Below are 56,902 nucleotides of genomic sequence, written 5' to 3' on the forward strand. Positions count from 1 at the left end.
TTAAAGACTTACGATGCGCTCGGCCTCTTCGAGATGGAGCCGCTCGACCATCTCGCCCTCGACGCGAATTGCGCCCTTCGCTGCATTCTTCGGCAACGCGAACGCTGCGATGACCGCCTGCGCCCACGCCACGCGCTCCGCCGAGGGCGCGAACGCGCGGTTCGCGGGCGCGATCTGCGCCGGATGAATCAGCGTCTTGCCATCGAACCCGAACGCCGCACCCTGCGCGCATTCGGCTGCGAGTTCAGGCGTATCGGCGAGCACGTTCGACACCCCATCGAGCGCGATCAGGCCATGCGCTCGCGCCGCGGTGACGATCGCGGTGAGGTGCGGCAGCAACGGCAGCCGGTCGGCTCCCGGCGTGCAGCGCATGTCCTTGGCAAGATCGTTAGTGCCCGCGACCAGACACGCCAGCCCCGGCGCTGCGGCGATCGCTGGCAGAGCGAGCATCGCAGCACAGGTCTCGATCATCGCCCAGAGCGGCACGCCACCAAGCTGCGCACGCGCCAACGCGAGATCGCCCGGTGCCGACACCTTGGGCAGCAACACCGCGTCGAAGCCAGCGTCCGCCGCCGCCGCGAGATCGGCCTCGCCCCATTCGGTATCGAGCCCGTTGACGCGCAACACCAGCCGGCGGGCGCCGAAACCGCCCTCTGCCGCTGCGACGATCGCCTGATCGCGCGCCGCAGCCTTCTGTTCGGGCGCGACCGAATCCTCGAGATCGAGGATCACCGCATCGCACTCGAGCCCGCGCGCCTTGACGATCGCCCGCATGTTGGACGCGGGCATGAATAGCGCGCTGCGGATCCCGCTCACTGCGTCGTCGTTACCGGCTCGCGCCGCACGGGCGCGGGCGCATCCTCCCAGCCCCCGCCGAGCGCCTTGAACAGGCTGATCTGCGCATCCGACACCGCCGCATCGGATTGCGCGAGCGCCGCGCGCGCGCTCGCCCGGTCGCGCTCGGCCTCGATCAACAGCAGGAAGCTATCGGCGCCGTAATCGAAACGCAGCTGCGACAGTTGCGCGGCGGCGCTGCTCGAAGCCTCGCCGCGGCGCAACGCGGCGTTGCGATCGAGTTCGCCGGCATAGCGCGCCAGCGCCTGCTCGACTTCCTGCAACGCGGTCAGCACGCGGCCATCGAAGGTCGCGAGACTCGCATCGGCCCCGGCGCGGGCCTGACGAATGCGCGCGCGCGCGATCGTCTGGTTGGGGAAGCTCCACGAAATCAACGGGCCGGCGGAATAGGTCACCGCGCTGCCCTTGAACAGCTGGCTCCCGCGCTGCGCATTGAGGCCGATCGCGCCGAGCAGCTGGATCCGGGGATACAGATCGGCGACCGCGATGCCGATCCGCGCGGTATCCGCGGCGAGCGTACGCTCGGCCGCGCGAACGTCGGGCCGGCGCGCGATCAGCGCGGCGCCGTCGCCGATCGGCAGAACCGAGGTGACGCGCGGCGGCGTCTTGCAGGCGTCGGCGGCGGCATCGATCTGCTCGGGCGGAAGGCCGGTCAGCACCGCCAGCGCATAGAGCGAGGCGCGCCGCTCGGCCTCGAAGCCGGGGATCGTCGCCTGGGTCTGCGCGAGCAGCACGTCGGCGCGCTCGACATCGCGCCGCGTGCCTCGGCCGGCGTCGAACAGCGTGTTGGTGAGCGCGAAGGTGCGCTGCTGCAGCTGCACCGTCTCGATCGCGACCGATCGCTGCGCGGCGTTGCTGCAGGCGGACGCATAGGCGCGTGCCGTCTCGGCGGCGACCGATACGCGCGATGCGTCGAGCTGCGCCTGCGCGGCGGCGACATCGCCCCGCGCTGCTTCGATCGCGCGCGTGATCCCGCCGAACAGATCGACCTCGTACGACGCGTCGAAGCCGAGCCTGAAGCTGTTGTAGCGGAAGGTCTGCTGCGCCGCCGTACCCGTCGAACCGCCCGTGGTGCCGCCGCTCGCGCCGCCAGCTGCGATGCCGCCGGTCCCGACGCTCGCGAGGTTGGCCTGGCCGCGCGTATATTGCCCGCTCAGATCGGTCGTCGGCAACCGCGCCCCGCGCTGTTCCTCGAGCACCGCGCGCGCGCGCGCCAGATTGGCGGCCGAGACGCGGACATCGGTATTGTGCGCCAGCGCATCCGCGACCAACCGGTCGACGACCGGATCGTTGTACAGCCGCCACCAACGCTCGGGCAGCTGGGTCGGCGTGACCGCCGCGCTCTTGCCCGCCTCGGCGAAGCTGCCGCCGGTGGCGGGCACCGGCGTGCTCGGCTTGGTATAGTTCGGCCCCACGACGCACGCCGACAGAGCGAGCGCGGGAAGGACGGTCAGGATGCGCTTCATGCCGGCGTCTCCTCGGGCGCCGGACGCGGCGTCTGGGCCCTTTCCTTCCGGCGCGGGATCTTGGACGACACCCAATCGCCGAGCGTCCGGCTGATGACATAGAAGGTCGGCGTGAAGAGCAGGCCGAAGGTCGTCACGCCGATCATCCCGAAGAACACCGCGACGCCGAGCGCCTGGCGCATCTCCGCGCCCGGACCCGAGCCGATCACCAGCGGCAGCACGCCGAGGATGAAGGCGATCGAGGTCATCACGATCGGGCGCAGGCGCTGCTCGGCGGCGTGGATCGCCGCGTCGTGCATCTCCATGCCCGCCAGCTCGTTCTGGCGCGCGAACTCGACGATCAGGATCGCGTTTTTCGCGGCGAGGCCGATCAGCACGACCAGCCCGATCTGCGTCAGGATGTTGTTGTCGCCACCGAAGATGTTCACGCCGACGATCGCCGCGAGCAGGCACATCGGCACGATCAGGATCACCGCGAGCGGCAGCACGAGGCTTTCATAGTTCGCCGCTAACAGCAGGAAGACGAACAACACCGCGAGCCCGAACGCGATCGCCGCGGTATTGCCCGCCTGCTGCTGCTGGAAGGCGAGCTCGGTCCATTCGAAGCTCATGCCCCTTGGCAGCGTCTCGGCGGCAAGCTTCGCCATCGATGCCAGCGACTGCCCCGACGAATAGCCGCGCGCCGTATCGCCCTGCAGCTCGGCCGAGGGATAGAGGTTGTAGCGCACCACGCGGTACGGCCCGGCGTCGTTCTTGAGTCGCATCACCGCGTCGAGCGGCACCATGTTGCCGGCCGCGGACCGCGTCCGCAGATGGCCGACATCGGACACCTGGTCGCGATACGGCGCATCGGCCTGCGCCGTGACGCGGTAGGTCCGGCCGATATAGTTGAAGTCGTTGATATAGGTCGACCCGAGATAGGTGCCGAGCGTCGAGAAGACGTTGGCGACGGGTACGCCGAGCTGTTCGGCGCGCTCGCGGTCGATATCGGCGAAGAGGCGCGGCGTACGGGTGTTGAAGGTGGTGAAGGTGCTCACCAGACCCGGCGTCTGATTGGCCTTCATCATCATCGCGAAGGCCGCGCCTTCGAGCGCCTTGTAACCGAGGTTGGTGCGGTCCTCGATCAGCATCTTGAAGCCGCCGCCGGTGCCGATCCCGCGGACCGGCGGGGGCGGGACGACGAGGATGTTACCGTCGGTGATCCCGGCAAAGGCCTTGCGCAGTTCGTTGGCGATCACGTCGGCCTTGCCGCGCTGACCGAACGCCTTGAGCGGGATGAACATCGCCGCGGCGTTGGGTGCGGTCGAGAAGGTCGCACCATCGAGACCTGCGAAGGCCACGGTATCTTCTGCGCCCGCATTGGCGAGCGCGATCTTCGATGCGCGCTCCATCACTTCGGTGGTCCGTTCGAGCGAGGTCCCCGGCGGCATCTGAATGACACCGATCAGATACCCCTGATCCTGCGCCGGGATGAAGCCGCCCGGCGTCACCGAGAAGCGCCATCCGGCAAGCCCGATCAGGCAAAGATACACGATACCGACGAGCAACAGCGAGCGTACCGCGCGCGCGGTATATTTGCCGAAGCGTCGTGCGAGACTTTCGAAACCGTTGTTGAAGCCGCGCGCGAAACGTCCCGGCAGACCACGGACACCCGGCTTGGGCGCCGCGTCATGCTCTTTCGGCTTGAGCACCAAAGCGGCGAGTGCGGGCGACAGCGTCAGCGAGACGAACGCCGAGATGATCGTCGCGGCGACGATCGTCAGCGCGAACTGCTGATAGAATTGCCCCGAGATGCCGGGGATGAAGCTCGTCGGGATGAACACACCGGCAAGCACCAGCGCGATCGCGATCAGCGCGCCCGACACTTCGTCCATCGTCTCGTGCGCGGCCTCGCGTGGACTGAGGCCTTTTTCCTCCATCAGGCGCTCGACGTTCTCGACGACGACGATCGCATCGTCGACGACGATCCCGATCGCCAGCACCATGCCGAACAGCGACAGGTTGTTGAGGCTGAAGCCGAAGCCGGCGAGCACCGCGAGGCTGCCGATCAGCGACACCGGGATCGCGACGATCGGGATGATCGAAGCGCGCCAACTCTGCAGGAACAGCAGCACTACAAGCGCGACGAGCACGATCGCCTCGCCGAGCGTATGGTACACCGCGTTGATCGAGTCCGCGATATAGTCGGTCGGATTGTAGGGGATCGAATATTTCATCCCCGGCGGGAAGCTCTTGGAGGCCTCAGCGATCTCCTTCTGGACCGCTTCCGCCGTGGTCAGCGCGTTCGAGCCCGGCAGCTGGGTGATGCCGAGCGCGGTCATCGGCTTGCCGCTCAATCGCGCGTTGATCGTGTAATCCTGCGCGCCGAGTTCGATCCGCGCGACGTCGCGCAGCCGCGTCAGCCGTCCCTGGTCGTCGCGCTTGATCACGATCTGGCCGAACTGGTCGGGCGACGACAGGCGGCCCTGCGCCTGAATCCCGAGCTGGAACGCCGCACCGCCCTTGTTGAACGGCGGCGCGCCGACCGACCCGACCGCGACCTGCGCGTTCTGCGCGCGGATCTGCGTGACGATCTCGTCGACGGTGAGGTTGCGCGAGGCGGCGAGATCGGGGTCGATCCACACGCGCATGTTGTAATCGCGCCCGCCGAACGAGCGGACCCCGCCGACGCCGGGAATGCGCGAGATGCGGTCGATGATCTGCGTCGTCGCGTAGTTCGAGATATATTGGTCGGACAGCGTGCCGTCGGTCGAGGTCAGCGCGATCACCAGCAGGATGTCGGGCGAATTCTTGAGCACCGTCACGCCGATCTGGCGGACCTGGTCGGGCAGCCGCGGCTCGGCGGTCGAGACGCGATTCTGCACGAGCACCTGCGCCTGATCGACGTTGACCCCCTGCTTGAAGGTCACGGTGATCGAGATCTGGCCGTCGCCGGTGTTCGACGACGACATGTAGAGCATGTTCTCGACGCCGTTGATCGATTCCTCGAGCGGTGCGGCGACGGTCTCGGCGAGCGTCTCGGCGGTCGCGCCGGGATAGCTCGCGGTGACGACGACGGTCGGCGGCGCGATCTCCGGATACTGCGCGATCGGCAGCGTCGGATAGGCGACGATCCCGAAGATCACGATGAGCACCGACATGACCGCCGCGAAGATCGGGCGCTCGATGAAGAAATGGGGGAATTTCATCGCAGGCGCTACTTCGCGGTCGCGTCGGATGCGGGGGGCGCGGTGTCGGGTTGCGAGCTCGGCGCGGTATTCGCCGCGCGCGGCTGCATGGTCACCAGTTTGGCGCCGACCGGCGTGCCCGGCTGGAGGTTGGTGATCCCGGTGATCACGACATGCTCGGTCGGAGCGATGCCGGTCTTGACGACGCGCAGCCCCTCGACGAGCGGCCCGGTATCGACCGGGCGCTGGACCGCCTTGCCGTCCTTGCCGACGACATAGACGAGCTTGCGCGTCTGGTCGGTGAGGATCGCCTCGTCGGGGACGAGCATCGCGTGATAGGTGCCCGAGCCGAGCAGGCGCGCACGGCCGAACAGGCCGGGCGTAAGGAAGCCGTCCGGGTTGGAGATCACCGCGTGCGCGCGGATCGTGCCCGAGTTGGGATCGACCGCATTATCGACGAACTGCATATGGCCGTGCCAGCGGAAGCCGCTTTCGTCGGCGAGCTGGACGTCGACCGGATTGGGCGTGGTCCGCGACGAGCCGCGTTCGCCGGTCTTCGCCTGACGCAGATATTTGAGATAGAAACTCTCGGCGCCGTCGAACGTGAACCAGATCGGATCGGTCGAGACGACCCGGGTCAGCACGGTGGTCGCGTCGGTCGCGTAATTGCCCTTGCTGACGCGACGGTCGGACACGATCCCGGTGATCGGTGAGCGGACCGTGGTGAAATCGAGGTTGAGCCGCGCGGTACTTACGTTGGCGTTGGCAGCACCCAGATCGGCCTGCGCGCTGCGGACCGTCGCGAGCTTGGTTTCATATTCTTCCTTGGCGATCGCCTGTGCGGCCAGCAACTTGTCGGCGCGGGCGAGCTCGGAACGCGCGTTAGTCAGCGCGGCCTGCGCCTTGGCGACCTGCGCACGCGCCTGGGCGAGCGCGGCGGCATAGGGGCGCGGATCGATCGTGAACAAGGGTTGGCCCGCGCGGACGTGCTGACCGTTGGCGAAAAGGATGTTGTCGATCGTCCCCGACACGCGCGGGCGCAGCTCGACGTCCTGGATCGCCTCGAACCGGCCGACATATTCGTCCCAATCGACGACGTCGCGCTGCAGCGGAAGCGCCACCGAAACCTGCGGCTTGGGCGGCGGCGGCGGCGCGCTCTTCGAGCACGCCCCGAGCGCGACGAGACTGGTCACGGTCAAGAGCGAGCGAACCGAGCGCGTAAGCTTTATCATGTACGTCTTCCCCACGACCCTGGCCGGCTGCAATCCACCCTCGTCCAGGCGACCCGCGCGTGTTGGCGGATTCACGATCTTGCGAGCCTAAGTGCGACCGTCGATGCTGCAAAGCAAGAGGCGCGCACGAAACATTTAACTTCTATCTGGACACATTATTGTAATATACTTAATTATTCCGAGGTAAGTCCTCTTTGGCGCCACCACGCTACGGCCTTGCGACGGCGCCGTTTTTCATAATCCATCGAATATGGTGCACCGCATCGATTGCCTTGGTCGGATCGCCCCGCACCGCGATCAAATCGGCAAGCAGCCCGGCGCGCACGGCGCCGCGATCGGGCAGGTGAAACGCCGTCGCATTGCCCGAGGTCGCCGCGATCACCACTTGCGCGACCGGCATTCCCGCCGCCGCCATCAACACCATTTCGCGCGCATTCTCGCCATGCGCGAACACGCCGACGTCGCCGCCCATGCAGATCGGCACGCCCACCGCGCGCGCCGACGCGAACGCGGCGCGGCTCTGTGCGACCGCTTCGGGCACCGGGTCGCCGCCGGTCCAGCCGCGATAGCGCGCCACCGCATCGGCGGCGGCGAGCGTAGGACACAAGGCAATGTGCCGCGCCGCCATCGCGCGGAAAATCTCGGGCGTGCCGCCATAACCATGCTCGATCGTGTCAGCGCCCGCGGCGATCGCGCGGCGCATTCCCTCGGGCGTCGCGGTGTGGACTGCGACGATACGGCCGGCATCGTGCGCCGCCGCGACGGCGGCGGTCATCTCGGCGGTCGAGAAGGTCGGACGGCTCGGTTCGCCCGGACGCCAGCGATAGTCGCCATAGAGTTTGACTACGTCGGCGCCGGCCGCGATCTGCGAACGGACGACGCGGACGATATCGTCGACCCCGCTCGCTTCCTCGGCACCCTGCGGGATGACGAGCCCCGGCTCGAACCCTTTGGGGCCATAGGCGCCCTTGGCGACGATCGCGCGCGTCGCGACGAGCAACCGTGGTCCGGGCACGATTCCCTGCGCTATCGCCTGACGCAAGCCGACATCGGCATAGCCCGCGCCTTCGGTGCCGAGATCGCGCTCGGTGGTGAAGCCCGCGCGCAGCGTCGCCGCCGCTTGCGCGACCGCGCGCGCGGTGCGCAACGCGAGCGGCTCGTGGAGCACCTGATCGTCCCAGCTCGTCTCGTTATAGGGGTGGAGAAAGAGGTGGCCGTGGCCTTCGATCATGCCGGGCATCAGCGTGTCGCCGGGCAGGTCGATCGTCTCGGTCCCGGCCGGCACCGCGAGCGATGGGCCGACGGCAGTGATGCGGTCTCCGGTGACGAGCACTTGCCAGCCGGGATGCGCCACGGGTTCGACCCCATCGAACACCGCCGCAGGACGCAGCAGGATCGCGTGCGGCGTGGTCGGCTCGGGGGCCGTGCCACCGAGGGCGAGCGGCGCGAACAGGATTGCGGCGATCGCCCATTTCATCAGACTGCTCCCACGATCAATTGTCGCCGCGAGCGATGCCCGATAGCGTTGCGCCCATGGATAGACTCACCCGTCGCCCGCGCAACCTGTTCGCTCTTGCAGCCCTGCTCGCGGTCGCCGCGGCCCCTGCCCCGCCCCCCGGCGAGCAGGCGCGCTGGCGCGGCGAGGCGGCACGCGTCACGATCACGCGGGATACGTGGGGGATCGCGCATGTCATGGGACGCAGCGACGCCGATGCGGTGTTCGGCGCGATCTATGCGCAGGCCGAGGATGATTTCGGCCGGATCGAGGCAAACTACCTGACAGCGCTCGGCCGCACCGCCGAAGCGGAGGGCGAAGCCGCGATCTGGGCCGATCTGCGCCAGCGATTGTATGTCGATCCGGTGGAATTGCAGGCGCAATACCGCGCCAGCCCGGCCTATCTGCAGACTTTGATGGCCGCCTGGGCCGACGGGCTGAACTATTATCTCGCGACGCACCCGCAGGTCCATCCCAAGGTGCTGACCCACTTCGAGCCGTGGATGGCCTTGTCGTTCACCGAAGGCAGCATCGGCGGCGACATCGAGCGGATCTCGCTTCCTGACCTCGCCGCTTTCTATGGCGACAAGACGGTCGCGGTCGCCGCCGAGGATGCCGGCCCGCTCCCCCGCGAACCGCGCGGATCGAACGGCATCGCGATCGCGCCGAAGAACACCGTGAACGGGCACGCGCTGCTGCTGATCAACCCGCACACCAGCTTCTACTTCCGCTCCGAACTGCAGATGACGAGCGGCGAAGGTTTGAACGCCTATGGCGCGTCGACCTGGGGACAGTTCTTCATCTACCAGGGCTTCAACGAGCAAGCCGGGTGGATGCATACGTCGTCGGGCGTCGACAATGTCGACGAATTCGCCGAGACCATCCACGAGCACCGCGCCGGTCCGATGACCTATCTGTCGGGCAAGGAAGACCGCCCGCTCACGTACAGACTGATCACGATCGCCTACCGCAAAGCCGATGGGACGAACGCGACGCGACACTTCACCACCTACGCCACGTCCCATGGCCCGATCGTCGCCGAGCGCCGTAACGGATGGATCGCGCAGGCGCTGATGTGGAAGCCCGTCCCCGCGCTCGAGCAAAGCTGGCTGCGCACCAAGGCGCACGATCTCGCGAGCTACATGCAGGTCGCCGAGCGAAAGGCGAATTCGTCGAACGACACGCTCTTCGCCGATGCCAAGGGCGAGATCGCCTATCTGCACCCCCAATTCGTGCCCATCCGCGACGACCGCTTCGATTATACCAAGCCCGTCGATGGCGCCGACCCGGCGACCGACTGGCACGGGCTGCACACGATCGCCAGCCTGCCAAACGCGATCAACCCGGGCGTCGGCTGGGCGCGCAACACCAATGACTGGCCGTGGAGCGCCGCAGGAACCGACAGCCCCAAGGCGAAGGACTATCCGCGCTACATGGACATGGTCGGCGAGAACCAGCGCGGCGTGCATGCCGACCTGCTGCTTACCGGGCGCCACGATTTCACCCCCGAACGGCTCATTGCCGCCGCGTATGACAGCTATATGCCGGCGTTCGCGGCCCTGATCCCGCCCTTGGTCAAGGCCTATGACGCGCTCCCGCCAACCGATCCGCGCCGCGCCAAGCTCGCCGCGCCAATCGAAGTTCTGCGGAACTGGGACGATCGCTGGGGCCCCGAGTCGGTCGCCACCACCCTCGGCGTGCTGTGGGCCGGTCAGATGTGGCGCGAGGTCGGCAGTTTCGTCCAGGCCGAGCAGATCAACGTGCCCCGCTATATCGCGACGCGCGTCTCCGACAGCGCCAAGCTCGACGCGCTGGCCGGTGCGGTCGACCAACTGACGCGCGATTTCGGCGACTGGCGCGTCGGCTGGGGGCGGATCAACCGCTTCCAGCGGCTCGACGATGCGATCGCGCCGCATTTCGACGACGCCCGCCCGAGCATCCCGGTTCCCTTCGCCTCGGCGCAATGGGGCAGCCTCGCCTCGTTCGGCGCGAAATTCTATCCCAATACCACCAAGCTCTACGGATCGAGCGGCAACAGCTTCGTCGCGGTGGTCGAGTTCGGCCCGAAGCTGCGCGCCTGGGCGGTGACCGCCGGCGGCGAAAGCGGCGATCCCGCCTCGCCGCACTTCGCCGACCAGGCGGAGCGCTATGCCACGGGCGCATTGCGGCCGGTCTATTTCTATCCCGAGGATCTCGCCGGCCATGTCGAGCGGCGCTACCGCCCGGGCGAGCGCTGAGCCGCCTACCAGGCGACCGACACGCCGAGCCGGATATTGCGCGGGCGCAGCGGCGTCGTCTGCTGGCGCGAGGCGAGGATCAGCGGATTGCCGAGCGAGAAGCGGTTGGCGCTGGCATTGGTGAGATTGTCCCCCGCCAGCGTCACGTCGAACTTGCGCCAGTGCCAGGCGAGATCGGCGTCGAGCACGGCATAATTGCCCTGGCTGACATCGAGGAAATCCCCGGTGCCGAGCACAGACCGCCCGACATAACGCCCCGACGTGCCGATGCTCAGCGTCGAGGCGTCGCGTAGCGTCCAGCGATAGCTCAGCCCGGCGTTCCCGGCGAACGCCGGCGTCTCGGGCAAGCGCCGATTGGCCTTGACCGAGGATTGCGCGAGCGGCCCGTCGACGACGTTGTGCGTGTAGAGGAACGCGAAATTGGCGTGCAGCCCGCGCACCGGCACCCAATCCCCCGTCGCCTCGAGCCCGATAATGTCGGCGTTGCCGATATTCACCGTATAGGGCTGGCCGCGTCGCGAATAGAGATCGGCCTGGATGTCGCGCCAGCGCGCATAGGAAGTCGCGACGGTCAGCTCGAGTCCGGTCGCGCCGGTGCGCTGCTTGCGCATCCCGGCCTCGACCACCGCGATCGAATCGGAACCGAAATCCTGCACCCGCCCGATACCGCTGGCGACCGCGAGGCCGCCGGTGCGGTACCCCGACTGCAGCCGCGCGAACAGCGCGAGCCGCGGCGCCACCAACCATGATGCGGCGAGCGTCGGATCGATCCGCCGCGTCGCGCGCCCCTTGACGAAACTGTTGCTGCGCGGCGCTACCGACGGCTCGCCGTCGGTGCGAGCGCTGGTCACGCGCGCGCCGCCGGTCAGCGTCAACCGCTCGGTGACCGGCCAGTTGGCCTCGCCGAACACCGAGAAACTGTCGGTCCGATTGCTCACGCCGATGATGTCGCGCGGCTGGTCCGGCACGCCGAGCGCGCGCGCCTGAACGTCGCGATCCTCAAGAAAGGCGAGCCCGACGAGCCAGCCGACCCTGTCGGGCACCGCGCGCGACAGCCGTGCCTCTTGGACGAACAATTTGTCGGTCTGCTCGGTGGTATAGACGGTCGGCCCGGTCGCACCGATTGCGCGCGAGGCATCGAACGTGTCGAAGGTGCGCAGATCGACATAGCCCGTCGCCGAGACCAGATCGAGCCCGCTGTCCCAATGCTTGCGCACCACGCCGCGCGCGAGCTTGATATGGCTGCTATACGGCTGGGCGAGCACCGAACGCCGCTCGAGCGGACCGCTCATCGTCTCGGCATATTGCGCGTCGGCCGCGTCGATCGTCTGCCCGAGCGCACCGAGCTCGATGCTCCAGCCATCGCCCGGCGCGATCGTCAGCGCCGCGCGCCCGCCGAGCCGGTCGGCACGATTGATATTGCCGAGCCCGCGCATCGAATCGGTGATGTAGCCGCCGTCGCGCTCGCTATAGCCGACGATGCGCAGGCCGACGCGATCGGTCAGGATCGGCAGGTTGATCATCCCCGCCGCGTCATACCCCGCCTCGCCGCCCTGCGTCGCGGTAACGCCGCCGCTGAGCGAGGCGTGCGCCGTGGCGAGATCGGTCGGGTTCGGCTCGAGATGGATGATCCCGCCGATCGCGCCCGAACCGTATAGCGTGCCCTGCGGCCCCTCGAGCACCTCGACGCTCTTCATGTCGTAGAGGTTGAGGCTCGGCTCGGGGCCGGCAAAGCCCAAGGGGACTTCGTCGAAATAGAGGCTCGCGGTCGATTGCGTCGGGCCGTTGAAGCTGCTGTCGGCGATGCCGCGGATGAAGATCTTGTTGCGCCCTTCGCCGAGCTCGGTGTTCTGCAGCACCGGCGTATCGCGCGCGACATCGTCCATCGTCACCGACCGCGCCGCGAGCGAACCCGGCGCGAAGCCGCCGACCAGCAGCGCGCTGCCCGGGAAGCGCAGCAACGTCGAGCCCTGCTTGCTCGCGGTGACGATGATGTCGCCGGTGTTCTCGGGTTCGGCGACGCGCTTGCGCGCTGCCGGCCGGGGGCGTGGCGCAGCGACCGTGACGGGCGCGCGCACGATCCGATAGCTGCGCGCATCGATCGCGATCGCGCGATACCCGGTCCCGTCGAGCAGACGCCGCAGCGCCTCGCGCGGCGGCATCTGACCCCGCACCACGCGCGCTCGGATCCGCGCGAGTCCCGATTCGGTACTGATGATGTCGAACCCGCTCTGCTGCGCGAGCGTGGTCAGCGCGCGATCGAGCGGCTCGGCGGCGATCGAAACGGATACGCTTTGCGCGCTCGCCAACGTCGGCAGCGCGGCAGAAAGAACGATCGCAATCGGTGCGGCGGTGCGCAGTGTCTTACCGAGGCGAGATAAACCACCGCTCGCCATCGTGATGCCACTCAGCCCCAACCAATGCGGCCAAATGCGGGACATCCCGCGCAGCCGTCCCCGTCAGGCGGACCATGCCGCTAAAGGGACGCTGCGACAAGCTCGAGTCGATCGTGAGCGAGACACCGTCGAGCCGCAGCACCGCGCCCGCGACGCGGCCGAACGGCTCGCCCGCAAAGGCGATCGCGCCGCTGCGCCAAGCGCCGACCTTGGCCGCATCGACCTTCGAGACGGTGATGCCGCCGACTTCCTCGTCGACCGTCGCCGCCGCACCGGCGCGCAATGCGACCGCTTCGCGCTGCGGCTGAAGCAGCACCGAGCCTTCGGCAACCTGAATCGCGAGCCGCTTGCCGTCGCGCTCGACGTTGAACACAGTTCCCACGTCCTGGACGACCTGGGTGCCCGACCGCACGGTGAAGGGCGCCCCTGCGTCGTGATGAACATGGAAGGTCGCCTCGCCCGACTCGAGTGTCGCGATGCGGGTGTTGTCATGGTCGAGCAGCAGGCGGCTCGCGCCGTTGAGTTCGATCCGCGTGCCATCGTTGAGGGCGATGTCCCGCCGCTGGCCCGGCTTGGTCTCCACCGCGTAAGGCGACGCGGTGCCCCTCAGCCCGAGCGGAACGACCATCAGCGTAAGGCACGCAGCGGCCGCGACGGCAACGCCGCCCCCTGCCCACGCCCAGGCGCGGCGTCGTGGCGCGACGCCAACGGGCGGCGCACTTGCTTCGGCGGGGGTCGCCGCCGGGAACACTTCAGGATGGTCGGCGAGCGCCGCCATGTCGAGCGCGACGGCGTCGAACGCACGCGCATGCGCGGGATCTTCCTCAAGCCACGCCACAAAGGCGTGCCATTCCTGATCGCTCATATCGTCTTGGCGGAGTTGCCAGTCGATGGCGCGATCGACGATGTGCGCTGCTTCAGCGGTCACGATTCGATTCCCCTTCGCTCGATAGACGATGTGGGTGCTCGGAATCCGCCTCACTCGCGGCCTTATAGTCTTGTATTTCTTTGACTGCCCTGCGCAACAGCTTTTCGACCCCGCTCAGCGTCATGCCGAGCCGCGCGGCGATCTCCTTCTGCGGCACATCCTCGAGCCGGTAGAGTCGCAGCGCGGTGCTCATGCGTTCGGGCATCGACGCGAGCGCTCGCTCGAGCCGCGCGAGGCGTTCGCGGTCGAGCAAATGGCGCTCGATCGTCGGTTGCTCCTCGGCGGCGGGCTGGACTTCCATCCAGGCGGTATCTCGAGCGCCCGCGCGCGTTGCGGAGATCCGCCGGTCGGAAGCGTGGTTGGCCGCCATGCGATACAGATAGGCCGCAGGCTGCGCCACCGGCTGGCCCGCCGGAAGCTGATCGAGCTTGATCCACATGTCCTGCAGCGCGTCTTCGGCATCGGCGCGATTACCGAGCCGGGCGACCAGCAAACGCAGCAGCATCGGCTGCTCCGCCAGGAACACGGCCTTGAGACCGCTTTCGTTCACCGAATCGCCGGGGTGTGGGCCATAGGGCAGCGTAGAGCGCCCAACGCGTCCGCTCGCAAGCCCCGTGATATGCGATTGCTCCGTATTGACGCAGGGTTACGCCGCTTTTTGCAGATCGGGCGCCGGATCGGACACAGCATAGAAGGACCGCTCGCGGATGCGATCGCTCGACAGTCGCCGCCCGGCGAGGCGACGTGCGAGAAATTGGTAGAAGAACCAGTCGCGCGCGGGCTTGGGCGTGGTGTGGTACAAAATCCGCTCGCCGAGCGTCCAGCGGATCGATTCGCGATCGCGCGGTCGCGGCGACGGCGCGCACCACAGGCCGCCGCCGTACGCCAGCCGCCCGAACTTTGCCATCCGGTGCATGATCTCGTGATCCTCGAGCACATAGCCCCAGCGCAGCGCATCGAACTGCCCGGCGCGGCGCAGTACGTCGGTGCGGAACACCTGCCCCGCCCCGCCGGTATGGCATTGCGCGGGGAGCAGGCGCGCGGCGCGCGCCATGCGCTTGGCGGCCTGGGCATGCTCCGCGTCGGTCGCATCGGGCGTGACGAAATAGGCGCCGCCAGCGACCGCGCCGGTTTCGAGCAGGCGTTCTGCCTGGCGCAGATAATCGGCGGGATAGAGCGTGTCGGCATCGCAGGTCGCGACGAAGCGCGTGCGGGTGCGCGCGACGCCGGTCTGCAACGCGTTGACCTTGCCCGGCCGCCGCTCGATCAGCAGGGTGAAGGCGAGCCCGAGCCGGCGGCAGGTCGCCGCGGCGACCGCGCCACTGCCGTCGGTCGAGCCGTTGTCGATCAGGATCAGCTCGAACGGCACGTCCTGTGCGGCGAGGCTGGCGAGCGTGCCGTCGAGGAAATCCCGCTCGTTGAAGAACGGGATCAGCACGCTCCAGCGCGGCAACGCGGTCGCGGCGGCGCGCTTCCCCGGAGCTTCCCACTCGGGATAGTATTGCGATTCGAGCAACATGGCCGTTTCCTGTGGGCGTCTGTTCGACGGTCTTAGAAAGAAACGGAGAGAGCGCGGATCGCCGCGATGGCGCGCGCTCGGTTCGCGATGGTGCGGCCGCCCCCCGGCCAGCCACACCCGACGCCGGACGCGATACGGGCGGTTAAACCCGTCAATTGGTTCGCGGTCGGCATCGGCAAACGAGATCTCCTCGTTACACAAACGATACCGATGCCGGAAAACCGGACGGGAATTTTGTATCCGGGAACTTTTTTTGGCGTCGCGCGTGCAGTCAGCGGCGGAATGGCCGATCGTTGCGCAGATAGACGATCGCGCGATAATCGCCGCGCGGCGTGATGAACACCGGGCGATAGGCGCGCGCGAGCGCGGTTTCGATCGCCGCATGGCTTTGCCGGTTCCACGGCGCAAGCGGACGGCTGGCGCTGACGATCACCGGTGGACGGTGCGCAAGGATGCGGCGGACCTCGGCCGCTTCGTCGATCCCGGTCGCGGCTTGCTCGGGCGCATAGGCGAGTGTCGACGGGAAGGCGTAGGCGGTCGGGATGCATGCGTCGGCAAGGTGATAGACGATAACGTCGCCGATGAAGACATAGGGGCATTCGTTCCCGCTGTTCGCCTTGACCACACCCGCGAGCGCCCGAACACCGGGCGCATCGTCGGGCCGGATCGCCGCCTCGACCGCAAACACCGTCAGCCCCGCCGCGACGATCCCAAGCGCGATCCGGCGGTGCCGCCCGAAGGTTACCGCGGCGAGCGTCAGCAGCGGCGGCAGCAAGGGCAGCGCGTAGTGATCGAAAAAGACGCCGAGCAGCACGAACGGAACGAACGCGGCGCACGCCCAGGCGATCGCGAGCCGGATCTCCACGCGCGCCCGGTCGCGGCGGATCGCCACGGCCGCGCAGAGGACGAGCAACAGGAGTTGCGCGCTGATACCGGCAAGCCGGCGCAGCGTTAGCTCCATCGGGTAACTGTAGTGACCCCGCGCGACGATCGAGCCGAAGTTATCGTAGCAAAAGGCCCGAAAAGCGGCGGGCCCGAGCTGCCAGTAGAAACCGATTGCTGCCAGCGTCGGTGCGAGCCCCAGTGCGAGCCAAAAAAGCCCCGAAGCCGCGAGCGAGACGGGTTTCGCCCCGGCCCGGCGCAGATAATACAGATGCGCGATGCCAAAGAGCGCGCCTTCCACCGCGGGGGTATATTTGATCTGGATCGCCAATCCCGCCAGCAGGCACGCACCCGCCCCGCTCCAGACGATCGCGCGGCGATCACAGCGCCGCGCCAGAGCGGGCAGGTGCAGCAACAGGATCGCGCCGGCCGCCATGAACAGGTTGAAGAACACCGGCGACTGCCCGGCGCGCCCGCTGAGCAGCGGCAGCCACACCAGATAGGCGGCGCCTGCGACCAGCGCGCCCGCCGCATTCGCGCCCGTCTGCCGCGCGGCGCGGCCGATTGCCCAGGCGGTGAGCGTGGTGAAGAGCAGCGCCACCAGTTGCACAGCGACGATCCCGTCGCCCGGCAGCAGCCGCGTCGCGGCATAGAGCAGGAACAACCCGATCGGCTTGCGGTCCCACAGGTCGATATAGGGCAAAGCGCCGTGCCACATTCGGCTGCCGACGAGCAGATAATATTGCTCGTCGCTATGGATGATCGGATTGCCGAAATCGGGCGCGCGCAGCGCGAGCGCGAGCAGCAGCAGGAGCAGAAACGGGGCCGCCACATGCAGCCGCCGCGCGAAACTCAAAGCTCGCCGGGTTCGAAGCCCAGTCCCTCGAGCAGCGCTGCGCGGGCCGTGCGGCATTGCCGCCACAGCGCGGGATCGCCGAGATCATCGGGTGCGATGCGCTCGGGCCAATGCCGCTCGACCAGGTCGGCGAGCAAGGCGCAGCGCGCCGGATCGAGCAGGAAGCGCGGGTCGATCGCGGCAAAGGCCGCATCGTCGACCGCGACGCGCAGGCGCAGGCAGGCAGGCCCGCCGCCGTTGCGCATCGATTCGCGCAGGTCGAGCATCTCGACCGATCGGATCGGCCCGTTGCCCGCGAGCATGGTTTGGAGCCAGCTCCATACCGTGGGCACTTCGCGGCATTCGCCCGGCACGATCAGCGCCATCCCGCCGTCGGGCAGCGTCACCAGCTGCGAGTTGAACAGATACGATCGGATCGCCGCCTCGAGCGACACTTCGGCGGCCGGCACTTCGAGAATGGTCGCCTCGGGCAGCCGACGGCGGATGAAGGCATAGACTGCCGCCGGGTCCTCGAACGCCTGTTCATGCGCGAACAGCACGGTCTCGTTGGCGACCGCGACGACATCGTTGTGGAATGCGCCCGCGGCGATCGCGGCGGCGCTTTGCTCGACGAGCAGTACGTCGTTCGGATCGAGCCCGTGACGCCGCGCGACCGCCGCGCTCGCCTCGCGACGCTGGCGCGCGGGGAAGCCGCCGTCGCGCTGCACGCCGTAGACGAACAATTCGATCCCGCGCGCGCCGTGGTTCGGCGCAAGCCGCATGAAATTCGCCGCGCCCTCGTCGCCGAACGGCGCGGGCAAAGCATCATGGACAAGGAAGTGCCGCGTATCGCCGAATGCGAGGCGCAACTGCCGGGCGGTCTGCGGCGCCTCGAGGCTGCGATGCAGCATCGTCGAAAGATTGGCGACCGAGATGTGGCAGCGCCCGTCGCGGGTATCGGGCGCGGGCGAAACGGTGCCGGCATTGGCGGTCCACATCGCCGACGCCGCCATCCCGTTGCGCACCAGCCCCGGCTCCGCGCGCCACGCCGCGGCGAGGACCGCATCATCGTCTCCGGCAAAGCCGAGCAGGCGCAGCCACGCCGCATCGGGCCGGTCGTGCGGGAGCAGCACCCCCTGCGGCAGCCCAAGCGCCAGCATGTGGCGCATCTTGGCGATGCCCTGCAGCGCCGCGGCGCGCGGCGACGCCACCGCGCCGGCATTGCTCGCCGAGGCAATGTTGCCGAACGACAGTCCGGCGTAATTGTGGCTTGGCCCGACCAGCCCGTCGAAATTGATCTCGCGCATGTTCAGCAGCTACCCCAGTCGCCGCCGCTAATCCACCGCCCCGAGACACAGCTCGGCTACCGCATCGACGATCGCCTCGGCGTCGAGGCGGTACGCGCGGAACAGATCGGGCAGATCGCCGGTCTGGCCGAAGCGATCGGTGCCGAGCGGACTGACGCGCATCCCGCGCACGCCGCCCAGCCACGACAGCGTCGAAGGCGCACCGTCGATGATCGTGACGAGCTTGGCGTCGGGCGCGAGCGCCGAAAGCAAGGCATCGGCATGGCTCGGCGCGGCCGCGCCGGTCCACCGCCCGGCATGCCGCGCCGACCAGCCGCGATGCAGCAGATCGGGCGAGGTCACCATCAGCAGCCCGAGCCCCGGCACATCGTCGGCGAGCAGCTCGGCCGCCTCGAGCACCTCGGGCGTCACCGCGCCGGTAAAGACGATCGCGATGTCGGCGTCGCCGCTTGGCCGCTTGAGCCAATAGCCCCCGCGCAAGGCATCGGCCTGCCAGGCATCGTCCTCACGCGCGATCTGCGCAATCGTGCGCGTCGTCAGGCGGAGATAGACCGATCCGCCGTCGGTGGCCTGCATATGCTCGAAACCCCAGCGCATGATCAGCGCGAGCTCATCGGCAAAAGCCGGTTCGAAATAGGTGAGCCCGGGCTGGCCGATCCCGATCAGCGGCGAATTGATCGACTGGTGCGCCCCGCCCTCCGGCCCGAGCGTCAGCCCCGACGGCGTTGCCACCAGCAGGAAACGCGCGTCCTGATAACAGGCGTAATTGAGCGCATCGAGCCCGCGCGCGATGAACGGATCATAGACCGTGCCGATCGGCATCAGCCGCGTGCCGAACAGCGGCGCGGCCAAGCCGAGCGCCGCCAGCATCAGGAACAGATTGTTCTCGGCGATCCCGAGCTCGATATGTTGCCCCGCATTGTGCCCCGCCCATTTCTGCGCGGTCGGGATGCGCGCCGCGGAGAAGACGTCCTTCAATTCCTGCCGACGGAACAGCCCGCGCTGGTTGACGAACGCGCCGAGGTTCGTCGAAACCGTCACGTCGGGCGAGGTGGTGACGATCCGGTCGGCCAACGGATGCCCCGATTTGGCGAGATCGAGCAGAATTCTTCCGAACGCCGCCTGCGTCGACAATTCGGCGCCATCGGGAACGGGCAATCGCTCGGGCACTGGCACGGCGGACGGGGCTGGTACGGTGTGCGCCTTCGCGAGCGCACTTGCCTCGACGACGGCGCGCGCCGAGGCGGCGGCGTTGTCGCCCAGGCCTCCGTAAGGCGCCCATTCGTCGCCCTCGGCGATGCCAAGATCGCCGCGCAACTGCGCGATCTGGCCGGGGTTCATCAGCCCCGAATGGTTGTCCTTGTGCCCCGCAAACGGCAGGCCATAGCCCTTGACGGTGTAAGCGATGAACAGCGTCGGCACGTCGTCGTCGCAGCGCGCGAACGCCTCGAGCAAGGTCGCGATGCAATGCCCGCCGAGATTGGTCATCAGTGCGGCGAGCGCGGCATCGTCCTGCGCCGCGATCAACGCGAGCGTCTCCTCCTGCCCCACCAGATCGGCGTTCAGCCGCGCCCGCCACGCCGCCCCGCCCTGATAGGTCAGCGCCGCGAACTCGGCATTGGGGCAAGCGTCGATCCAGTCGGCGATCGCCTGCCCGCCGGCTTGCGCGAACACCTCGCGCTGCTTCTTGCCGTGCTTCAACGTCTCGACGCGCCAGCCGCACGTCTCGAAAATGTCGTCAAAGCGGCGGAACATGCGGTCCGCCGTCGTGCTGTCGAGCGACTGACGGTTGTAATCGACGATCCACCAGCAATTCCGGATGTCGTGCTTATACGCCTCGATCAGGCATTCGTAGATATTGCCCTCGTCGAGCTCGGCATCGCCCATCAGCGCGATCATCCGACCGGCATCGGCCTCGGCCATCTCGCCATGCGCGATCAGATAGTCCTGGATCAGCGAGGCAAACGCGGTGATCGCCACGCCCAACCCGACCGAGCCGGTCGAGAAATCGACCGGGATCGTATCCTTGGTCCGGCTCGGATAGCTCTGCGCCCCGCCCATCCCGCGATAGCGCTCGAGCGCCTCGCGGCTCTGCTGGCCGAGCATGTAATGGATCGCATGCAGCACCGGCCCGGCATGCGGCTTGACCGCGACCTTGTCCTGCGGCCGCAGCGCGCCGAAATAGAGCGCGGTCATGATCGCGGTGATCGACGCGCAGCTCGCCTGATGCCCGCCGACCTTCAACCCGTCGCGGCTCTCGCGCAGATGGTTGGCATTGTGGATCGTCCAGGACGAGAGCCAGCGCAGCCGCGTCTCGATCGTCTCGAGCACGGCGATGGTGGCGGGGTCGGTGTGGTGCGCGGGCGGGGTAGCGATCATATCCATGTCGCCTGATAGCCGATCGACGCGCGAGCGCGATGCCCCTTTTCGCGAGCCCTCACCCCGCCGCGACGGGCGCCCCCGGACGCGCGGCGAACTGCGCGATCAGCCAGCTGCGCACCAGGCTGATCGTCGGATCGGCAAGATCGTCGGCGCGCAGCGTGAGGTAATAGCCGAAGCCGTCGTTGATCACGGTGTCGTACGGCACGACCAGCCTTCCGGCGGCGATCTCTGGCGCGAACATGTCGATGTCGGCCAGCGCGATGCCATCCGAATGCATCGCATAGCCCACCGCGAGCGCGTTGGCGTCGAACGCGAGCCCGCGCTCGACGTCGAGCTCGATCCGGCACTGCCGCGCGAAAGTGCTCCACAACAGCCCGCGCGGCTGCCCCTCGAGCTTGACGTGCAGCAACGGATTGTCGGCGAGGAACTGCTCGAGCGATTTGCCCGCGTTGCGCGCGGCGACCTGCGGCGAACAGACCGGTGCGACGCGCACCATCCACAGCAGATCGGTCACGCGGTCGTCGATATTGGGCCGGTCGAACACGATCGCCATGTCGGTCTCGCCGCTCGGCAGACCCACCGCGGGCGAGCTCGAAATGTCGATCCGGATCGCGGGATGCTCGGCATGGAACGCCTGGATCATCGGCATCACGACTTGCTGCAACAGGCTCGGCGGGATGTGGAGGCGGATCGGGCGGCTGGTATCGGGGTTGGCACTGATCGCATTCATCGTCTGCTCGAGCCGGTCGAACGCCTTGCCGACTTCGGGCAGCAAGGCGCGCCCCGCCGCGGTCAGCACCAATGTCTGCCCCGAACGGTCGAACAATTTGTGCCCGAGCAATTCCTCGAGGCTGATCACGTGCCGGCTCACCGCGCTCTGCGAGACGTTGAGCGCCTGCGCGCCGGCGGTGAAGCTCAGCCGCTGCCCCACCGCGTCGAACGCGCGCAGCGCATTCAACGGGAGCCAGCGCCGATTGACCGGGGATGAGCGAGCGATGGCGAACTCCTGAACGTCTAGGGTCATGCCCTTTTGCGATACCAAGCGCGTTTTGTGGCGCGATGCAACGTCGCGCCCCAGGCGTGCCGCCGCACTCGCAGCTTTTGGCATGCCGCCATGCACAAATGCGATTTTATCGGAAAGGCGTTGCCGTGCCACTCTTCCATCGGGGCAGTGGGAGGTCGGCAATGAACCTGGGCGACATATCGGCGCTGTTGCGGTCGCGTCCGGCCGGGCATTCGCTGCCGCAGGGGTTCTACAACAGCGCCGCCGCGTTCGAATTCGACCTTGCCGCGATCTTCGGCACGTCATGGCTGTTCGTCGGCTTCGAGGCCGAGATCAAGCGCCCCGGCGACTATCTCTCCTTCCTCGTCGGGCGCTGGCCGGTGATCGTCGTCCATGGCCGCGACGGCGCGCTGCGCGCCTTCCACAACAGCTGCCGCCACCGCGGCTCGATCCTGTGCAAGCCCGGCCAGGGTAGTGCCGCGCGGATCGTGTGCCCGTATCACAGCTGGACCTACGGGCTCGACGGGCGGCTGCTCGCGGCGAGCCGGATGCCGGCCGATTTCGAGAAGAGCGCGCACGGCCTCAAGCCGGTCCATCTCGAGCGGATCGCGGGCGCGCTCTTCCTCTGCCTGGCCGACACCCCGCCCGACATATCGGTGATGCGCCGCGAGCTCACCCCGCTGCTCGCGCCACACAATCTCGAACATGCGAAGCTCGCCTACCAATCGACGCTGATCGAATATGCCAATTGGAAGCTCGTCATGGAGAATGGCCGCGAATGCTATCATTGCGCGAGCGGCCATCCCGAGCTGTCGAACGCCTTCCCCGTCCACGCCTCGGCCTATTTCGACCTCCCCGACAACAGCGCCGCACGCTTCGAACAGCGCATGGCCGACATCGCGATGCCGGTCGGCCCGGTCGGCGAGGCGTGGTGGCAAGCGGTCCGCTTCCCGCTCAACGACGGCGCCGTCGCGATGACGACGACCGGCCAGTTCAGCGTCGGCAAGCTGATGTGCGCGGCGGGCGACGGCAATATCGGCTCGCTGCGCTGGGCGGTCGAGCCCAACAATTTCTGCCATTCGACCAGCGAATATACCTTCGCATTCTCGGCGATCCCGGTGTCGCCGACCGAGACGCATGTCGTCTCGAAATGGCTGGTGCATGAGGACGCGGTCGAGGGCGTCGATTACGACCTGCCGACGCTGACGCATCTGTGGACGCAGACCAATCTGCAAGACAAGGAATTCGCCGAAAACAACCAGCTCGGCGTCAATTCGCCCGGTTATTCGCCCGGGCCCTACAGCCCAGATGCAGAGTCGCTGACGCTGCGCTTCGTCGATTGGTATTGCGATCGCGCCGCCGCCTATATCGGCCACGCGGTATGAGCGACGCGCCGTCCTGGCATCCCGAGACGCTCGCGGTCCGCGCTGGCTATGATCCGGCGAGCGCGTCGAACGCCGCCAAGCCGCCGATCTACATGACCTCGACCTTCGCCTACGCCTCGGCGCGGCAGGCGAAGGACATCCACGAGGCCTATTTCGACGGCACCGGCCCCGAGGTCGGGCGGCCGGGGCATATCTATTCGCGGCTCAGCCATCCCGGGCTCGACATGGTCGAGACGCGGCTGGCGGCGCTCGACGGCGCTGAAGCGGCGGCGGTGTTCAACAGCGGAATGGCGACGCACAGTGCGATCGCCCTCGCGCATCTGCGGCCGGGCGACAGCGTCGTGTTCAGTCGGCCTATTTATGGCGGCACCAACGGGCTCTATACCGCGCTGATGCCCGCATTCGGCGTTGGCGAAGCGTCGTTCACCGACGGCTGCGACCGCGCCGATATCGAGACGGCGGTTGCGGCTGCATTGGCGCACGGCCCGCTCAAGCTGATCGTGATTGAGACGCCCGCCAACCCCACCGCGGCGATCGTCGATATCGCGCTCGTCGTGGCGATTGCCGACGAGGTCGGCGCACGGACCGCCATCCGTCCTTTGGTGGTGGTCGATAACACGCTGCTCGGCCCGCTGATGCAGCGCCCGATCGCGCTCGGGGTCGATCTGTGCATGACGAGCCTCACCAAATATTGCGGCGGGCACAGCGATCTGCTCGCGGGCGGGGTGAGCGCCAGCGAGGCACTGATCGCGCCGCTGCGGCTGCTGCGCACCACGCTTGGCAGCCATCTCGATCCCTATACCTGCTGGCTGCTGCTGCGCTCGATGGAAACGGTGCACCTCCGCGTCGAGCGCGCGATGGACTCCGCGCGGCGGATCGCCGAATTCCTGCGAGGGCATGCGAAGGTCGCCGGCATCACCTATCTCGGCTTCCTCGCCGAAGGCTCGCCGCAGCGCGCGGTGTACGACCGGCAATGCAAGGCGGCAGGATCGACCTTTTCGTTCGCGGTGGTCGGCGGCGAGGCCGAGGCCTTCCGCTTCCTCGACCGGCTCCGCTTGTTGCGCTTCGCGGTCAGCCTCGGGGGATCGGAGACGCTGATAACCCATCCGGCGACGACGACGCATTACGCGCTGTCGCCCGACGAACGCGCGGCGGGCGGGATCACCGACGCGACGCTCAGGCTCTCGGTCGGGATCGAGCATGTCGACGACCTGATCGCCGATCTCGCGCAAGCGCTCGACGCGGTATGATCGACATCCATGCGATCGACGGCAAGCTGGGGGCGCCCGATGAAAGCTTCGATGTCGTCGTGGTCGGAGCCGGACAGGCGGGCACCGCAGCGGCGATCGAGGCGGCTGCGGGCGGCGCGTCGGTGCTGCTCGTCGACGAAAACCCGGTGGCGGGGGCGCTGATCGGCAGCGATGTCCCGTATTTCTACGGCGGCCGGATGAGCGCCGCGGTGCAGCAGCCCGAGCGGATGCTAGAGCAAATGGTCGCGAGCAATCCCGCGATCGAGGCGGCGTTCGAAGCCGGCGTCGACGTGCGGCTCGCGACGGCGGCCTGGGGCCTATACGTCGGCAGCCCTACATTGCGCGCCCTTCCCGCCCCGATGCTCGGCCTCGCCGATCGCGAGCGCGCATCGATGATCGGTTTCGGACGCGTCGTGATCGCGACCGGCGCGCGCGACGTGGTGCTCGGCTTTCCTGGTTGGAATCAGCCCGGGGTGATGGGCGCACAGGGCTTTGCCGCGCTGCTGACGCGCTACGATGCGCTCGCGAGCCGGCGGGTGGTGATCCTCGGGTCTGGCGCGCTGGCGCTCGAGACGGCGCTGTTGGCGCTGGCGCGCGGAATCGCGGTGGCGGCACTGGTCGAGGTGGCCGACGCGGTGCAAGGGCAGGCGGAACTTGCCGCGCAGGTGGCGGCGGCGGGCGTGCCGATCCTGCTCGCCCATACGATCGCGGCGACACGCGGCGGAGTCGACGGGGTCGAGGGGGTGACGCTGGCGCCCGTCTCCCCCCTTCCCCCTGCTCGTTCCCCGGCGCAGGTCGGGGCCCAGTCGCGCGACGTCGCTCGGGAAGCGCAGCACTCTCCCGAAGACAGCTCCGCGCCTGGGCCCGGGCCTTCGCCGGGGAAGGACGTGAGGACGGAAATCGCCTGCGACACGCTCATCCTCGCGCTCGGTGTGACGCCGGCGACCGAATTGCTCGATGCCGCCGGAACCGCCCCGGGCGAAACGATCACGCTGATCGGCGACGCCGCCCTCCCCCGCCCCGGTCCCGCTTATCTCCAGGCCTGGGCGAACGCGCTCGCGCAGCATGCCACGCCCGACACGATCGTCTGCCAGTGCGAAGAGGTCACCCGCGCCGACCTGCTCGGCGTCCAGCCGCCGCGCTATCTCGACCGCCCCGCCGCGATGGCGGCGCGTTCGCTCGCCTCGCTGCGCGGTGACGGGCCCGCGCATCCCGACCAGATCAAGCGCCTGACGCGCGCCGGCATGGGGCAATGCCAGGGGCGCCGCTGCCGCGATCAGGTCGCGTGCCTGCTCGCCGAACAGCAGGGCGTGCCGCTCGCGGCCGTCCCTATCGCGAGCTTCCGCGCGCCGGTCCGCCCCGTGCCGCTCGGCATCCTCGCCGATTGGAACGAGCGCGCCGAAATGACGGCGGGCTGGGATGTATGGTTCGGCATCCCGACGCAATGGACGCCCTATGCGGTGATCGGCACGCCGGACGAGGCCGAGCATGTCGCGCGGCTCGGCGGCAACATGCATGTCTGACGCCGATCTCCCGAACGGCGCGTCGGTCGTCGTGATTGGCGCGGGCGTGACCGGGCTCAGCGCGGCGTGGTGGCTGGCGCGCAGCGGGGTCGATGTCGTCGTACTCGACAAGGGGATCGTCGGCTGGGAGGCGTCGGGCCGCAACGGCGGCGGCGCGTCGCATTACCAGAGCCCGCTCTTCGCCGAGGAGCAGCGGCTGTGGCCGCAGATGGACGAGCTGCTCGGCTATCCGACCGAATATGCGCGCGAACGGATCATCATCCAGCGCGATCCCGCGCTGCTCGCGCATTACCGCGCGGTCGGGCGGATGTGCAGCGCGATGGGCTACCGCGTCGACGATCTCGACTCGGCGCAGGCGCAGGAGATGGTGCCGCTGACCGACGCCAGCTGTCTCGGCGGGATCCATCTGCGCTTCGGCGGTCACGCCAACCCGCAGCGTACCGTGCAGGCCTATGCCTGGGCGCTACAGGATCTCGGCGGGCGGATCCTGCAGCATTGCACGGCACGGTCGATCGAAACCGCGGGCGGCAAGGTCGTCGCGGTCGAGACGCCGCGCGGCCGGATCGCATGCGACGCGCTCGTCGTCGCCGCCGGGCCGCAATCGGGGACGCTGCTTGCGCCGATCGGCATCGATTTCCCGCTGGCCTCTGCCCGCGCGGAAATGATCGTGACCGAACCCGCGCCGCTGATGAAGATCGGCGGCGTCGATGGCAACGGCCTGTACGGCCGCCAGACCTTGCGCGGCAATCTCGTCTTCGGCGGCGGGCCGCACGAATGGATCGCGATGGACGCGACCGGTCCCCGCGCACGCCCGACGTCGCCGCTCACCCGCAACCTCGCGCGCCGCGTGGCGGAAATGTTTCCCAGGGCGGCGCATCTGAACGTCATTCGCTCGTGGGCCGGGGTGATCGAGAACACCCCCGACGGCCGCCCGATCCTCGACCGGCCGAGCGATCCCGGCAACGTCACCGTCGCGACGATGTCGGGGGTTGGCTTCGGCCTCTCCCCCGCGAGCGGCCATGCGATCCGCGATCTGGTGCTCGATGGCGCCTGTTCGTTCGCCGACATCGCCAAGCTCGGCCTCGCGCGCTTCAAAGGCCTCGCCCCCGACTGGCGCGAACAGCGTGGCTGGGCGGCATGAAGCGCTATTCGGCGCTCGCCTTGCTCAAGGCCGGCCTCAACGGCCAGCGCGGGTGGGAGCGCGCGTGGCGCGACCCGGAGCCCCGCAAGCACTATGATGTCGTCATCATCGGCGGTGGCGGGCATGGTCTCGCGACGGCCTATTACCTCGCCAAGGTGCACGGCATCCGCAACGTCGCGGTGCTCGAGAAGGGCTGGATCGGCGGCGGCAATACCGGGCGCAACACGACGATCGTGCGCTCCAACTATCGGCTGAAACCGCTTCACGACCTGTTCGACTTCGCGCTCGACCTGTGGGACGGGATGAGCGACGCGCTCAATTTCAACGTGATGTTCTCGCCGCGCGGCGCGCTGTTCCTCGGCCATTCCGACAGCGACATGACGCAACTTGCGCAGCGCGGCGATGCGCTGCGCTGCGACGGGATCGACGCCGAGTTGCTGACGCGCGATCAGGTCGGCACGCTCGTGCCGTTGCTCGATCTCTCGCCGGGCGCGCGTTTTCCGGTGCAGGGCGGGCTGATCCAGCGGCGCGGCGGCACGGCGCGCCATGATGCGGTCGCCTGGGGCTATGCCCGCGCCGCCGACGCGCTTGGCGTCGACGTCATCCAGTGCTGCGAAGTGACCGGCTTCACGATGGGGGCCGGCCGCGTCACCGGCGTCGAGACGACGCGGGGTGCGATCGGTGCCGGCCGCGTCGGGATCTGCGTCGCGGGCAATAGCGGGCCGGTCGCCGCGCTCGCCGGGCTCAAGCTGCCGATCGAGGCGCAGACGCTGCAGGCCTTCGTCACCGAACCGGTCAAGCCGATGATCGACACCGTGATCATGTCGCAATCGCTGCATTGCTATATCAGCCAGTCCGACAAAGGCGGGATCGTGCTCGGCGGCGACCCCGACCAATTCCCGAGCTACGCCCAGCGCGGCCTCGCGCCCCGCCTGGAAAAGGCCGCCGCCGAGGCGATCGCGCTCGTCCCCGCGCTGTCGCGGCTGCGGATGGTGCGCTGCTGGTCGGGGACGACCGACATGAGCTTCGACGGATCGCCGATCATCGCACCGCTGCCGGCCGGCAATCTCTATCTCAACGGCGGCTGGTGCTATGGCGGGTTCAAGGCGACGCCGGCGTCGGGCTGGTGCTACGCGCATCTGCTAGCGACCGGCGCGAGCCACCCGCTCGCCGCGCCCTTCACGCTCGATCGCTTCGCGCACGGCGCGACGATCGACGAGGCCGGGGTCGGCGTCATGCCGCAACTGCGCTGATGCTGCAGATCGACTGCCCCTGGTGCGGCCCGCGCGCGCAGATCGAGTTCGCCTATGAGCGCACGCTCGACTCGGTCGTGACGCTCGACATGGCGCCGGCGAAGGCGATCGCGCGGCTCTCTACGCGGGCCAATCCGCGCGGGCTCGACGACGAACTATGGCGGCATTCTTACGGATGCCGCGAATGGCTCGTGCTGCGGCGGCACCGCGTGACGCACGAGATCGTCGCGACGGCGGTCTACGATCCGGCGCTCCATCGGTGAGCGGTCCGACGCGCCTTCCCGGCGGACCGGACGCGACGCTACGCTTCAGCTTCGACGGCGTGGCCTTGCGCGCGCGCGCGGGTGATACGCTCGCCGCGGCGTTGCTCGCCAACGGCATCGGGCTGGTTGCGCGGAGCTTCAAATATCATCGTCCGCGCGGGATCCTCAGCGCGGGGGTCGAAGAGCCCAACGCGCTCGTCACCGTCGGCGAAGGCGGCCGCACCGAGCCCAACACGCGCGCGACCGACGTCTATGTCTATGACGGTCTCGTTGCGCGCAGCCAGAATCGCTGGCCGAACCTCGCGTTCGATCTCGGCGCGGTGAACGGCCTCGCCGCGCGCTTCCTTGGTGCGGGTTTCTATTACAAGACCTTCTTCGGCCCGCCGTCGCGCTGGATGCTGTACGAGCGCTTCATCCGCCGCGCCGCCGGCTTGGGCGACGCACCCGACACGCCCGATCCCGACACATACGAACATCGCGTGGCGTTCTGCGACGTGCTGATCGTCGGAGCCGGGCCAGCGGGGATCGCCGCCGCGCGAACGGCGCTGCGCGGCGGCGAGCGCGTTCTGCTGGTCGAGCAGGATCGCGTGCCAGGCGCAGACGTCGCGGGCGCGCGCGTCCTGACTCGGACGACGGCGTCGGGACTGTGGGATCATGGCTTTGCCACTTTGATCGAGCGGATGGTCGAAGCCGGCGAAGCCCCGCCCCCCGGCCGCCCGGCGCAGCGCATATGGCACGTCCGTGCGAAACGGATCGTCTTGGCGACCGGCGCGATCGAGCGGCCGCTGACCTTCGCCGGCAATGACCGGCCCGGCGTAATGCTGTCGCGCGCGGTGCGGCGTTATATCGAGCGGTTTGTCGTTTTGCCCGGCCAGCGCGTGGTGATCGCGACCAACAATGACGACGCCTATGCCACCGCCGACGCGGTCGCGGCGGTCGGCGGGACGGTTGTCGCGATCCTCGATTCGCGGCCTGATTTCAGCCCCGTGGCGCAGGCCGCCACGGCGCGCTTTCCGGTCCACACCAACGTCTTCCCGCGTTCGACGAGAGGCCGGCGCAACCATCTTGCAACGGTCGTGGCGGATATCGACAGGCAAGCGGTCCGGTTCGAGGCCGATCTCCTCGCCGTATCGGGCGGGTTCACCCCCGTCGTCCACCTCCACAGCCAGGCTGCGGGCACACTCAACTGGCGCGAGGATATCCAGGCCTTCGTACCCGGCGATTCCCGCCAGGCCGTTACCAGCGTCGGCGCCGCGGCCGGGGACGTGCCTGCAATTGCCGGCAGGCTCACCGCACTCACCGACCCGAAGCACAGCTTCATCGACTTCCAGAACGACGTCACCGCCGCCGATATCGACCTCGCCTGGAGCGAAGGCTATCGCTCGGTCGAGCATCTCAAGCGCTACACCACGCTCGGCATGGCGACCGACCAGGGCAAGACCAGCAACATGGCGGCGCTCGCTCGGCTCGCCGGAACGGCGGGCGTGACGATTCCACAGGCCGGGCTCACCACCTTCCGCCCGCCCTATACGCCACTGACGCTCGGTGCGATGGCGGGGGCCGACGCTGGCGGCCATGCCGCGCCGGCACGCCGGCTCGCTTTGTACGACCAGCATCAGCGGCTAGCCCCGCTCTGGCAGCCGCTCGGCCTGTGGCATCGCCCGCGTGCCTATCCCCACCCCGGCGAGACGCTCCACGCCGCCGCGCTGCGCGAGGCGCGCGCGGTACGGACCGCGGCGGGGATCATCGACGTCTCGACGCTCGCCAAGTTCGCGGTGGTCGGGCCCGACGCGGCGGCGTTTCTGGAGATCGTCTGCGCGACCAACGTCGCCAAGCTCGCGATCGGGCGCGGGCGCTACACGATCATGCTGCGCGAGGACGGCATGGTGATGGACGACGGCACGCTCTGGCGGCTCGAGGCGACGCGCTATCTGCTGACCAGCTCGACCGGCGGCGCGGACCGGATGACGACGCAGCTCGGCTATGCCCAGCGCGTGCTGGCGCCGCATCTGAAGGTTTCGGTCGTCGCGCAGCAGGAACAATTCGCGGCGGTCGCGCTCGCCGGGCCCCGCGCCGCGGCGATCCTTGCCGAACTCGCCGGGATCGCGCCACCCGCGCATATGGGGATCGCGCAGGCGGAACTCTGCGGGGTGCCGGTGCTGATCCTCGCCGCCAGCTATAGCGGCGAGCGCGCGTTCGAGCTTTATGCCGAAGCGCATCGCGCGGGGCCGCTGTGGGATGCGCTCGAACTTGCCACGAAGGCACATGGCGGCGCCCCGTACGGTCTCGAAGCGCTCGAATTGCTGCGGATCGAAAAGGGTCATGTCGGCATGGGCGCCGAGGCCGATGGCCGGACCACGCCGATCGATCTCGGACTCGAGCGGATGCTGCGCAAGGCGGGTGGCTTCGTCGGTGCAGCGGGGCTGGAGCGCCCTGCCTTGGCCGATCGCGACCGGCTCCAACTCGTCGGTCTGACGAGCGACAGCGCGATCCCCGAAGGCGCAATGCTGGTCGCGGCGCATGGCGCGCCGGTCGAGGGGCACGTCACCTCGGCGACCGGGCGGGTGCTCGGCGACGGCGCGGTCGCGCTCGGTCTGCTGCGCGGCGGGCGGGAGCGGACCGGGAGCGCGCTGCTCGCCACCTCGCCGACGCGCGGGCTCTCGGCCCGCGTCACGGTGACCGAACCGATCTTCTACGATGCAGCCGGGACGCGCTACCGTGATTGACGCGCCGGTGACCGTCTCGTTCGCGCCGGCAGCCGACGTGCTTGCGCTCGATCTGTGGGATAGCGGCGTACCGCCCGCCGACTCGGCGCTCCGGCTGCTTCACGCCGAACCACGCCGCTGGTGGGTGATCGGCGCGGGTGATGCCGCCGAAGCGCTCGCGGCAGCGGTGGGGGAACGCGGCGCGCTGACGCCGATCGGCGGCGGCCTTGTCCGCGCGACGCTCGCCGGCCCCGGCTGGCGCTGGTTGCTGAGCGTCAGCGGCTGGCTCGACACCGCCGATCCGGCGTTTGGCAAGGGTCTGCTGGTCGGATCAGTGATCCACCACGTCCCCGTGTGGATCGACGCGATCGGCGACGATGCGTGCGAGGTCTATCTGCCAAGCAGTTACGCCGCTACGCTGGCCGATCTCTGGCAGCGCGCGATCGGCGTGCCTGGGGGCTGAAGCAAGACGGACACAGGGGGCACAGGCATGATGACGACGACACCGCGGCTCGAATCGGCGCGCTGGTATGTCGTGCTCGTGCTCGGCCTCGTCTATGCGCTCAACATCGCCGACCGTTATGTCGTATCGACCGTGCTCGAGCCGATCCGGCAGGAATTCGGCCTGTCCGATTCGGGCGTCGCCTGGCTGACCGGGGTGTCGCTCGCCTTCTTCTACATCTTCGTCGGGCTGCCGATCGCGCGTGTCGCCGACCGCGCCAACCGGCGTAACATCGTCGCCGGCGCGATGATCCTGTGGTCGGCGGCGACGGCGGTGCTCGGCCTCACGCAGAATTACTGGCAGTTCCTGCTCGCGCGGATTGCGGTCGGGGTCGGCGAGGCAGGCGGCACCCCGCCCTCGACCTCGATCATCGCCGACAATTTCCCGCGCGGGCGGCGCGCCTACGCGCTCACCATCTATGCGCTCGGCCTGCCGCTCGGCGCGTGGCTCGGGTCGAGCGTGGCGGGGCAGATCGTCGATCATTTCCACAGCTGGCGCGCGGGGTTCCTCGCGCTCGGCATTCCCGGCGTGGTATTCGGGCTGGTCATCCTGCTCACCGTGCGCGAGCCGATCCGCGGCCGCTTCGAACTGTTGACCGAGGACACAGCGCCAGGCGCGACCTTCTTCGACACGTGCAAATTCCTTTGGTCGCAGCGCTCCGCCTGGCACATCAACGCCGCGGGCACGGTGATCTGCCTGTGGGGCTGGGGCCTGCTGTTCTGGACGCAGACCTATTTCGAGCGGGCCTACGGCCTGTCGACCGCCGAGGCGGGGGCGCGGCTCGGGACGATCTATTTCTGGGCGGGCACCGCGGCGACGATCGCCACCGGCGCGATCCTCGCGCTGCCGCAGATGCAGGATCCGAAGCGCATCGCCTATGCGCTCTCAGCGATCGTCGCGCTGTCGACGATTCCGTCGTTCGTCATCTACTGGACGCATTCGCTGAGTCTGGCGACCGCGATGCTGTGGATCGTGGTGCCGGCGATCTATCTCTATGTCGGGCCGACGATGGCGCTGCTGCTCAATTTCATGCCTGCGAACATGCGCGCGCAAGGGATGGCGATAAGCCTGCTCACCGCCAATGTCGCCAATCTGATCATCGCGCCGACCGCGGTCGGCTGGCTGAGCGATACGCTCGCCGGGCGGCTCGGCAGCAATGCCGAATCGCTGCGCTATGCCTTGCTGGCGCTGTCGTTGACCGGCTTCTGGGCGGCGTATCATTACTGGACCAGCGTGCGGACCTATGCTGCCGACGACGCGCGGATCCAGGGGGCGCCCGTTACCGCCTGAGGCAAGCACGAAGGGCCGTGGTCACGCGCCCGCCGTCACCCCGGCCTTGTGCCGGGGCCCACCGTGCCGCGCATGCTACGCGGGAAGCGCGCGTGTCCCGGTGGGCCCCGGCACAAGGCCGGGGTGACGTTGCGGGGATCAGAACTTCACCTTCGCCCGCACCCCGATCGTGCGCGGCCGCGCATAGGTGACGCGCGAACCCGCCTGGTAGATCGCGTAATAGGTCGCGCGCTGGATATCGATCACCTTGACGCCGTCGAACAGATTGTTGCCGAAGATGCCGAATTCGTACTTGCCGATGTCATAGGCGATCGACGCGCTGGCATTGTGGCTCTCGGGGATCACCGCGTAGGTCTGGCTCGCGCCGCCATTGCTCGCCTTGTCGACGATCAGCTTCTTGGTCGTCGGGTCGAGCGTGGTCGAGAAATTGTTGAACGTCGTCTGCTGCGACGAGATGTATTTGTACGTCGCCTGCAGATGCAGCGACCCGCGCCCGAGATCGGCATCGTAGAACGCCCCAGCCGAAGCCGTCACCTGCGGCGAATAGGGCGTGCGGTCGCCGTCGAACGCGCCGACCGTCGGGATATCGCCGCGCGCGCTCGAATCGTTGAACGAGAAGCTGCCGTTGAGCGTGATGTTGGGCGTCGCCTTGACCGCCGCCTCGAGCTCGACGCCCTTGCTCGCGATCTTGCCCTTGTTGTCGGTGAAGAAATACGAGCAATTGAGCCGCAACCGCGTCTGCACGTCGGACCAGTCGATATAATACGCGCTGGCGTTGAGCGTCACGCGCCCACCCGCGAGCTTGGCCTTTTCGCCGATCGTGTAGTTCCACAATTTGTCGGGGCCGAAGGTGTTCGGCGCGGCGCTATAGCCATAGGCATTGAGCTGCGAGGTGCAGCGCCCGGCGAGCCCCGCGGTGCCGAGCGGCACCGGCTGGTTCGCGCCGCCATAGCGGAAGCCCTTGGCGGCTTCGGCATAGACCAGCACGTTTTCGTCGAGCTTGTACGAGACGTTGAAACGCGGATTGACCCCGTTCGACTTGAGCGTCGAGCGGATCGACTGGGTGATCCCGGTCGTGCGCCCCTGCGCGTCCTTGCCGAGCAGCACGCCGAACGCGCCGCCTTCGTAGAGGAAATAGCTTTCCTTGAAGTTGAAGTAGCGCAGGCCCGCGGTCAGATCGAGCCGATCGGTGACGTGCCACGTGCCGTCGGCATAGGCCGCGAACTGGTGTTCGTGGACGTCCTGCAGTCCCGAGAAGATGTCGTTCGAGCTGAACGCGCCGTCGACCGTCTTCGAATCGTACAGGCCGCTCGGCGTCGCGAACGGGCCGAATGCGGCGTTCTGGTAGGACAGCGTGTCGAACCCGGCGACCGGAATGTCCTGAACGAGATGGCGGTTCTGCTTCTCGTAGAACGCGCCGACGGTCCATTTGACAAGTCCATCGTTCTTCGAGACGAGCCGCGCCTCGGCCATGAAATCGTTGAGGTTCTGGTTGATCGTATAGTTCTCGGCCGGGATCAGGCTCGTCACCGCGTGGTTGTAGCTCGCCGGCGGGGCGTAGAGCGGATATTTGCCGGCGCCGGTAAAGGGCGCGTAATAATTGGCGAAATAATAGCCGATCTGCGGATCGGGGCTCGCATTGAAGCCGATCTTGCGGTCGGTATAGGCCGCCGTCACCACCAGATTGGCGAAGCCCGCGTCATAGTCCACGCCGCCGGTGTAGAGCTTGAACAGGTCGCGCGTGCCCTCGGCGCCGTTGCTCTCGTACTGATACGGCTTGAGGCCATCGAGCCCGGTGTTGAGCCCCTTGGCGCGGCTGTTCTCATAGGTGAAGCTGCCATCGACGATCAATTTGTCGGTCGGCGTCCAGCGCACCGCGACGCGGCCCTGAGTCGAGCGGTTGCTGTTGGCGTTGTCGACGCGGTGCTGGCCGATATTGTCGATGAAGCCGCCATCGTCGCCGACGAAGATGTTGCCGCGAACCGCCAGCTCGTCCTTGATCAGCGGGATATTGACCATGCCGCGGACGTTATAGCTGCCGGCACCATGCTCGGTGGTCGATCCGCTCGCTTCGGCCGTGCCGAAGAAGCTCTTCACATCGGGCTTGGCCGTCACGAAGCGCACCGTGCCCGCCATCGAGCCCGCGCCGAACAGCGTGCCCTGCGGGCCGCGCAGAACCTCGACGCGGTCGAGATCATAGACCTTGAGGTCGGGCGTCTGCCCCTGCACCGAGATCGGCGTATCGTCGAGATAGACCGCGACGAGCGGGCGATCCGACGTGTCCGAGGTGACGTACCCGCCGGTCGCGAGACCGCGCAGGTTGAACTTGTTGAACCCCGGCGCGCCTTCGGTGATGACGAGCGAGGGCGTGAATTTGGCGAGATCGGACAGATTGCCCTGCCCCGATTTGGTGATCTGGTCGACGTTCACCACCGACACCGCGATCGGCACCTTCTGCAGCGACTGCGCGCCCGAGCGCGTCGCGGTAACGACGATGTCGTTGAGTTCGTCGCCGTTCCGCGAGGCTTGCGGTGCGTCGGCGGGCGCCTGTTGCGTCGCCGTATCGCCGACCGGCGGCGTAGCGCCAGGCGCAGCAACTGCGATTCCCGGCGCTATCAGCGCAAGCGCGGCGCCCGAGGCCAGCAGCCGCGAGACGATCCGCACCGGACGCACCGCATCGGCACGATCGACAGAAGATTTCAGCACGCGTTCCCCCTTTGCAACAAAGCTGCCCTATCACGCCAGCTCTCGTGCAAAAGCCTCACGGGCTCAAACTTTCGAAGCTGTACCTGATCCCCCGTTTGAAGAAGCTCTCTTGATTCGGACAAACCAGAAAGATCAATAATCGGATAGGGTCATCTAATTTTCGCATCCATGCCGATCGAAGCGCGGCTTGGCAAGCGGTCCGAGCGCCGCCGCGAGCGGCGCGAGCCACGGCTCGAAATGGCGCCACTGTTCAAGGCCATCGCGGAAGATCGGGCGGCGGACCTGCTCCGAGCTCGGCGTACGCACCGTCCGCGCGGTCTCGAAGAAGCGCAGGCACTCCGGCTCGAACGGCAACGCGCAATAGTCGAGCAGGCGCCGGATCTCGCACTCGGGCGCGTCGATCAGCGATTCATAGGCGACGCGGTGGACGCGCCCGGGCAACACCGCATCGAAATGCGCCATCAGCGCGACATAGTCGCGATAATAGGCGCCGAGGTCGGCAAGATCGTAGCTATACGCCTGCCCCCGCGCGAACGCCTGTTTGAACAGCGAGAAGCAGCACGCCATCGGATCGCGCCGGATATCGATGATCCGCGCATTGGGCAGCATCAGATGGATCAGCCCGGTTTGGAGAAAATTGCCGGGGAACTTGTCGACCAGCCGCGCCTTTCCCGCGCGGTGGATCGCGGTCCGCGCAAGATATTCGGCGCCGAGCACGGCGAAATCGGCGTGCGGCACCCGTCCGATCGAGGTCGGATAGCCCGGATGGCGCTCCGCGAGCGCGCGCGCGAGCGCGGTGACGTCGGGAAGTTCGGACGCCCCCTCGACCGCGCTGTGGCTTGCCAAAATCTGCTCGACCAGCGTCGAGCCCGAACGCGGCATGCCGAGCACGAAGATCGGCCCCGGCTCGGGGCAGCCCGCCACGCGGTTGCGCTCGAACAGCGCCGCGTCGAACGCTTCGATCGAATCGGCGACGAAGCGGTGGAACGCGCCCGCATCGTGCGGCTCGAGCGCGCCGCGCGCCGCATTGCCGCGCGCATAATGATCGAACGATTCGGCATAGCGGCCGGCATCCTCGAACGCCTTGCCGAGCGCGAAATCGAGATAGGCGCGGTCCGCCGGATCGGGCGTCGCCGCCATCGGCACTGCGCGCATCCGCGCCACCTCCTCGGCGTCGAAGCGCACGGTCTTTAGGTTGGCGAGACTCCAATACGCCTCTCCGAACCCCGGCCGCAGCGCGATCGCGCGGCGATAGGCCGCGACCGCCGCCGCCTGCTCGCCGACCGCGCGCAGCGCATGCCCGTACGCATGCCAAGCTTCGGCATCGTCGGGCGTCGCAGTGACCAGCGTCTCATACGTGCGGATCGCCGCGGCGGCGTCGCCGAGCTGGAGATGGATCGCCGCCGCGAGCGCAAGCAACGGCGGCAGGTCGGGATACGCTCGCAGCGCCACGCTGATCGCCGCGAGCGCCGCTTCGCCGCGTTCGACGCGGTGGAGCGCGATCGCATACGCAAACTGCGCCGGAATGAAATCGGGCGCCATGCCGCAGACCGGCGCCAACAACGCGGCGACCGCAGCGAAGCGTCCCTGCCGCAAGCCGATATCGGCAAGCAGCCGCGCCGCGCCGATATCGTTGAGGTCGATCCCGAAGCGCGCCTGCAGCGCCGCCCGCGTCGCCGGATCGCCGTGCTCGAAGAACCGCGCGGCGAGCTCGCCGAGCGCGCGGTCGCCGACCCCGCCCGGCACCATCCGCGCCTGCGCCGCGTTCGCCTCGGCGCTTCGCCCGAGCAGCAGCAACTGGTCGCCGAGCGCGTGCCACGCGAGCGACGAGCGCGGATTGGCCCGCGTTGCGCGCGTCAGCGCCGCGGCCGCCGACGCCGCGCCCGCTTCGCTCGCGGCGAGCGCCATGCCGAGTTCATACTGTACCCCCCAGGCATTGGGCTGGCTGTGCGCAAGCGGCACCAGCGCATCGCGCGCCGCGCCATGCCGCCCGTCACGGCGCAGCGCCGCCCCCAGCAGGAAGCGCGCCTCGACAGACCCAGGATCGCGCACCAGCACGCGCCGCGCATGCTCGACCGCGCGGGCGGGCTCGCGCGCCAGCATCCGCCGGGCTTCGCTCAGATCGGATTGCGTGTTCATCCTGTCCAGCAGCTCGGTCCCCGATACGATCGCCGCGATGTACCTGCGCCCGGAAGGGAAATCCATCGATCGGCGGGTCACGGGGGGATCCCACCCAGCCAACAGTGCCGCCCCACCAATTCGCAAGTAACCTTATAATGAATTAGTAAGATTTTCCGATTGAGTCGCGCCGATCCTATGTAAAATCTTACCGCATTTGATAGACCTTTAGCATGAACACCCGGAATGTTCCTCGCACGCTCGCGATCTGCGTGCCACGGCTGACTTTTCGTTTCTTTTCGATCGTCTCCGCTCTTTGTTCACTTGGCGCAGCGCTCACGATGCTAGTGATAGTGACCGGCCTTGCGCGCGATCACGCCAACCTCTTCAGTATCGAAAGAAATATCGAACGCGACAATGCGGCTGGACTTGGCGCCTGCGTCCTTACGCTGGCGCTCTTTTTGATCGACCGCCCGCGCCTCGCCGCACTTTCGGCCGCAATCGTCATGAGTCTGGGCGTCCTGGCGGCGCATGATCGCGTCGGTCTCGTCACCGCGAGCAGCATCTTGGCATATGGCGGTGGCGACATGGCAGGACCGCTGCTGCTGTTCGGCGCGATCTGCCTTCTGCTTGGGCTCGGCGCGAGCATCCTACCGCGGGGTATCGAAGTCGCGTCCTTCTTTCTACTCGCGATCGCGCTGGCCGCCGAAGCGGTCGCGGTGCTGCTGCGCGCGTCGCTACCTGGCAGGTTCGGGCCGGCGCCGCCCGCGGAGGCGATGCTCGCCACGATCGGCATCGCGATCCTCGCGCTGGGGCTGTTCGCCCATGGCGCGCGGCGCGACGTCACGCTCGTGGCGCGGCCGATGCTCTGGCTTGCGCTGCTGCTGGCGCTCACGATCGCGGTCGCCGATCTGCTCGCGCCGCATGACGGTGCGCTGCGCTGCGGCTATGCGCTGGTGGTGGCGGCCGGTGCGGTCTTTCCACGGCGAGCGGTCACCCGGCTGTTCGCGCGCGTCGCGATCGGATTGGTGGTGTTCGGCTTTGCCGTGTCGTGGCGCGGCGCGATGACCAGTGCGGGGGACCTTATCCTGCTCCCGGTCGCGCTGGGCGCGGTCCTGCTGACCTGGGTGTTGGTCGACCGTCTGCTGCGGGCCGAGCAGGCGCGACGCCAGCTCGCACGCGAGATCGACGCGCTTCTCGACCTCACCCGTTCGGACTCGATCGCGCTCGACCTCGCGACGATGACCGTCACCCCGCGGACTCGCACCGCGGCGCTCAGCGACCTCGAGGCGGACGCGCCGCTTGCCTGGCCCGAGTACGTCGCAACCTGCGTCGCCGCCGAGCACCAGGCGGCGATCGCTGCGAGCCCGACCGCCGTTCACGCCGATCAGCCGCCGCCCGCGCTCGATTTCCAGCCGCGGCGCCCGGATGGGGACGGCGGCGACGCAGCGCTGCTCTGGGTGCCGGTGCAGGACGATCGCGGCGTGCTGACGACGTTGACCGGGTTGATCCACGACCGCACGCGCGACACGCACCGCGATCGCGACCCGACCGAATTGGGCGCGCGGCTGCGCACCGCGCAAAGATTCGAATCGCTCGCGCTCCTGTCCGGCGGCATCGCGCACGATCTCAACAATACGCTGGTGCCGGTGAGCATCCTCGCGCCCTTGCTGTTCGATTCGATCGCCGACCCGGCGGATCGGCGCACCGTCGAGCTGATCCTCGATGCGGCACAGCGCGCGCGCGACCTGGCGCGCGACATGCTCGCTTATGCCCGCGACGACCAGCCGGCGTTCGAGACGATCCGCCTCGCCGAGCTGATACAGGCATCATTGCCGCTGCTGCGCGCGCGCATTCCTATGCACATCACGCTCCGCGACGCGATCGTTCCGGTCGCCGCCATGACCGGCAACCAGCGGCAACTCTATCAAGTGATCCTCAATCTGGCGGTCAACGCGGCCGAGGCGATCGACACGCGCGCGGGAACGATCACGATCGGCACCACCTTCGCCGATGCCGACGATATGCAAGCCGCGTCGGTCGGGCTGTTCGTTGCCGACGACGGCGAGGGAATGGACGCGACGCTCATCGAACACGCGTTCGAGCCGTTTTACAGCACCAAACATTGCGACGAAGCGACCGGAATCGGCCTGTCGATCGTCCGCCGCATCGTCCAGCTTCATGGCGGATCGATCGCGGTCCACAGCAACCCCGGCAAGGGCACGCGATTCGACCTGCGCTTTCCGGCCGTGCCTGCAACGCAATCCGCGCCAGACCCCGAGGCAGAAGCGAGGACCCATGCCGAAGCAACTCTACATCGTCGATGACGACGAAGCGGTCCGCGAATCGCTGCTCATGCTGCTGGCGGTGCGCGGCGACTTCACGGTGGAGAGCTTCGCTTCGGGCGACGCCTTTCTCGACGCGACACCGCAGCGCGACGCCGGGATCATCCTGCTGGATCTGCACATGCCCGGGATCTCGGGCCTGGACGTTCTCACCGCGATCCGCCGCGAAGCGCTGCCGTATCTGAGCGTCGTCGTGACCGGCCACGGCAATATCACCGTCGCGGTCGAAGCGATGAAGCGCGGCGCGATCGATTTCCTCGAGAAGCCCTATGATTGGCGGACGCTGCTCGAAACGATCGACCGCGCGTTCGACCGGTTGGGCCGCGATACCGAGGATGCAGCGCGCATCGCCGCCGCGCAGGAGCAGATCGCGCGTCTCGCCCCGCGCGAAGTCGATGTCCTGCACGGGCTGATCGCGGGAAAGGTCAACAAGGTGATCGCGCACGAACTGGCGATCAGCCCCCGCACCGTCGAGGTCTATCGGGCGCATCTGATGAACAAGCTCCACGTCCAGTCGCTGCCCGATGCGCTGCGCATCGCCTTCGCCGCGGGGCTGGTGCATTGAGTACGCGCCCGCGCGGGACGCGGCTAAGCGCGATCGCGCACGAGCTGACCCAGCCGCTCGCCGCGCTCACCAATCTGATCGCGGCGATGCAGATCGCGCTCGACCAGGGAGAACCGGGTGAGTCGATCGCGGCGCTGCTCGCCGGCGCCGCTGCCCAGACCGAACGCGCGCGCGACATCGTCCGTCGGCTGCAGGAGCAGATCGAACGCTGAAGTGATTGGATCGCGGGCCGAAATTCCCGGACAATCGGGGGAAAGATTCGAAGCGCGGATCGTTAAGGACAAGCGTGGCTGCAAAGCACCCTGGGTGTTTGCCGCGCCTACCGACCGCGCTGTAAAATCAATCCCCGGAGACTAGCCATGGCCACCACCCCCGAAACGACCCGCGGCAACGCGGGCGAAACGCACCAGCAGGCGGCCGATGGCGAGCCCGTGCTGACGACCAATCACGGCGTGCCGATTTCCGACAATCAGAACAGCCTGCGCTCGGGCGAGCGCGGGCCGACGCTGCTCGAGGATTTCGTGCTGCGCGAGAAGATCTTCCATTTCGACCATGAGCGCATCCCCGAGCGGATCGTCCATGCGCGCGGCTCGGGCGCGCACGGCTATTTCGAGGCGACCGGCGACATTTCCGATCTGTCCAAGGCGGCGGTGTTCACCAAGGGCGAGAAGACCGAAGTGTTCGTCCGCTTCTCGACCGTTGCTGGCGGATCGGGTTCGGTCGACACGCCGCGCGACGTGCGCGGCTTCGCGGTCAAACTGTACACGCGCGAAGGCAATTGGGATCTCGTCGGCAACAACATTCCGGTGTTCTTCATCCAGGACGCGATCAAGTTCCCCGATTTGATCCACGCGGTGAAGATGGAGGCCGATCGCGGCTATCCGCAGGCCGGCAGCGCGCACGACACCTTCTGGGACTGGGCTTCGCTCACCCCCGAAGCGACGCACATGCTGTTCTGGGCGATGTCCGACCGTACGCTGCCGCGCTCGCTGCGGATGATGGAGGGCTTCGGCATCCATACCTTCCAGCTGGTCAACGCCGAGGGCAAGTCGAGCTTCGTCAAGTTCCACTGGAAGCCCAAGCTCGGCATCCAGTCGACGATCTGGGACGAGGCGCTCAAGCTTCAGGCGGCCGACAACGACTATCATCGTCGCGACCTGTTCGAGGCGATCGATACCGGCAACTTCCCCGAATGGGAGCTCGGCATCCAGGTGTTCGACCAGGCCTTCGCCGACGCGCAGCCCTATGACGTGCTCGATTCGACCAAGCTGATCCCCGAGGACGACATTCCCGTCCGCGTGATCGGTCGAATGGTGCTCGACCGCAACGTCGACAATTTCTTCGCCGAAACCGAGCAGGTCGCCTTCCTGCCGACCAACATCGTGCCCGGCATCGATTTTTCGAACGATCCGTTGCTGCAGGGCCGGCTGTTCTCGTATCTCGACACGCAGAAGTCGCGTTTGGGCACGACCAACTTCCACCAGATCCCGATCAACGCGCCGCGCTGCCCGTTCGGCAACTTCCAGCGCGACGGGATGATGCAGACGCAGGTGCCGAAGGGCCGGGCGAATTACGAGCCCAACAGCCTGGCCGCACATGGCGAGGAAGGTGGCCCGCGTGAGAGCGCGACCAAGGGCTTTGCGACGACCACCGCACCGACCGGCGCGAACGAGACCGGCGACAAGCTCCGCATCCGTTCGGAGACGTTCAGCGACCATTACAGCCAGGCGCGGCTGTTCCTCAATTCGCAGACCGAAAGTGAGCAGGCGCATATCGCCTCGTCGTTCGTGTTCGAGCTGTCGAAGGTCGGGCTGCTCGACCAGGTTCCGCCGCGGATGGTGGCGAACCTGCGCAACGTCGATGAAGCGTTTGCCCAGCGCGTCGCCGACGGGCTCGGCATTCCGCTCCCCGACAAGGCCGAAGCCGCGCGCGAGCCGATCGACATGAAGCCGTCCGACGCGCTGTCGATCCACAAGAACATGAAGGCGACGCTCGAGGGGCGCACCGTCGGCGTGTTGATTGCGGACGGCACAGATGCGGACGAGCTCGAGACGCTCGTCGCGGCGATCACGACGGCGAAGGCCAAGCCCTTCCTCGTCGCGCCGAAGGTCGGCGGCGCCAAGCTGTCCGACGGCTCGCAGAAGAAGGCCGACGGCCAGCTCGCCGGTTCGCCGTCGCAGTTGTTCGACGCGGCAGCGGTCGTGCTGTCGAAGGACGGCACCGCGGCGTTGCTCAAGGAGGGCGCAGCCGTCCAATGGGTGATGGACGCGTTCGGGCACTTGAAGGCGGTCGGCGCGAGCGAGGCGGCAAAGCCTTTGCTCGACAAGGCCGGTGTCGAGGCCGATGAGGGCGTGACGGGTCTCGACGACGGTTTCATCGCCGCCGCGGCCAAGCGCTTCTATGCGCGCGAGCCCAACCTCCGCACCCTCGCCTAAGCGGCGAGGGCCGCGGCCCTCCATCGGGATGCACCTTATGATCGACCCCTTTGCCTATTGGACGCGTGTCATGTCGGCATGGGGGTCGGTCGGTGCGACCGGCGAGCGGCTGAGCGAAACGGCCACAGCGTCGCAGGCGGTGATCGCCTCACGGACCACTACGATCGGTGAAGCGATGCGCTCGCCGCTGAGCGGCGACTATGCCGAGCTTGGGCGGATGGTGCCCGAGAAGCTCGCCGCTTTCTCCGCCTCGGGTACGGCCGGGATGCAGGCGCTGATGGCGCTGCAGGCGGGCTATGTCGCGCAGGCGCAGGAGTTCGGCGCGATATGGCTGCGCGGCCGCCCGCCGACGTTGTTCGAGCTTGCCGCGCTGTCCGAGCGCTCGAGCATGCATGCGCTGACCGCGCTCGAGACGAGCGCGAGGATGGGGCGCGATGTTGTCGCCCCCGTGCACAAAGCCGCGACCGGGAATGCGAAGCGGCTGCGCAAAGCGCAGTAACGCGTCCCGCGTATTCCCTGCGATCATAAAGCGGGATTCCCTGCCCTCCGCCCTCCGTCACCCCAGCGAAAGCTGGGGTCTCCCGACAGTCGGGCGCCACGCCCGCCCCATAGTGACCCCAGCTTTCGCTGGGGTGACGCGTGGTCGGACGCGGCTCGGCTAAAGCCCGACCCCAGCTATCTACAGAGGGCGATCCGAACGCCGCCGCGCCGCGTCCTCAGAAAATCCCCAGGATCTTCTTCCGCTTGCCCGCGCCCTTTTCGGGCGTGCCGTTGCCGACATCATCGCGCGGCTTGCCCTTGGTCGTGCGCTGCGCAGCAGCCGGCTTTGCGGCAAGGATCGGCGCGCACGCCGCGGCTTTCGCATCCCCCACATCGATAAAGGCGAGTAACGCTGCCGGCGGCGTGGCGAGCAGCGCGAGCCCCAGCCCGGTGCCCGCGCGGCCGATCAGGTCGGGGCTGATCACCGAAATACCCGGCTTGGCGAAATGGCCGTTAAGCCCGACCGGCGACTGCGCCGACAAGAGGCTGAACTTCTTGCCGTCGGCGCGGAACGCCAGATCGAGCGCCTCCGTCCCGAAGCTGAACCCGCCGGTCGCGGCGATGACGTTCTTGCTCGTGTCGATCAGGATCGGATCAGCCGCCGCCGCGCCCTTGCGGACGGTAAAGGCGATGAGGCCGCAATTGATCCGCACCGGCTCCTTCAATTTGTCCTGGAACATCTTCTGCACGAAGGTGCCGATGTCGAGCTCGCTCAACTGCACGTTGCGCGTCCAGAAGCTGCCGGCGGGCATCACGAACGCGATCCGCCCGTTCGCGTTGGCGAGCGACTGGTGCAGGCTGTCGCCGCTCCCAACCAACTGCAGTCGCCCCTTGATCGTCCCTGTCGTCCCCGCCTCGGCGACGCCGAACCCGGCAAGCAGCCGCCCCATCGGGGTCGACGCGAGACGAATGTCGTAGCTCGCCTTGGTCGGCCGCCGCCGCGTGTCGAGCACGATGTCCGAGGCGACATTGCCGCGCGCCATCGAGAAGGTCAGCGGCGAGAGCTTGAGCACGCTGTCTTTCAGCGCGAGCGTCAGATCGATGTTCGAAACCGGTACGTTCTTCGAACGGACGACGCCGACGGTCCATTTCAGATCGGCATCGAACGCATGGAGCGCCTCGATGTCGAGCGAGGCATCGGGCAGCAGCCTCGCGGGCGCCGCGCCGGTCGCCGCCGCCGCCGCGCTCACGCCCTTGGCGGCGACGAGATCGGGATTGTAGCCGATGAACGGCGCCATATCGATGATGTCGACCTTCTTGCTCGCAAGCGTCGCGGCGATGTGGATCTTCGGCTCGATATTCTCGACGGTAAAGCGCCCGGCCAGGTCGCTCGCGCCGAAGCGGCCACGCAGATGCGTGAAGGCATAGGTCGTGCCGGTCTTCACCAGCTGCGCCTTGAGCGCATAGGCGCGCGACTGCGGGATCGCGACGCCGATGATGTGGAGCAGTTCCGCCATGTTGCGCCCGCGCGCGGTGATGTCGAGCGGAACATTTTCGATCTCGGCAAGGCTCGGCAGCGTTCCCGCGACATCGATCACGTTGTGCGCCGCGTGCGCGGTCAGCGTCAGCTTGTTGGCGCCGCGCGCGACGGTCTGGTCGGGCGACAGCAGCGCGCCGGTCACGGTGAACGGCGTATCGCGCACCACGCCCTTGCCGCTGAAATCGACCTTGTCGCCGATCTTGGCATCGCTCGACTTGATCGTCGCGAAGTCCAGATCGGCGAGCAGCCGCATCCGCGTATCGCGATAGCGCAGCGTCGTGCCGGCCAGCGTCGCGCGGTCGATGATCGGGAAGGCGAGCGGCTTGCCGCCTTTGGTCTGGCTGAAGGTCCAGCTGTTGGTCTTGTGATCGGGGCTCCATTCGAGATCGACCGCGCCATCGGCAAGGTCGAGGAAATAGAACCGGCGCTTGCCGAACAGCAGCGACAGCGGCGCGATCCGCGTGTCGATCTTCTTGGCCTCGAACAAATTGGGCTTGCTCGCCCAGTCCGGGTTCGAGATCGTCAGCCCTTCGGCCAAGAACTTGATCTGGAAAGGATCGAAGAACAGCTGGAAGTCGCCTTTGACCGTCACGGTCCGGTGCGTCGCCGAGCCGACGACGCGTTCGAAGGTCGGCTTCAGGAAGCGCCCCTTGGTGATGTACAGCACCAGCCAGATCGCAAAGAGGATCGCGACGATGCCGAGCAGCACGTTGCGGACGATTCGCCAGCGGCGTCGCGCCGGCGGCTCGACGGTCGCGCGCGGGGTTTCGGACGTGGCGGCTGCGGTGTCGGTCACGGTCGTTCGGTCTGCATGGCGGGACGCTTCTTGAGTTCGGGCATCTACCCTGGGACTGAACACGGCTTTAGCCGTTGCAACTGAACGTCGCTTGACCGGAAAAGTGCCGTCTCGTCGCACAGCGCTGGACAGGCGCGCAGCGCGCTCGCTAACGGCAGCGCCATGAGTGTCACCGCAACGATCATGAATTCCGCCACCGGCGAGCCCATCCAGAAGATGGTGTTCGGCCGCATGCCCAAGCCTTGGGCGTCCTTCACGCTGACCTCGGGCGAACTCGTCACCGCCGACCGCGTCGATGTCGGCAAACCCGCGCCCGGCAAGTTCGTCGTGCCGGTCTCGGTCTGGGTCACGCCGAAGAAATAAGCGGACCGTGCGTCCGCGTGGTACGTTGGGACGACGACGGATCACGAGGGAATAGCGCACATGGACTATATCAAGCTCGGCTCGACCGGCCTCGACGTTTCGCGGCTGTGCCTCGGCTGCATGACCTTCGGCGTGTCCGATCGGGGCAACCACGCCTGGACGCTCAACGAAGCGACGAGCCGCCCGATCCTGCAGAAGGCGGTCGAATCGGGGATCAATTTCTTCGACACCGCCAATGTCTATTCGGACGGCACGTCGGAGGAGATCGTCGGTCGCGCGCTGAAGGACTTCACGCGGCGCGAGGAGGTCGTGATCGCGACCAAGGTCCACGGCCGGATGCGCCCGGGCCCGAACGGCGCGGGGCTCAGCCGCAAGGCGATCCTGACCGAGATCGACGCCAGCCTGACGCGGCTCGGCACCGATTATGTCGATCTCTACCAGATCCACCGCTTCGACCCCGAGGTCGCGATCGAGGAGACGCTCGAGGCGCTGCACGACGTCGTGAAGGCGGGCAAGGCGCGCTATATCGGCGCTTCGTCGATGTTCGCGTGGCAGTTCGCGACAATGCTCCACACGGCCGAAGCCAATGGCTGGACACGGTTTTCGACGATGCAGGATTATCTCAATCTGCTCTACCGCGAGGAGGAGCGCGAGATGCTGCCGCTGTGCGCGGCGGAAGGGATCGGCGTGATCCCGTGGAGCCCGCTCGCGCGCGGGCGGCTGACGCGCGACTGGGATGACGCGACCGAGCGTTCGGCCACCGACGAGTTCGGCGCGACGCTGTACAGCCATACCGCCGACGCCGACCGCCGCGTGGTCGAGCGCGTCGCCGAGATCGCGCAGGAGCGCGGCGTCCCGCGCGCGCAGATCGCGCTCGCCTGGGTGCTGGCGAAGCCCGAGGTCTCCGCGCCGATCGTCGGCGCGTCGAAGGTCGCGCATCTCGACGACGCGCTGGCGGCGCTCGCGATCGGGCTGACCGAGGCCGAGATCGCGCGGCTCGAAGAGCCGTACGTGCCGCATGCGGTGGTCGGCTTTTCCTGACCTTCTCATTCGTCATCCCCGCGAAAGGGGATCCCGCTGCCTGGCCCGTCAAACACCCCTGTCACCCTCGCGAAAGCGAGGGTCCCGCTTCTTCTGCTCACCGCGGGCCAGAAGCGGGATCCCCGCTTTCGCGGGGATGACGGGGGGAGCGTGGTTGGCCGGGATGAAGAGCGCCGCGAGACGCTACCCCATCGCGCGACGCCGCCATCCGCGTTAGGGCGAGCGCGATGTCCGTTCTCGCCGCCCACGCCCGCGACCTTGAGTCGCTCGGGCAGACCCACCGCCGCCGCGCCCTCACCCCCCGCGCCGGCATCGACTTCGCCTCGAACGACTATCTCGGCCTCGCCGCTTCGCCGCGGCTGCGCGATGCGGTGGCGGCAGCGCTCGCGCGCGGCGTACCGATCGGCTCGGGCGGGTCGCGGCTGCTGCGCGGCAACGATCCCGAGCATGAAGCGCTCGAGGCCGAAGCCGCCGCGGTGTTCGGCAGCGCGGCAGCGCTCTATTTCTCGAGCGGTTTCGCCGCCAACGCCGCGCTGTTCGCCACTTTACCGCAAAAGGGCGACCTCATCCTTTACGACGCCCTCATCCACGCCAGCGCGCATGACGGCATGCGGCTCGCGCGGGCGCCGGCACAGAGCGTGCCGCACAACGACGCGCAGGCGTTCGACGATGCGATCACCGCCTGGCGCCGCACGGGCGGCACGGGCACACCGTGGATCGCGGTCGAGAGCCTCTACAGCATGGACGGCGACCGCGCCCCGCTCGCCGTGCTCGCCGATGTCGCCGCGCGGCATGACGCGATGCTGCTGATCGACGAGGCGCATGCAACCGGCGTGTTCGGCCCCGACGGCCGCGGGCTGGCGGCGGCGCTCGAGGGCCGCGACGATGTCGTCACGATGCGCACCTGCGGCAAGGCGCTCGGCTGCGAGGGTGCTTTGGTGTGCGGGCCAGCGGTCGTCCGCGATTTCCTCGTCAATCGCGGCCGCGCCTTCATTTTCTCGACCGCGCCCTCCCCGCTGATGGCGAGCGCGGTGCGCGAAGGCCTGCGCATCCTCGTCGACGAACCCGCGCGGCGGACGCGGCTGGCTGCGCTGATCGCCCATGCCGAAGCCGCGCTCGAGCCGCTCGGGGCACGCGTCACGGGCTCGCAGATCCTGCCGCTGATCCTCGGCGATGCCGCGGCGACGATGGCGCTGGCGAACCGACTCCAGCGCGCGGGCTTCGACGTGCGGGGCATCCGTCCGCCGACGGTGCCGCCGGGCAGCTCGCGGCTGCGCATCTCGATCACGCTCAACGTCGATTTCACCGATATCGACCGCCTCGCCGCCAGCCTGAAAGCTCTCGCATGATCCCGCGCCTCGTCGTCACCGGCACCGACACCGACATCGGCAAGACGGTGTTTGCCGCCGCCCTCGCCGGGGCGCTGGGCGCCGCCTATTGGAAGCCGGTCCAGGCCGGGCTCGACGACGGCAGCGACGCGATGCGGGTCGCAACGCTGAGCGGCTTGCCCGCGCGCCACATCCTGCCCGAGGCGTATCGGCTCGCTACGCCGTGCTCGCCGCATCTCGCCGCACGGATCGACGGCGTGACGATCGACGCCGATGCGCTCGATCCGCCGCCGCATGACGGCGCGATGGTGATCGAAGGCGCGGGCGGCGTGCTCGTGCCGGTCAACGACACGACGCTCTACGCCGACATCTTCGCGCGCTGGAACTACCCCGTGGTGCTCGTCGCGCGCACCGCGCTCGGCACGATCAACCATAGCCTGCTGTCGATCGAGGCGCTGCGCTCGCGCGGCGTGCCGATCCTCGGCGTGGCCTTTATCGGCGAGCCGGTCGAGGACAGCGAGGCGACGATCGCGCGGATCGGGGGCGTCTGCCGCCTCGGCCGCCTGCCGTTCCTGCCCGCGCTCGACCGCGCAAGCCTCGCCGCCGCGTTCGCTGCGCATTTCTCGCCCGAGGATTTCAAATGACCTCGCCCGTCTGGCATCCCTTCACCCAGCATGGGCTGAACGAAACGATCCCGCGCGTCACGCGCACCGAGGGGGCGTTCCTCTATACCGACGACGGGCGGCGGATCATCGACGCGATCTCGTCATGGTGGGTGACGACGCACGGCCATTGCCACCCCGCGATCATGGCGGCGATCGCCGACCAGGCGGGGCGCATGGACCAGATCATCTTCGCCGGCTGGACGCACGAGCCTGCCGAGACGCTCGCGCACGGGCTGGTCGAGATCATGCCGCCCGCGCTCGAACACGTCTTCTTCTCGGATTCGGGCTCGACCGCGGTCGAGGTCGCGCTGAAGATGGCGCTCGGCTTCTTCGCCAATCGCGGGACCCCGCGCAGCCGCATCCTCGTCCTCGAGCACAGCTATCACGGCGACACGATCGGCGCGATGTCGATCGGCGCGCGCGGGGTCTACAACCAGGCCTATGCGCCGCTGCTGTTCGATGTCGGGACGATCCCCTACCCCGCCGCGGGCGCCGAGCAGGCGACGCTCGATGCGCTCGAGCAGGCGTGCCGCGCCGCCCCGGCCGCGTTCATCGTCGAGCCGCTCGTGCTCGGCGCGGGCGGGATGCTGTTCTATCCCCCTCGCGTGCTCGCCGCGATGCGCGCGATCTGCGCGCGGCACGGCGTGCTGTTCATCGCCGACGAGGTGATGACCGCCTGGGGCCGCACCGGCACGCTGCTGGCGTGCGAACAGGCGGGCATAGTGCCCGACATCCTGTGCCTGTCGAAGGGCCTGACCGGCGGAGCAGTACCGCTCGCAGTGACGATGGCGACCGCGGAGATCTTCGCGGCGCACCGCTCGACCGATCGCTCGAAGATGTTCTTCCACTCGTCGAGCTACACCGCCAACCCGATCGCCTGCGCCGCCGCCAACGCCAATCTCGCGATCTGGCGCACCGAGCCCGTGCTCGACCGCATTGCGAATCTGGCCCGCCGGCAGGCGGCCTATGCGCAACAGCTCGGGCAGCACTCAACCATCCACAACGCGCGCGTCTGCGGGACGATCGCGGCGTTCGAGCTGGCAAGCGCGACCGGTACCTATCTCGACGGTCTCGGACCACGCCTGCTGGCGTTCTTCAAGGCGCGCGACCTCTTGCTCCGCCCGCTTGGCAATACGGTCTATGTCATGCCGCCCTATTGCATCGACGATGCCAGCCTTGCCGAGGTCTATGCCGCGATCGCCGAGGCAAGCGAGACTGCCTGACACCGCTTTTGATAACGCTATTGATAAGCGTTCGCAAATACGCCACTAGGCCCCACGATATCAAAGGGACCTACGAATGAAGCGTTTTGTCATCTCCGCACTGCTGCTGAGCTCCGCCGTCTATGCCGCACCGGCAATGGCAGAAGACCAGGCGGACGAGGACAATGCGATCGTCGTCACCGGTGCCCGCCCGCGCAGCGAGGCGACCGCGGGCACCAAGAGCTCGGCGCCGATCGCCGAGACCCCGCAATCGATCAGCGTGATCAGCGCCGCCGACATTGCCGATCTTGGTCTCTCGAACCTCAACCAGGCGCTGCGCTTCGTCGCCGGCGTCACCACCGAGCAGCGCGGATCTAGCGCCGAAGTCTATGACCAGTTCAAGCTCCGCGGCTTCGACGCGCCGCAGTTCCTCGACGGGCTCAAGCTGATCGGGGGCGCGAGCTACCTGACGCCGCAGGTCGACGTTTCGCGGCTCGACCGGATCGAGGTCATCAAGGGGCCGGCCTCGGTCCTCTACGGCCAGTCGGGCCCCGGCGGCCTCGTCGCGCTGTCGAGCAAGCTCCCCCTCGACAAGCCGTTCTACGGTGCGGTGTCGGGCACCTACGGCACCTATGACCTGTACCGCGCCGATGCCGATGTCGGCGGCAAGATCGGCGATTCGGTGCTGTGGCGCATCAACGGCAGCGTCAACGGCGCGCATACGCAGCAGACTTTCAGCGCACGCGAGCGGCAGACGATTTCGGGCGCGCTGACCTTCACGCTCGACCACGCGACCAAGCTGACGCTGCTCGGCGCCTATTCGAACGACCCGCAGAATGGCAGCTATGGCGTGTTCCCGGCGTCGGGCACCTTCCTGCCCAATCCGAACGGACGCCTGTCGACCTCGACCGACTTCGGCGAGCCCGGCAATTACTTCAAGCGCGAGCAGGTCGCCGCGACCTATATCCTGACGCACGAGATCAACCCCGACTGGAACATCCGCGCGTCGGGCCGCTACCAGCACGGCAGCTCGCGGCTCGGCATCGTCTATGCGGCGGGTCCGCTGGTGGCCGTCGGCAATCCCAATTCGACGCTCTTCAGCCGCGCCTCCTACGCAACGCGCGAGCGCAGCGACTCCTGGGTGTTCGACAATCAGGTCCATGGCCGCTTCGCCACGGGCGCGGTGAAGCACGACGTGCTGTTCGGTGTCGATTACCAGACCGGCAACGCCCGCTCGATCAACGCCTTCGGCTCGGCGACGCCGCTCAACGGCTATACCCCGGTCTATGGCACGATGGTTGTACCGCAGAGCCCGCAAGCCGTGCCGAACAACTTTGGCGTGAACGACAACAAGCCGCGCTCGAACCAGGCTGGCGTCTATGCGCAGGACGAGCTCTCGTACGGCGCGTTGCGCGTGCTGCTCAGCGGGCGGCAGGATTGGGCGTCGGTGCGCACCGGCCCCAACACCGCGTCGCAGGACTCGCAGAAGTTCACCTATCGCGCCGGCGCGCTCTACACGCTGCCGTTCGGGCTCGCGCCCTATGTCAGTTACTCGACTTCGTTCGAGCCCAACGGCACGCTGTCGCAACCCAACGGCGTGATAACCGTCGCCAAGCCGTCCGAGGGCAAGCAGATCGAGGCCGGCGCGAAATATACCGTGCCGGGCACGCAGATCCTCGTCACCGGCGCATGGTTCCAGATCGACCAGACCAACCTCATCACCACCAACCCGCTCACCAACGTCTCGACGCAAAGCGGCCGGGTCCGCTCGAGCGGCGTCGAGGTCGAGGCGAGCGCGCCGCTGCCCTACGGCTTCAACGCCAAGCTCGCCTATAGCCGGCAGAAGGTGCGCACCACCGCCGACGCCAATCCCGCCAATATCGGCGCAGGCATCCTCGGCGTCGGGCGCGGTGGCGTGTCGGGGAATCTCGAATGGGCGCCGCGCGGCGGGAAGTGGCAGGGCTTCGCGATCGGCGGCGCGGTGCGCCATGTCGACAGCATCTATGCCGGTGGCGCCGCGCGGACCAGCACGCCGGGATTCACGCTGGTCGATGCGCTGGTGCGCTTCGATCTCGGGACGATCGCGCCGCGCTTCCAGGGCGTGTCGCTCGGCGTCAATGCCGCCAATGTGTTCGACAAGAAGTACGTCACCACCTGCTATCTCGATTATGCCTGGTGCTGGTACGGCAACCGCCGCACCGTGCAGGGCACGATCGCGTATCGGTTCTGACCGCGCATGCCGCAGCGCATGACCAGCGAGCGCCGCCGGTGGCGCCGGCGCGCCGACGCCGCGCTGCGCATCCTGGTCGCCATGCCCGGCGGCTATGCGGTGGCGAGCCTGTGGGCGATGGCGCTCGCCCGGATTCTGCCGGGCGGGCCGGCGGCGGCGACCATCACCGCGACGCTCGTCGCCTTCGCGCTCTGCGCCGTCACCGCGATGTGGGCGTTTGCTGCGCGGAGCGGCTGGCGCGCTGCGTGGACGACGCTGCTCGGCGGCGGCATCGCCGCGGCGATCGCCTTCGGGTCGATCGCGCTGACGGGGCGCGCGTGAGCAAGGGTTTCCGCCAGAGCCAGGCGACGCTCCACACCTGGTCGGGGCTGCTGGTCGGCTGGGTGCTGTTCATCGTCTTCGTGACCGGCACCGCGGCCTATTGGCGCGAGGCGCTCAACCGCTGGGCGCAGCCCGAACTGCCGCGGATCGAAAGCCCCGCGCGGGTCGTCCGCGGCGCGCAGGCGCTGCTGCAGCGCGAAGCCCCCGACGCCGCGAGCTGGTTCATCACCGTACCCAGCGCGCAATCCGCGAGCGGCAGCGTCTTCTGGGTGCCGGGCGCCGGCGCGCCGCCTCTGCGCAGCGAGACGAGCGCGCTGATCGACGCCAACGGCGCCAAGGTCGTGGCGCGCGCGACGCGCGGCGGCGACTTCTTCTACCGCTTCCATTTCGACCTCCATTACGTGCCCTATTACGTCGCGCGCTGGGTGGTCGGGATCTGCGCGATGTTCATGCTTGTCGCGATCCTCAGCGGGATCGTGACGCACAAGAAGATCTTCCGCGATTTCTTCACCTTTCGCGGCGGCCGGGGCCAGCGCTCGTGGCTCGACGGGCACAATGCCGTCGCGGTGCTCGGCCTGCCCTTCCATCTGATGATCACCTATACCGGGCTCGTCACGCTGATGACGCTGCTGATGCCGTGGGCGGCCATCGCCAATTACAGCGACCCGTTCAGCTTCGGCCGGTTGCTCTATCCCGACGCTCCGGCGGCAGCGCGCGCGAACCGGCCGGCCCCGCTGGTCGATCTCGCCACAGTGCTGCGTGATGGCGAACGGCGGCTCGGCGCGCGGGTCGACATCATCAGCGTGACCGCGCCGGGCGATGCCGCAGCGCGGATCCTGCTGTCGCAGAGCACGCACGGCACGCTGTCGAGCCTGACGCCGCGGCTCAGCTATGACGGCGTGTCCGGCCGCCTGCTCTGGGCCTCCGCACCGCCCGGCGCGACGATGGTGACGGCGGGCGCGATGATCGGCCTTCATGCCGGGCGCTTCGCCGACAGCGCGATCCGCTGGGTCTATTTCCTGTGCGGGATCGGCGGATCGGTGATGGTCGCAAGCGGGCTCGTGCTGTGGAGCGTCAAACGCCGCGAGAAACTGCCCGATCCGGCGCGCCCGCCTTTCGGTTTCCGGCTGGTCGAGCGGCTCAACATCGGCTTCGTCGCGGGCTTTCCGGCGGCGATGGTCGGCTATTTGTGGGCCAATCGCCTGCTGCCGCTCGCGCTACCGGCCCGCGCCGAAGCCGAGATCAACGCGATGTTCGTGCTGTGGGGCGCGTTGCTGCTCCACGCCTTCCTCCGCCAGCCGCGTCGCGCCTGGGTCGAGCAGCTCGGGCTCACCGCGGCGCTACTCGTCGCGCTGCCGCTGTTCGACATCGTCGCCACCAGTCGCGGATTGCCCGCGACGATCGCGTCGGGCGATGCCACCTTGGCGGGGGTCGATCTGACGCTGCTCGCGCTCGGGCTCGGCTATGCCGCGATCGCGCGCCGCATCCACCGCCACGCCCCCGCGATGCGCCGGTCACGCAGCCGGGCAACCGCATGACCGCGTTGCCCTTCCTGCTCTCGGCCTTCGCCTTCCTGCTGTTCGGGCTGGCGACCGACCAGCATCACGGCAAGCGCCTGCGCCGCCCCTGCCCGAGCCGCCGCAGGGCGGCCTTGCGCGCGGGGGCCTGTACATGCCTGGCGCTCGGCTTCGCGCTGTCGCTCGGGGTCTGGGGTGCGGTGTTCGGGCCGATCGGTTGGGCCGCGAGCGTGATGAGCGGGGCGGCGCTGGCGTTCGGCGGCCTGAATTTCGTGCCGCTGCGGCGGCCGCCGTCGCGCCAACCGAGCGACTTTCGCGGCCCGCCGAGACGACCCGCGACGGCTCAGACGATCAGCCGGTCCGCCAATTCCGTCAACGATCCGACGGAGAAATCCCAGTCCTGCGCCGCCGCGCGATCGGGCTTGGCCGCCCCGCCCAGTTCCATCGGCCGATCGACATAGGCCGTCGCCAGGCCGCATGCGCGTGCGGCGGCGAGATCGCTGTGATGCGCCGCGACCAGGCACAGTTCGGCGGGCGCGATGCCCAAGATATCGGCAGTGCCGAGATAGGCCTGCGGCAGCGGCTTGTAGACCCCGGTCGCCTCGGCGCCGAGGATCGCGTCCCATGGCAATCCGCCGTAGCGCGCGAGCGCCAGCATCAGCGCGACATTGCCGTTCGACAGCGTGACGATCGGGAAGCGCGTCTTGAGCCGGGTCAGCCCGGCGACCGAATCGCGCCACGGATCGAGCCGCCGCCACGCCAGCGCAAGGTCGGCGCGCGTCGCCTCATCCAGCGCAACGTCGAGTCGGTCTAGCAGTGTGTCGAGCGTCTCGCGGTTGAGCAGGTCGAGCCGCGTATAGGACCGACGCCCCGAGCGGCATTCCTCCATCGCCGGTTGATACAGGGCGCGCCACGCGTCGGCGAAGCGCGCCGGGTCGATCTCCGCGCGCCCAATCTTCGCGAACACCGCGGCCGCCTCGCGGGCAATGCTCGTCCGCCAATCGACGACCGTCCCGAATACGTCGAAGGCGAGCGCCCTGATCACTAGCCGCCGACGATCTCGCGCAGCGCCTCGGCGAGCCCACGCGTTTCGGCCTCGGTGCCGATCGTCATGCGAAGCCCATTGCCCAGACCCTGCCCCGGGAGCCAGCGCACGATATAGCCGCGGCCGAGCAACGCCTTGTACGCGGTCTCGGCACTGACCGCGCCTTCGAACAGGACGAGCAGGAAGTTCGCTTCGCTCGGGACGACGCGTAAGCCCGCATTGCCGAGCTTGCCCATCTCCTGCGCGAACCACGCGCGCCATTCGCGATTGTGCTCGCGCGAGGCGGTGATGAAATCGGCAGCGCCGAGCGCCGCGATCGCGGCCTCCTGGCCTGCGGTGGTGCAGCAGAACGGCGCGCGGATGCGGTGCATCGCGGCGATCGCCTCCTCCGGCCCATAACCCCAGCCGATTCGCTCGGCGGCAAGGCCGTGGATCTTCGAGAAGGTGCGCGTGACGATGACGTTCGGCGCGGTGCGCGCGAGGTCGAGACCGCCGTCATCGTCCTCGGGGGCGAGATATTCGGCATAGGCCTGGTCGAGCACGAGCATCACCTGCGCGGGAAGCCCCGCATGGAGCCGCGCGATCTCTTCCTTGCGGGTGAAGGTGCCGGTCGGATTGTTGGGATTGGCGACGAACACGACGCGGGTCCGCTCGGTCACGGCGGCGAGGATCGCATCGACGTCGGTCGCATAATCGCGGTCGTCGGCGGTGACGAGCGTCGCGCCGACGCGGCGCGTGGCGATCTCGTAGACCGCGAAGCCGTAGCGCACCTGGATGATCTCGTCGCCCGGCCCGGCATAGGCGCCGGCGATCAGGTGGAGCACTTCGTCCGAGCCGGTGCCGTAGATGACGCGTGCCGGGTCGAGATCGTGATGCGCGGCGATCGCCTCGCGCAGCAGCCCCGCGCCGGCATCGGGATAGCGCGCCAGATCGGCGGAGTGGCGGGCGAAAGCCTCGACCGCCTGCGGGCTGGTGCCAAGCGGATTCTCGTTCGACGACAGCTTGATGACGGGCGCCCCGCCCTCGCTCGTCGAGCGGCCGGGCACGTAGGGGGCGATGGCCATGACCCATGGCTTGGGTTGGGGTGCGTTCATGGGGGCGCGTTAGCGGGGAATGGGCGACACTTCAAATCCTCCCTCGCGCAGCGGGGGAGGGGGACCGCTCGGCTTCTTCAGCCGAGGGGTGGAGG

At 68.1% G+C, this 56,902-nt stretch carries 43 protein-coding genes; 24 read left to right on the top strand and 19 right to left on the bottom strand.

Going from position 1 to position 56,902, the window contains the following annotated elements:
• The 5 genes from RH90_RS17915 to RH90_RS17935 all read right to left on the bottom strand — a co-directional run bounded on the left by RH90_RS17915 (window position 1) and on the right by RH90_RS17935 (window position 8,197).
• A complete protein-coding gene (locus tag RH90_RS17915) occupies window positions 1-816 on the bottom strand; it encodes an HpcH/HpaI aldolase/citrate lyase family protein (RefSeq protein ID WP_010187689.1) in 816 nt (271 codons plus the stop codon).
• Window positions 813-2,321: an efflux transporter outer membrane subunit gene (locus RH90_RS17920; RefSeq protein WP_010187691.1), complete on the bottom strand. Its 1,509-nt coding sequence runs from the start codon at window positions 2,319-2,321 to the stop codon at window positions 813-815. Before RH90_RS17920 ends, RH90_RS17915 begins: the two co-directional genes overlap by 4 nt.
• A complete protein-coding gene (locus tag RH90_RS17925) occupies window positions 2,318-5,509 on the bottom strand; it encodes an efflux RND transporter permease subunit (RefSeq protein WP_010187693.1) in 3,192 nt (1,063 codons plus the stop codon). Before RH90_RS17925 ends, RH90_RS17920 begins: the two co-directional genes overlap by 4 nt.
• Window positions 5,510-5,517: 8 nt before the next feature.
• Complete coding sequence (locus RH90_RS17930; RefSeq protein WP_010187695.1) at window positions 5,518-6,720, bottom strand: efflux RND transporter periplasmic adaptor subunit; 1,203 nt, start codon at window positions 6,718-6,720, stop codon at window positions 5,518-5,520.
• Between the two features lie 208 nt (window positions 6,721-6,928).
• Window positions 6,929-8,197, bottom strand: coding sequence for an amidohydrolase family protein (locus RH90_RS17935; protein WP_010187697.1), 1,269 nt, complete (start codon window positions 8,195-8,197; stop codon window positions 6,929-6,931).
• 56 nt (window positions 8,198-8,253) lie between these two features.
• On the opposite strand from RH90_RS17935, the gene RH90_RS17940 reads away from it, so the two are divergent.
• Window positions 8,254-10,452: a penicillin acylase family protein gene (locus RH90_RS17940; protein ID WP_010187699.1), complete on the top strand. Its 2,199-nt coding sequence runs from the start codon at window positions 8,254-8,256 to the stop codon at window positions 10,450-10,452.
• 5 nt (window positions 10,453-10,457) lie between these two features.
• On the opposite strand, the gene RH90_RS17945 is transcribed toward RH90_RS17940, so the two are convergent.
• From RH90_RS17945 to RH90_RS17980, 8 genes are all read right to left on the bottom strand, one after another.
• Window positions 10,458-12,893 (bottom strand): TonB-dependent receptor domain-containing protein, encoded by a 2,436-nt coding sequence (locus tag RH90_RS17945; protein WP_232280382.1) that lies wholly within the window; start codon window positions 12,891-12,893, stop codon window positions 10,458-10,460.
• Window positions 12,817-13,776, bottom strand: coding sequence for a FecR family protein (locus tag RH90_RS17950; protein WP_010187703.1), 960 nt, complete (start codon window positions 13,774-13,776; stop codon window positions 12,817-12,819). Before RH90_RS17950 ends, RH90_RS17945 begins: the two co-directional genes overlap by 77 nt.
• Window positions 13,766-14,326, bottom strand: coding sequence for an RNA polymerase sigma factor (locus RH90_RS17955; protein ID WP_010187705.1), 561 nt, complete (start codon window positions 14,324-14,326; stop codon window positions 13,766-13,768). The genes RH90_RS17950 and RH90_RS17955 overlap by 11 nt, the downstream gene beginning before the upstream one ends.
• A 96-nt stretch (window positions 14,327-14,422) precedes the next feature.
• Window positions 14,423-15,295: a glycosyltransferase gene (locus tag RH90_RS17960; RefSeq protein WP_010187706.1), complete on the bottom strand. Its 873-nt coding sequence runs from the start codon at window positions 15,293-15,295 to the stop codon at window positions 14,423-14,425.
• Window positions 15,296-15,566: 271 nt separating this feature from the next.
• Window positions 15,567-17,009: a hypothetical protein gene (locus RH90_RS17965; RefSeq protein WP_037493604.1), complete on the bottom strand. Its 1,443-nt coding sequence runs from the start codon at window positions 17,007-17,009 to the stop codon at window positions 15,567-15,569.
• A gap of 20 nt (window positions 17,010-17,029) precedes the next feature.
• Entirely contained in the window at window positions 17,030-18,319 is a 1,290-nt protein-coding gene (locus tag RH90_RS17970) for an N-succinylarginine dihydrolase (protein WP_010187709.1), read from the bottom strand.
• Window positions 18,320-18,346: 27 nt separating this feature from the next.
• Window positions 18,347-20,704: a hypothetical protein gene (locus RH90_RS17975; protein ID WP_010187710.1), complete on the bottom strand. Its 2,358-nt coding sequence runs from the start codon at window positions 20,702-20,704 to the stop codon at window positions 18,347-18,349.
• A gap of 52 nt (window positions 20,705-20,756) precedes the next feature.
• The gene (locus RH90_RS17980) at window positions 20,757-21,725 is read right to left on the bottom strand and encodes a LysR substrate-binding domain-containing protein (protein ID WP_232280383.1); all 969 of its coding nucleotides are present in this window, start codon (window positions 21,723-21,725) and stop codon (window positions 20,757-20,759) included.
• A 161-nt stretch (window positions 21,726-21,886) separates the two neighbouring features.
• On the opposite strand from RH90_RS17980, the gene RH90_RS17985 reads away from it, so the two are divergent.
• The 9 genes from RH90_RS17985 to RH90_RS18025 are packed head-to-tail and all read left to right on the top strand — an operon-like array spanning window position 21,887 to window position 33,016.
• Window positions 21,887-23,089, top strand: a complete 1,203-nt coding sequence (locus tag RH90_RS17985) for an aromatic ring-hydroxylating oxygenase subunit alpha (RefSeq protein WP_010187712.1) — start codon at window positions 21,887-21,889, stop codon at window positions 23,087-23,089.
• Window positions 23,086-24,339, top strand: coding sequence for a cystathionine gamma-synthase family protein (locus tag RH90_RS17990; protein WP_010187713.1), 1,254 nt, complete (start codon window positions 23,086-23,088; stop codon window positions 24,337-24,339). The genes RH90_RS17985 and RH90_RS17990 overlap by 4 nt, the downstream gene beginning before the upstream one ends.
• On the top strand, window positions 24,336-25,862 hold the full coding sequence (locus tag RH90_RS17995; RefSeq protein WP_010187714.1) for an NAD(P)/FAD-dependent oxidoreductase: 1,527 nt from the start codon (window positions 24,336-24,338) through the stop codon (window positions 25,860-25,862). Before RH90_RS17990 ends, RH90_RS17995 begins: the two co-directional genes overlap by 4 nt.
• Window positions 25,855-27,003 carry an NAD(P)/FAD-dependent oxidoreductase gene (locus RH90_RS18000; protein ID WP_029625437.1) on the top strand — a complete coding sequence of 383 codons (1,149 nt, stop codon included), beginning with the start codon at window positions 25,855-25,857 and terminating at the stop codon, window positions 27,001-27,003. Before RH90_RS17995 ends, RH90_RS18000 begins: the two co-directional genes overlap by 8 nt.
• Window positions 27,000-28,256, top strand: a complete 1,257-nt coding sequence (locus tag RH90_RS18005; protein WP_010187718.1) for a sarcosine oxidase subunit beta family protein — start codon at window positions 27,000-27,002, stop codon at window positions 28,254-28,256. The genes RH90_RS18000 and RH90_RS18005 overlap by 4 nt, the downstream gene beginning before the upstream one ends.
• Window positions 28,256-28,519 carry a sarcosine oxidase subunit delta gene (locus tag RH90_RS18010; protein ID WP_010187721.1) on the top strand — a complete coding sequence of 88 codons (264 nt, stop codon included), beginning with the start codon at window positions 28,256-28,258 and terminating at the stop codon, window positions 28,517-28,519. The genes RH90_RS18005 and RH90_RS18010 overlap by 1 nt, the downstream gene beginning before the upstream one ends.
• Window positions 28,516-31,245 carry a 2Fe-2S iron-sulfur cluster-binding protein gene (locus RH90_RS18015; RefSeq protein ID WP_010187723.1) on the top strand — a complete coding sequence of 910 codons (2,730 nt, stop codon included), beginning with the start codon at window positions 28,516-28,518 and terminating at the stop codon, window positions 31,243-31,245. Before RH90_RS18010 ends, RH90_RS18015 begins: the two co-directional genes overlap by 4 nt.
• Window positions 31,238-31,687 (top strand): sarcosine oxidase subunit gamma, encoded by a 450-nt coding sequence (locus RH90_RS18020; RefSeq protein ID WP_010187725.1) that lies wholly within the window; start codon window positions 31,238-31,240, stop codon window positions 31,685-31,687. Before RH90_RS18015 ends, RH90_RS18020 begins: the two co-directional genes overlap by 8 nt.
• A 27-nt stretch (window positions 31,688-31,714) precedes the next feature.
• Window positions 31,715-33,016, top strand: coding sequence for a spinster family MFS transporter (locus RH90_RS18025; RefSeq protein WP_010187727.1), 1,302 nt, complete (start codon window positions 31,715-31,717; stop codon window positions 33,014-33,016).
• Window positions 33,017-33,154: 138 nt separating this feature from the next.
• Here RH90_RS18025 and RH90_RS18030 read toward each other — a convergent pair whose 3' ends face one another.
• From RH90_RS18030 to RH90_RS24005, 3 genes are all read right to left on the bottom strand, one after another.
• A complete protein-coding gene (locus RH90_RS18030; protein WP_010187728.1) occupies window positions 33,155-35,722 on the bottom strand; it encodes a TonB-dependent receptor in 2,568 nt (855 codons plus the stop codon).
• A 153-nt stretch (window positions 35,723-35,875) separates the two neighbouring features.
• The gene (locus tag RH90_RS18035; RefSeq protein WP_010187730.1) at window positions 35,876-37,927 is read right to left on the bottom strand and encodes a sulfotransferase; all 2,052 of its coding nucleotides are present in this window, start codon (window positions 37,925-37,927) and stop codon (window positions 35,876-35,878) included.
• Window positions 37,928-38,184: 257 nt separating this feature from the next.
• Window positions 38,185-38,373, bottom strand: coding sequence for a hypothetical protein (locus RH90_RS24005; protein ID WP_198283419.1), 189 nt, complete (start codon window positions 38,371-38,373; stop codon window positions 38,185-38,187).
• Here RH90_RS24005 and RH90_RS22175 point away from each other — a divergent pair.
• From RH90_RS22175 to RH90_RS18060, 5 genes are all read left to right on the top strand, one after another.
• Window positions 38,347-40,167 (top strand): two-component system sensor histidine kinase NtrB, encoded by a 1,821-nt coding sequence (locus tag RH90_RS22175; protein ID WP_198283420.1) that lies wholly within the window; start codon window positions 38,347-38,349, stop codon window positions 40,165-40,167. The two genes, RH90_RS24005 and RH90_RS22175, sit on opposite strands and share 27 nt — an antisense overlap.
• Complete coding sequence (locus RH90_RS18045; protein ID WP_010187732.1) at window positions 40,139-40,750, top strand: response regulator transcription factor; 612 nt, start codon at window positions 40,139-40,141, stop codon at window positions 40,748-40,750. Before RH90_RS22175 ends, RH90_RS18045 begins: the two co-directional genes overlap by 29 nt.
• Window positions 40,747-40,962, top strand: a complete 216-nt coding sequence (locus tag RH90_RS18050; protein WP_010187741.1) for a sensor kinase two-component system — start codon at window positions 40,747-40,749, stop codon at window positions 40,960-40,962. The genes RH90_RS18045 and RH90_RS18050 overlap by 4 nt, the downstream gene beginning before the upstream one ends.
• A gap of 147 nt (window positions 40,963-41,109) precedes the next feature.
• The gene (locus RH90_RS18055) at window positions 41,110-43,185 is read left to right on the top strand and encodes a catalase (RefSeq protein WP_010187742.1); all 2,076 of its coding nucleotides are present in this window, start codon (window positions 41,110-41,112) and stop codon (window positions 43,183-43,185) included.
• A gap of 37 nt (window positions 43,186-43,222) precedes the next feature.
• Entirely contained in the window at window positions 43,223-43,684 is a 462-nt protein-coding gene (locus tag RH90_RS18060) for a hypothetical protein (protein WP_010187743.1), read from the top strand.
• A gap of 217 nt (window positions 43,685-43,901) precedes the next feature.
• On the opposite strand, the gene RH90_RS18065 is transcribed toward RH90_RS18060, so the two are convergent.
• Window positions 43,902-46,001 (bottom strand): AsmA family protein, encoded by a 2,100-nt coding sequence (locus RH90_RS18065; RefSeq protein ID WP_010187744.1) that lies wholly within the window; start codon window positions 45,999-46,001, stop codon window positions 43,902-43,904.
• A 162-nt stretch (window positions 46,002-46,163) separates the two neighbouring features.
• Between RH90_RS18065 and RH90_RS18070 the strand changes: the two genes are divergently transcribed.
• The 9 genes from RH90_RS18070 to RH90_RS22705 all read left to right on the top strand — a co-directional run bounded on the left by RH90_RS18070 (window position 46,164) and on the right by RH90_RS22705 (window position 55,129).
• Entirely contained in the window at window positions 46,164-46,364 is a 201-nt protein-coding gene (locus RH90_RS18070) for a hypothetical protein (protein WP_010187745.1), read from the top strand.
• A gap of 60 nt (window positions 46,365-46,424) precedes the next feature.
• The gene (locus tag RH90_RS18075; protein ID WP_010187746.1) at window positions 46,425-47,405 is read left to right on the top strand and encodes an aldo/keto reductase; all 981 of its coding nucleotides are present in this window, start codon (window positions 46,425-46,427) and stop codon (window positions 47,403-47,405) included.
• A gap of 227 nt (window positions 47,406-47,632) precedes the next feature.
• Window positions 47,633-48,754: an 8-amino-7-oxononanoate synthase gene (locus tag RH90_RS18080; RefSeq protein ID WP_010187747.1), complete on the top strand. Its 1,122-nt coding sequence runs from the start codon at window positions 47,633-47,635 to the stop codon at window positions 48,752-48,754.
• The gene (gene bioD, locus RH90_RS18085) at window positions 48,751-49,377 is read left to right on the top strand and encodes a dethiobiotin synthase (RefSeq protein WP_010187748.1); all 627 of its coding nucleotides are present in this window, start codon (window positions 48,751-48,753) and stop codon (window positions 49,375-49,377) included. Before RH90_RS18080 ends, bioD begins: the two co-directional genes overlap by 4 nt.
• Window positions 49,374-50,621, top strand: coding sequence for an adenosylmethionine--8-amino-7-oxononanoate transaminase (locus RH90_RS18090; RefSeq protein ID WP_010187749.1), 1,248 nt, complete (start codon window positions 49,374-49,376; stop codon window positions 50,619-50,621). Before bioD ends, RH90_RS18090 begins: the two co-directional genes overlap by 4 nt.
• A 76-nt stretch (window positions 50,622-50,697) precedes the next feature.
• Window positions 50,698-52,830, top strand: a complete 2,133-nt coding sequence (locus RH90_RS18095; RefSeq protein WP_010187750.1) for a TonB-dependent siderophore receptor — start codon at window positions 50,698-50,700, stop codon at window positions 52,828-52,830.
• Between the two features lie 18 nt (window positions 52,831-52,848).
• On the top strand, window positions 52,849-53,151 hold the full coding sequence (locus RH90_RS18100; RefSeq protein ID WP_157134623.1) for a hypothetical protein: 303 nt from the start codon (window positions 52,849-52,851) through the stop codon (window positions 53,149-53,151).
• On the top strand, window positions 53,148-54,689 hold the full coding sequence (locus RH90_RS18105; RefSeq protein ID WP_010187752.1) for a PepSY-associated TM helix domain-containing protein: 1,542 nt from the start codon (window positions 53,148-53,150) through the stop codon (window positions 54,687-54,689). The genes RH90_RS18100 and RH90_RS18105 overlap by 4 nt, the downstream gene beginning before the upstream one ends.
• Window positions 54,686-55,129 (top strand): DUF3325 domain-containing protein, encoded by a 444-nt coding sequence (locus RH90_RS22705; protein WP_010187753.1) that lies wholly within the window; start codon window positions 54,686-54,688, stop codon window positions 55,127-55,129. The genes RH90_RS18105 and RH90_RS22705 overlap by 4 nt, the downstream gene beginning before the upstream one ends.
• On the opposite strand, the gene RH90_RS18110 is transcribed toward RH90_RS22705, so the two are convergent.
• Both RH90_RS18110 and hisC read right to left on the bottom strand, forming a co-directional pair.
• On the bottom strand, window positions 55,012-55,713 hold the full coding sequence (locus RH90_RS18110) for a haloacid dehalogenase type II (RefSeq protein WP_010187754.1): 702 nt from the start codon (window positions 55,711-55,713) through the stop codon (window positions 55,012-55,014). The genes RH90_RS22705 and RH90_RS18110 overlap by 118 nt on opposite strands.
• Window positions 55,713-56,807 carry a histidinol-phosphate transaminase gene (hisC, locus tag RH90_RS18115; protein WP_029625440.1) on the bottom strand — a complete coding sequence of 365 codons (1,095 nt, stop codon included), beginning with the start codon at window positions 56,805-56,807 and terminating at the stop codon, window positions 55,713-55,715. The genes RH90_RS18110 and hisC overlap by 1 nt, the downstream gene beginning before the upstream one ends.
• Window positions 56,808-56,902: the final 95 nt, after the last annotated feature.

The sequence above is a fragment of the Sphingomonas sp. PAMC 26605 genome, assembly GCF_000241485.1.
Classification (GTDB): domain Bacteria; phylum Pseudomonadota; class Alphaproteobacteria; order Sphingomonadales; family Sphingomonadaceae; genus Sphingomonas.

Coding starts and splice junctions, on each gene's coding strand:
- RH90_RS17975 (WP_010187710.1), bottom strand. CDS start 20,704: ATGGATATGATCGCTACCCCGCCCGCGCACCACACCGACCCCGCCACC.
- RH90_RS17925 (WP_010187693.1), bottom strand. CDS start 5,509: ATGAAATTCCCCCATTTCTTCATCGAGCGCCCGATCTTCGCGGCGGTC.
- RH90_RS17940 (WP_010187699.1), top strand. CDS start 8,254: ATGGATAGACTCACCCGTCGCCCGCGCAACCTGTTCGCTCTTGCAGCC.
- RH90_RS22705 (WP_010187753.1), top strand. CDS start 54,686: ATGACCGCGTTGCCCTTCCTGCTCTCGGCCTTCGCCTTCCTGCTGTTC.
- RH90_RS18075 (WP_010187746.1), top strand. CDS start 46,425: ATGGACTATATCAAGCTCGGCTCGACCGGCCTCGACGTTTCGCGGCTG.
- RH90_RS22175 (WP_198283420.1), top strand. CDS start 38,347: ATGAGTCTGGGCGTCCTGGCGGCGCATGATCGCGTCGGTCTCGTCACC.
- RH90_RS17990 (WP_010187713.1), top strand. CDS start 23,086: ATGAGCGACGCGCCGTCCTGGCATCCCGAGACGCTCGCGGTCCGCGCT.
- RH90_RS17920 (WP_010187691.1), bottom strand. CDS start 2,321: ATGAAGCGCATCCTGACCGTCCTTCCCGCGCTCGCTCTGTCGGCGTGC.
- hisC (WP_029625440.1), bottom strand. CDS start 56,807: ATGAACGCACCCCAACCCAAGCCATGGGTCATGGCCATCGCCCCCTAC.
- RH90_RS17970 (WP_010187709.1), bottom strand. CDS start 18,319: ATGCGCGAGATCAATTTCGACGGGCTGGTCGGGCCAAGCCACAATTAC.
- RH90_RS18095 (WP_010187750.1), top strand. CDS start 50,698: ATGAAGCGTTTTGTCATCTCCGCACTGCTGCTGAGCTCCGCCGTCTAT.
- RH90_RS17935 (WP_010187697.1), bottom strand. CDS start 8,197: ATGAAATGGGCGATCGCCGCAATCCTGTTCGCGCCGCTCGCCCTCGGT.
- RH90_RS17985 (WP_010187712.1), top strand. CDS start 21,887: ATGAACCTGGGCGACATATCGGCGCTGTTGCGGTCGCGTCCGGCCGGG.
- RH90_RS18005 (WP_010187718.1), top strand. CDS start 27,000: ATGAAGCGCTATTCGGCGCTCGCCTTGCTCAAGGCCGGCCTCAACGGC.
- RH90_RS17945 (WP_232280382.1), bottom strand. CDS start 12,893: ATGTCCCGCATTTGGCCGCATTGGTTGGGGCTGAGTGGCATCACGATG.
- RH90_RS17930 (WP_010187695.1), bottom strand. CDS start 6,720: ATGATAAAGCTTACGCGCTCGGTTCGCTCGCTCTTGACCGTGACCAGT.
- RH90_RS18035 (WP_010187730.1), bottom strand. CDS start 37,927: ATGGATTTCCCTTCCGGGCGCAGGTACATCGCGGCGATCGTATCGGGG.
- RH90_RS24005 (WP_198283419.1), bottom strand. CDS start 38,373: ATGCGCCGCCAGGACGCCCAGACTCATGACGATTGCGGCCGAAAGTGC.
- RH90_RS18080 (WP_010187747.1), top strand. CDS start 47,633: ATGTCCGTTCTCGCCGCCCACGCCCGCGACCTTGAGTCGCTCGGGCAG.
- RH90_RS18045 (WP_010187732.1), top strand. CDS start 40,139: ATGCCGAAGCAACTCTACATCGTCGATGACGACGAAGCGGTCCGCGAA.
- RH90_RS17995 (WP_010187714.1), top strand. CDS start 24,336: ATGATCGACATCCATGCGATCGACGGCAAGCTGGGGGCGCCCGATGAA.
- RH90_RS18100 (WP_157134623.1), top strand. CDS start 52,849: ATGACCAGCGAGCGCCGCCGGTGGCGCCGGCGCGCCGACGCCGCGCTG.
- RH90_RS17960 (WP_010187706.1), bottom strand. CDS start 15,295: ATGTTGCTCGAATCGCAATACTATCCCGAGTGGGAAGCTCCGGGGAAG.
- RH90_RS18000 (WP_029625437.1), top strand. CDS start 25,855: ATGTCTGACGCCGATCTCCCGAACGGCGCGTCGGTCGTCGTGATTGGC.
- RH90_RS18060 (WP_010187743.1), top strand. CDS start 43,223: ATGATCGACCCCTTTGCCTATTGGACGCGTGTCATGTCGGCATGGGGG.
- bioD (WP_010187748.1), top strand. CDS start 48,751: ATGATCCCGCGCCTCGTCGTCACCGGCACCGACACCGACATCGGCAAG.
- RH90_RS18070 (WP_010187745.1), top strand. CDS start 46,164: ATGAGTGTCACCGCAACGATCATGAATTCCGCCACCGGCGAGCCCATC.
- RH90_RS18090 (WP_010187749.1), top strand. CDS start 49,374: ATGACCTCGCCCGTCTGGCATCCCTTCACCCAGCATGGGCTGAACGAA.
- RH90_RS17980 (WP_232280383.1), bottom strand. CDS start 21,725: ATGACCCTAGACGTTCAGGAGTTCGCCATCGCTCGCTCATCCCCGGTC.
- RH90_RS18025 (WP_010187727.1), top strand. CDS start 31,715: ATGATGACGACGACACCGCGGCTCGAATCGGCGCGCTGGTATGTCGTG.
- RH90_RS18010 (WP_010187721.1), top strand. CDS start 28,256: ATGCTGCAGATCGACTGCCCCTGGTGCGGCCCGCGCGCGCAGATCGAG.
- RH90_RS18055 (WP_010187742.1), top strand. CDS start 41,110: ATGGCCACCACCCCCGAAACGACCCGCGGCAACGCGGGCGAAACGCAC.